The organism is Streptomyces sp. NPDC001222, from assembly GCF_042896945.1.
Taxonomy (GTDB): domain Bacteria; phylum Actinomycetota; class Actinomycetes; order Streptomycetales; family Streptomycetaceae; genus Streptomyces; species Streptomyces gibsoniae.
Genome location: NZ_JBIAXT010000006.1, coordinates 281,520 through 322,528, shown reverse-complemented (window position 1 = coordinate 322,528; position 41,009 = coordinate 281,520). Strand labels below are relative to the sequence as shown.

Annotated in this window: 36 protein-coding genes and 3 pseudogenes (1 of these 39 only partly in view); 22 read left to right on the top strand and 17 right to left on the bottom strand. The window is 71.9% G+C overall.

What is annotated here, in order from left to right; all coding sequences use genetic code 11:
- The 4 genes from ACFY2Z_RS12160 to ACFY2Z_RS12145 form a co-directional block, all read left to right on the top strand.
- Positions 1-417, top strand: a 417-nt coding sequence (locus ACFY2Z_RS12160; protein ID WP_390744071.1) for an alpha-glucosidase C-terminal domain-containing protein, incomplete at its 5' end; no start/stop codon positions are given.
- A 46-nt stretch (positions 418-463) separates the two neighbouring features.
- The gene (locus ACFY2Z_RS12155; RefSeq protein WP_390744070.1) at positions 464-1,861 is read left to right on the top strand and encodes a maltokinase; all 1,398 of its coding nucleotides are present in this window, start codon (positions 464-466) and stop codon (positions 1,859-1,861) included.
- A 41-nt stretch (positions 1,862-1,902) separates the two neighbouring features.
- The gene (glgB, locus tag ACFY2Z_RS12150) at positions 1,903-4,104 is read left to right on the top strand and encodes a 1,4-alpha-glucan branching enzyme (RefSeq protein ID WP_390744087.1); all 2,202 of its coding nucleotides are present in this window, start codon (positions 1,903-1,905) and stop codon (positions 4,102-4,104) included.
- A 321-nt stretch (positions 4,105-4,425) separates the two neighbouring features.
- Entirely contained in the window at positions 4,426-5,220 is a 795-nt protein-coding gene (locus tag ACFY2Z_RS12145) for a SigB/SigF/SigG family RNA polymerase sigma factor (protein WP_390744069.1), read from the top strand.
- 335 nt (positions 5,221-5,555) lie between these two features.
- Here ACFY2Z_RS12145 and ACFY2Z_RS12140 read toward each other — a convergent pair whose 3' ends face one another.
- A complete protein-coding gene (locus ACFY2Z_RS12140; protein WP_390744086.1) occupies positions 5,556-5,915 on the bottom strand; it encodes an ANTAR domain-containing protein in 360 nt (119 codons plus the stop codon).
- A gap of 144 nt (positions 5,916-6,059) precedes the next feature.
- On the opposite strand from ACFY2Z_RS12140, the gene ACFY2Z_RS12135 reads away from it, so the two are divergent.
- The 4 genes from ACFY2Z_RS12135 (at position 6,060) to ACFY2Z_RS12120 (ending at position 9,141) form a co-directional block, all read left to right on the top strand.
- A complete protein-coding gene (locus ACFY2Z_RS12135) occupies positions 6,060-6,761 on the top strand; it encodes a UdgX family uracil-DNA binding protein (protein ID WP_390744068.1) in 702 nt (233 codons plus the stop codon).
- Positions 6,762-6,842: 81 nt separating this feature from the next.
- The gene (locus tag ACFY2Z_RS12130; protein WP_390744067.1) at positions 6,843-7,523 is read left to right on the top strand and encodes an ABC transporter permease; all 681 of its coding nucleotides are present in this window, start codon (positions 6,843-6,845) and stop codon (positions 7,521-7,523) included.
- Complete coding sequence (locus ACFY2Z_RS12125) at positions 7,520-8,191, top strand: ABC transporter permease (RefSeq protein WP_390744066.1); 672 nt, start codon at positions 7,520-7,522, stop codon at positions 8,189-8,191. Before ACFY2Z_RS12130 ends, ACFY2Z_RS12125 begins: the two co-directional genes overlap by 4 nt.
- Entirely contained in the window at positions 8,188-9,141 is a 954-nt protein-coding gene (locus ACFY2Z_RS12120) for an ABC transporter substrate-binding protein (protein ID WP_390744065.1), read from the top strand. Before ACFY2Z_RS12125 ends, ACFY2Z_RS12120 begins: the two co-directional genes overlap by 4 nt.
- Before the next feature lie 34 nt (positions 9,142-9,175).
- Here the strand turns inward: ACFY2Z_RS12120 and ACFY2Z_RS12115 are convergent, their stop codons facing one another.
- The 7 genes from ACFY2Z_RS12115 to ACFY2Z_RS12085 form a co-directional block, all read right to left on the bottom strand.
- Positions 9,176-10,330, bottom strand: coding sequence for an ABC transporter ATP-binding protein (locus tag ACFY2Z_RS12115; RefSeq protein WP_390744064.1), 1,155 nt, complete (start codon positions 10,328-10,330; stop codon positions 9,176-9,178).
- A 22-nt stretch (positions 10,331-10,352) separates the two neighbouring features.
- Positions 10,353-10,997 (bottom strand): lactate utilization protein C, encoded by a 645-nt coding sequence (locus ACFY2Z_RS12110; protein ID WP_390744063.1) that lies wholly within the window; start codon positions 10,995-10,997, stop codon positions 10,353-10,355.
- Positions 10,994-12,472: a lactate utilization protein B gene (locus ACFY2Z_RS12105; RefSeq protein WP_390744062.1), complete on the bottom strand. Its 1,479-nt coding sequence runs from the start codon at positions 12,470-12,472 to the stop codon at positions 10,994-10,996. Before ACFY2Z_RS12105 ends, ACFY2Z_RS12110 begins: the two co-directional genes overlap by 4 nt.
- 31 nt (positions 12,473-12,503) lie before the next feature.
- The gene (locus ACFY2Z_RS12100) at positions 12,504-13,259 is read right to left on the bottom strand and encodes a (Fe-S)-binding protein (protein ID WP_390744061.1); all 756 of its coding nucleotides are present in this window, start codon (positions 13,257-13,259) and stop codon (positions 12,504-12,506) included.
- Positions 13,260-13,331: 72 nt separating this feature from the next.
- Positions 13,332-14,780 carry a rhamnulokinase family protein gene (locus ACFY2Z_RS12095; RefSeq protein ID WP_390744060.1) on the bottom strand — a complete coding sequence of 483 codons (1,449 nt, stop codon included), beginning with the start codon at positions 14,778-14,780 and terminating at the stop codon, positions 13,332-13,334.
- Positions 14,777-16,816 carry a bifunctional aldolase/short-chain dehydrogenase gene (locus tag ACFY2Z_RS12090; protein ID WP_390744059.1) on the bottom strand — a complete coding sequence of 680 codons (2,040 nt, stop codon included), beginning with the start codon at positions 16,814-16,816 and terminating at the stop codon, positions 14,777-14,779. Before ACFY2Z_RS12090 ends, ACFY2Z_RS12095 begins: the two co-directional genes overlap by 4 nt.
- Positions 16,817-16,963: 147 nt before the next feature.
- On the bottom strand, positions 16,964-17,671 hold the full coding sequence (locus ACFY2Z_RS12085; RefSeq protein WP_390744058.1) for an SDR family NAD(P)-dependent oxidoreductase: 708 nt from the start codon (positions 17,669-17,671) through the stop codon (positions 16,964-16,966).
- 103 nt (positions 17,672-17,774) lie between these two features.
- On the opposite strand from ACFY2Z_RS12085, the gene ACFY2Z_RS12080 reads away from it, so the two are divergent.
- Positions 17,775-18,614 carry a helix-turn-helix transcriptional regulator gene (locus ACFY2Z_RS12080; RefSeq protein ID WP_390744057.1) on the top strand — a complete coding sequence of 280 codons (840 nt, stop codon included), beginning with the start codon at positions 17,775-17,777 and terminating at the stop codon, positions 18,612-18,614.
- A gap of 109 nt (positions 18,615-18,723) precedes the next feature.
- Here ACFY2Z_RS12080 and rhaI read toward each other — a convergent pair whose 3' ends face one another.
- Entirely contained in the window at positions 18,724-19,884 is a 1,161-nt protein-coding gene (gene rhaI, locus ACFY2Z_RS12075) for an L-rhamnose isomerase (protein WP_390744056.1), read from the bottom strand.
- Positions 19,885-20,194: 310 nt separating this feature from the next.
- Here rhaI and ACFY2Z_RS12070 point away from each other — a divergent pair.
- The 6 genes and pseudogenes from ACFY2Z_RS12070 to sigJ form a co-directional block, all read left to right on the top strand.
- A pseudogene (locus tag ACFY2Z_RS12070) lies at positions 20,195-20,743 on the top strand (ATP-binding cassette domain-containing protein); the annotation flags it as partial.
- Positions 20,744-20,747: 4 nt separating this feature from the next.
- A pseudogene (rhaS, locus tag ACFY2Z_RS12065) lies at positions 20,748-21,716 on the top strand (rhamnose ABC transporter substrate-binding protein); the annotation flags it as partial.
- A gap of 39 nt (positions 21,717-21,755) precedes the next feature.
- The gene (locus ACFY2Z_RS12060; protein ID WP_390744055.1) at positions 21,756-22,076 is read left to right on the top strand and encodes an L-rhamnose mutarotase; all 321 of its coding nucleotides are present in this window, start codon (positions 21,756-21,758) and stop codon (positions 22,074-22,076) included.
- A gap of 172 nt (positions 22,077-22,248) precedes the next feature.
- Positions 22,249-23,274 (top strand): LacI family DNA-binding transcriptional regulator, encoded by a 1,026-nt coding sequence (locus tag ACFY2Z_RS12055; protein WP_390744054.1) that lies wholly within the window; start codon positions 22,249-22,251, stop codon positions 23,272-23,274.
- 149 nt (positions 23,275-23,423) lie between these two features.
- Positions 23,424-24,725, top strand: coding sequence for an alpha/beta fold hydrolase (locus ACFY2Z_RS12050; protein ID WP_390744053.1), 1,302 nt, complete (start codon positions 23,424-23,426; stop codon positions 24,723-24,725).
- A gap of 96 nt (positions 24,726-24,821) precedes the next feature.
- Positions 24,822-25,715: an RNA polymerase sigma factor SigJ gene (gene sigJ / locus ACFY2Z_RS12045; RefSeq protein ID WP_390744052.1), complete on the top strand. Its 894-nt coding sequence runs from the start codon at positions 24,822-24,824 to the stop codon at positions 25,713-25,715.
- Between the two features lie 4 nt (positions 25,716-25,719).
- Here the strand turns inward: sigJ and ACFY2Z_RS12040 are convergent, their stop codons facing one another.
- The gene (locus tag ACFY2Z_RS12040) at positions 25,720-25,914 is read right to left on the bottom strand and encodes a DUF5999 family protein (protein WP_390744051.1); all 195 of its coding nucleotides are present in this window, start codon (positions 25,912-25,914) and stop codon (positions 25,720-25,722) included.
- Positions 25,915-26,044: 130 nt separating this feature from the next.
- Here ACFY2Z_RS12040 and ACFY2Z_RS12035 point away from each other — a divergent pair, with 130 nt between their 5' ends.
- Complete coding sequence (locus ACFY2Z_RS12035) at positions 26,045-26,875, top strand: pentapeptide repeat-containing protein (protein WP_390744050.1); 831 nt, start codon at positions 26,045-26,047, stop codon at positions 26,873-26,875.
- Here the strand turns inward: ACFY2Z_RS12035 and ACFY2Z_RS12030 are convergent.
- Positions 26,837-28,381: a cytochrome P450 gene (locus tag ACFY2Z_RS12030; RefSeq protein WP_390744049.1), complete on the bottom strand. Its 1,545-nt coding sequence runs from the start codon at positions 28,379-28,381 to the stop codon at positions 26,837-26,839. The two genes, ACFY2Z_RS12035 and ACFY2Z_RS12030, sit on opposite strands and share 39 nt — an antisense overlap.
- A gap of 130 nt (positions 28,382-28,511) precedes the next feature.
- Here ACFY2Z_RS12030 and ACFY2Z_RS12025 point away from each other — a divergent pair, with 130 nt between their 5' ends.
- Positions 28,512-29,120, top strand: a complete 609-nt coding sequence (locus ACFY2Z_RS12025) for a TetR/AcrR family transcriptional regulator (RefSeq protein WP_390744048.1) — start codon at positions 28,512-28,514, stop codon at positions 29,118-29,120.
- 117 nt (positions 29,121-29,237) lie between these two features.
- Positions 29,238-29,963 carry a DUF2470 domain-containing protein gene (locus ACFY2Z_RS12020; protein ID WP_390744047.1) on the top strand — a complete coding sequence of 242 codons (726 nt, stop codon included), beginning with the start codon at positions 29,238-29,240 and terminating at the stop codon, positions 29,961-29,963.
- On the opposite strand, the gene ACFY2Z_RS12015 is transcribed toward ACFY2Z_RS12020, so the two are convergent.
- The 3 genes from ACFY2Z_RS12015 to ACFY2Z_RS12005 form a co-directional block, all read right to left on the bottom strand.
- Complete coding sequence (locus ACFY2Z_RS12015; protein ID WP_390744046.1) at positions 29,931-31,145, bottom strand: lactonase family protein; 1,215 nt, start codon at positions 31,143-31,145, stop codon at positions 29,931-29,933. The genes ACFY2Z_RS12020 and ACFY2Z_RS12015 overlap by 33 nt on opposite strands.
- 140 nt (positions 31,146-31,285) lie before the next feature.
- On the bottom strand, positions 31,286-32,563 hold the full coding sequence (locus tag ACFY2Z_RS12010) for an aromatic acid exporter family protein (protein WP_390744045.1): 1,278 nt from the start codon (positions 32,561-32,563) through the stop codon (positions 31,286-31,288).
- A 104-nt stretch (positions 32,564-32,667) separates the two neighbouring features.
- Positions 32,668-33,162: an FBP domain-containing protein gene (locus tag ACFY2Z_RS12005; RefSeq protein ID WP_390744044.1), complete on the bottom strand. Its 495-nt coding sequence runs from the start codon at positions 33,160-33,162 to the stop codon at positions 32,668-32,670.
- Between the two features lie 122 nt (positions 33,163-33,284).
- On the opposite strand from ACFY2Z_RS12005, the pseudogene ACFY2Z_RS12000 reads away from it, so the two are divergent.
- Positions 33,285-34,216: pseudogene (locus ACFY2Z_RS12000) on the top strand (DUF3626 domain-containing protein).
- Here the strand turns inward: ACFY2Z_RS12000 and ACFY2Z_RS11995 are convergent.
- Together ACFY2Z_RS11995 and ACFY2Z_RS11990 are read right to left on the bottom strand one after the other, a co-directional pair.
- Positions 34,162-34,797, bottom strand: coding sequence for a PAS domain-containing protein (locus tag ACFY2Z_RS11995; protein WP_390744043.1), 636 nt, complete (start codon positions 34,795-34,797; stop codon positions 34,162-34,164). The pseudogene ACFY2Z_RS12000 and the gene ACFY2Z_RS11995 sit on opposite strands and share 55 nt — an antisense overlap.
- A 77-nt stretch (positions 34,798-34,874) precedes the next feature.
- A complete protein-coding gene (locus tag ACFY2Z_RS11990; protein ID WP_390744042.1) occupies positions 34,875-35,153 on the bottom strand; it encodes a hypothetical protein in 279 nt (92 codons plus the stop codon).
- 272 nt (positions 35,154-35,425) lie between these two features.
- Here ACFY2Z_RS11990 and ACFY2Z_RS11985 point away from each other — a divergent pair, with 272 nt between their 5' ends.
- The 3 genes from ACFY2Z_RS11985 to ACFY2Z_RS11975 all read left to right on the top strand — a co-directional run bounded on the left by ACFY2Z_RS11985 (position 35,426) and on the right by ACFY2Z_RS11975 (position 40,427).
- On the top strand, positions 35,426-38,593 hold the full coding sequence (locus ACFY2Z_RS11985; protein ID WP_390744041.1) for a cytochrome P450: 3,168 nt from the start codon (positions 35,426-35,428) through the stop codon (positions 38,591-38,593).
- Positions 38,594-38,782: 189 nt separating this feature from the next.
- Positions 38,783-40,072 (top strand): ROK family protein, encoded by a 1,290-nt coding sequence (locus tag ACFY2Z_RS11980; RefSeq protein WP_390744040.1) that lies wholly within the window; start codon positions 38,783-38,785, stop codon positions 40,070-40,072.
- Positions 40,073-40,202: 130 nt separating this feature from the next.
- Entirely contained in the window at positions 40,203-40,427 is a 225-nt protein-coding gene (locus ACFY2Z_RS11975; RefSeq protein WP_390744039.1) for a hypothetical protein, read from the top strand.
- Between the two features lie 69 nt (positions 40,428-40,496).
- Here ACFY2Z_RS11975 and ACFY2Z_RS11970 read toward each other — a convergent pair whose 3' ends face one another.
- Positions 40,497-41,009: the 3' portion of an SDR family NAD(P)-dependent oxidoreductase gene (locus tag ACFY2Z_RS11970; protein WP_390744038.1), read on the bottom strand. Its footprint extends 456 nt past the window's final position; 513 of the gene's 969 nt are visible here — the last part of the coding sequence; its start codon lies off the right edge, out of view — the gene reads right to left on this strand; it ends in the stop codon at positions 40,497-40,499.

The window sequence follows — 41,009 nt, the reverse complement described above, 5'->3', positions numbered from 1 at the left end:
TACCAGGTCACCAACGTGGAGGCGTCGATGTCCTCGCCGTCCTCCCTGCTGCACTGGACCCGCCGGATGATCGAGATCCGCAAACAGAACCCCGCCTTCGGGCTCGGCTCCTACACCGAACTGCCCTCCTCCAACCCGGCCGTCCTCGCCTTCCTGCGCGAAGCCCCCTCGACGGAGGGACAGGGGGACGACCTGGTGATGTGCGTGCACAACTTCTCCCGCTTCGCCCAGCCCACCGAACTCGACCTGCGCCGTTTCGACGGCCGCCACCCGGTCGAACTCATCGGCGGGGTCCGCTTCCCCGCCATCGGCCAACTGCCCTACCTGCTCACCCTCGCAGGCCACGGCTTCTACTGGTTCCGGCTCCGCAAGGACCTTCCGCAGGCCACCAAGGTGAACCTGGTCGTGGCCCGTTGACCCATGGCCGCAGTTCGGCCGCCCCGGAGGGAAAGGACGCGACGCCATGACGAAGACCGAGAGCGCAACACTCCGCCCGGACAGCCTCGACCCCGCCTGGCTGCTGCCCTCGCTGTCCGGTCTGCTGCGCACCTGGCTGCCCAGGCAGCGGTGGTTCGCGGGAAAGGGGCGTCGCGTCACGGACCTGGTGCTGCTCTCGGTGACGGAACTGCGCCCCGACTGTCTGCACCTCCTGGTCCGCGCCGAGTATCCCGAGCTGTCGGCGAGCGGCACATCGCGCGCCACCCCGGTCCGCGACTGCTACCAACTGATCCTCGGATTCGGTGAGTTCCTCATGCCCCGGCACCACACGGCCGTCCTCGGACGTGTCCGCGAGGGCCCGCTGACGGGGCTGCTGGTGTACGACGCGCTGCACGACCCGCGTTCGGCGTCCCTACTGCTGGACCGGCTGCGCACCCCAGGCACCGCGGGCGCCCTGCGTTTCGAACGCGACGGAGGGGTGACGATCCCGGCCGGCCTCCCCCCGCGCCTTCTCGAAGCCGAGCAGTCCAACTCCTCCCTGGTGTACGGGGACGCGTACATCCTGAAGCTGTTCCGCCGTGTGCGGCCCGGCATCAACCCGGACCTGGAGGTGCCCTGGGCGCTGGCCCGGCAGGGCTGCACCCGCGTCCTCGCCCCGGTGGCCTGGTTCCGTACCTCCAGCCCGTGGGCGGCGACCCTCGGTGTGCTCCAGCCGTTTCTGTGCGGCGCCGACGACGGTTGGACGCAGGCGCTGGCCGCGCTCGCGGCCGGGCGGGAGTTCACCGAGGAGGCCCATGAGATGGGGCAGGCCACGGCCGAGGTGCACCTTGCCCTCGCCGCGGCGTTCCCCGTCGAGTCCCAGGGGCCGTCCCGCAGCGAGCGGCTCGCCGCCGGGATGCAGGAACGGCTGCGGGACGCCCTCCACGCCGTACCGGAACTGCTGCCGTACGCGGCCGGGCTGAGGTCCGCGTTCACCGAGGCGGCGGCCCTCGACTCGCCCCGGCCCGCGCAGCGGATCCACGGCGATCTGCACCTGGGCCAGGTGCTGCGCGCCGAACGGCAGTGGCACGTGATCGACTTCGAGGGCGAACCGGCCCGTCCGCTGCCCGAACGGCGCCGGGTCCAGTCCCCGGTGCGCGATGTGGCGGGCATGCTCCGCTCCTTCGACTACGCCGCCCACGCCCGCCGGCCCTGGCGCCCCGAGTGGGCGCTGCGGTGCCGGGAGGCCTACTGCGAGGGCTATGCCACCGTGGCCGGCTGGGACCCCCGCTCGGAACCGGAACTGCTGCGGGCCTACGAGACGGACCGCGCCGTGTACGAGGTGCTGTACGAGGCGCGGCACCGGCCGGACTGGCTGCCCGTGCCGATGGCGGCGATCGCGCGCCTCGCCGAACGTCCCGGCCTGAGGAGGCTGATACCGTGACCGCCCCCAGCGCATCCCCACCGCCCCTGTGCTCCCCGCAGTTGGGGAGACCGAGTGCCGCACCCGCGGAGCCCGGCGAGCGACAGCGGCTGCTGGCGGGCGAGCACCACGATCCGCACGCGGTGCTCGGCGCCCACCCGGCGTCCCGCGGGGTCGCCCTCCGCGTGCTGAGGCCCGGCGCGCTCTCGGTGACCGTGCTTCTCGACAGCCTCTGGGCGGAACTGCACGACGACGGCGACGGGTTCTTCTCGGTGCTGCTGCCCCTGCGGAACGCCCCGGAGTACCGGCTCCTCGTGGCCTACGAGGACTCCGTGCTGGAGACTGACGACCCCTACCGTTTCCTGCCCGCCCTCGGCGAGCTGGATCTGCATCTGATCGGCGAGGGGCGCCACGAGCAGCTCTGGCGGGCGCTCGGAGCCCATCCGATGACCCATGCGGGTGTCAGCGGCACCCGTTTCACGGTGTGGGCACCCAATGCGCGGGGGGTGAGGGTCTGCGGGGACTTCTGCCACTGGGACGGCACGGCCCATCCGATGCGCTCGCTCGGCTCGAGCGGGGTGTGGGAGCTGTTCGTGCCCGGCATCGGCGCCGGAACGCTGTACAAGTTCGACATCACACGCCCCGACGGCACCCACACCGTACGCGCGGACCCCATGGCCCGCCGCACGGAGGTGCCGCCCGCGACCGCGTCCGTCGTCACCGCGTCCGATTCCGCGTACGTGTGGCACGACGAGGAGTGGCTCGCGCATCGCGGGGACACCCCCGTGCACGAGGCGCCGTTCTCGGTGTACGAGGTCCATCTGCCGTCCTGGCGGCCCGGACTGACCTACCGCCGGCTGGCCGAGCAGCTGCCCGGGTATGTGAAGGAGCTGGGCTTCACCCATGTCGAGCTGATGCCGATCGCCGAGCATCCCTTCGGCGGCTCGTGGGGCTACCAGGTGACCGGCTTCTACGCGCCCACCGCCCGCCTGGGCACGCCCGACGACTTCAAGTACCTGGTCGACGCGCTGCACCAGGCGGGTATCGGCGTGCTGATGGACTGGGTTCCGGCGCACTTCCCGCGTGACGAGTGGGCGCTGGCCGAGTTCGACGGGCGGCCCCTGTACGAGCCCGCGGACCCGCTGCGGGCCGCCCATCCGGACTGGGGGACGCTGGAGTTCGACTACGGACGGCGCGAGGTGCGCAACTTCCTGGTCGCCAACGCCGTGTACTGGTGCGAGGAGTTCCACATCGACGGCCTGCGCGTGGACGCGGTCGCCTCCATGCTCTATCTGGACTACTCACGCGAGTACGGCCAGTGGCGGCCCAACCAGCACGGCGGGAACGAGAATCCGGACGCGGTCGCGTTCCTGCAGGAGATGAACGCCACGGTCTACCGACGCTGCCCCGGAGCGATCACCATCGCCGAGGAGTCCACGGCCTGGGACGGCGTCACCCGACCCACCGACCACGGCGGACTCGGCTTCGGCCTGAAGTGGAACATGGGCTGGATGCACGACTCGCTCGTCTACGCGTCCAAGGACCCCGTGCACCGCCGGTACCACCACAACGAGATGACGTTCTCGATGGTGTACGCGTACAGCGAGAACTACGTCCTGCCCATCTCGCACGACGAGGTGGTGCACGGCAAGCGGTCGCTGGTGTCGAAGATGCCCGGCGACTGGTGGCAGCAGCGCGCCAACCTCCGTGCCTATCTGGGCTTCATGTGGTCCCATCCGGGCAAGCAGCTCCTGTTCATGGGGCAGGAGTTCGCCCAGGGCGACGAATGGTCCCAGGACCATGGCCCGGACTGGTGGCTGCTCGACCCGGGCTACGGTGCCGCCGCCGATCACCGGGGTGTGCGCGACCTCGTGCGCGACCTGAACGCTGTCTATCTGCGCACCCCGGCCCTGTGGCAGTGCGACACCCGGCCCGCAGGCTTCCGCTGGGTGGTCTGCGACGGCGCCGACGACAACGTCTTCGCGTTCCTGCGCTTCGACGCGGACGGCACCCCCCTGCTCGCCGTGTCCAACTTCTCGCCGGTCGTACGTCACCACTACCGCCTGGACGTGCCCGACGACGTGCCGGCCTGGGACGAGGTCCTGAACACCGACCTCGCGCGCTACGGCGGAAGCGACGTCCGCAACACCGGTCCCGTGGCACCGGGCACCGGTCCCGGGCACGGCATCCGCCTCACGCTCCCACCGCTCGCCACGCTCTGGCTGCGTCCCGTCACGGAAAGCGCCTCGACCGGGAGCCGATGAATTCCCAGGAATTACCCGGCCCCTGAAATTTCCGTGCCCTTGTGCCACGCCCCATGCTCCGGCACTTTGCCCGTCGCATTGCCCGCTCACCTTTCGGAGCGATGAGATTCCCATGAGTAACCCCGGTGAGGCAAGAAATGTGCCTTATGGATTGTTTGGCGCCGGGAAAGCCGGGAATGGCTCATAAGAGTGCTTCGGACAGGAGGCACCTCCGTGGAAACTGGCCCAGCAGATCCCGGGTGTGTGACTCTCCGCGTGGTCCGTCGTTGCGCCTTCCCACGGTGACTGCCCAGTCAGCCCCTTGAGGGAGTTGAAAGCACGATGCGCATCACGGTCAAGGCGAAGCAGCATCCCCACGACGACGCACCCGACACCACCGGCGCTTTCGCTCAGCTGCGCGAACTGCCCGAGGGCCCCGAACGCCAGACACTGCGCGACGACATCGTGCGGTCCTGGCTGCCGATGGCCGACCGCATCGCCCGCCGGTATCGAGGGCGGGGCGAGTCGGTCGAGGACCTCTGCCAGGTCGCGGCGCTGGGACTCGTCAAGGCGGTCGACCGCTACGATCCGGGCCGGGGGTACGCCTTCGAGAGCTACGCCATCCCCACCATCACCGGTGAGATCAAGCGGCACTTCCGCGACCACATGTGGGTCCTGCATGTGCCTCGCCGGGTCCAGGACCTGCGCAATCGGGTGCGGACGGCGGTCAAGGAGATATCCCAGGAGACCCCCGGGCAAGGCCCGACCGTCGCCGAGATCGCCGAGCACGCCCACCTCAGCGAAGAGGACGTCCGGGTGGGTCTGGAGGCCATGGACAGCTTCACCGCGCTGTCCCTGGACGCCGAGGTCGCGGGCAGCGACGACGGATACGCACTGGGCGACGCCCTCGGTGAGGCCGACTCCGGGTACGACCTCATCGTCGACCGCGAGGCCGTCAAACCGTGCCTGCGGTCACTCCCGGAGCGCGAGCGCACCATCCTCTATCTGCGCTACTTCCGCGGAATGACCCAGAGTCGCATAGCGGACCAACTCGGTATTTCCCAGATGCATGTCTCACGACTGCTCAGCGGATGCTGCGCCCGGATACGCGAGGAGGCGCTCGCCGATATCGCCTGACAGCGGGCAGCCCGATATCACGCCTGATACCCGTAGAGCCTGATACCGGAGAGTCCGTCCGCCCCGAATCCTGAGGCTGCGCTCCCGCTCATGCAGCCGCATCGCATCCGGCCGTCCGGATCGGCCACTCGTCGACCGGACGGCCGTTTGCGGGCGAGCTCACTGCCGAACCCTCCCGGGAACGGCTTGGCAGTGCGCCGCTCCTTCCGGACTATCCGTGAGAGGGTATTTGAAACACGCCGCCCGCGGGGCAACGCAGGCAAATCAACGGGTCATTGACCGGAGCCCCTGGAAACGCCCGACAGACCCGGCGGCAGCGTGGCCCTGCCGGGGCCTCAGGGGCGTGGCGGGTCCTCCGGGAGCTGCGCCGGTCCGTAGCGGTCGAGCGTGGCCTCCAGCAGGTCCCGGACGTCGGCCGGGAGATCCCCGCCGCCTCCCCAGACGACGATCAGCTCCGCGACATGGCGCAGCTTGATGTTCGCGTGCTGGGAGACCTCCCGGAGCACCTCCCACCCCTGCGCCGGGGTCACATGGCCCACAGCCACCAGCATCCCGATCGCCTGGTCCACGACCGCGTGCGAGGTGACGGCCTCCTTGAGCTGGCTGACCTCCTCCTCCAGCTCGACGATCCGCTCCGTCTCGGGCGCCGCGGCGTCCGGCTCCTGCTTCCCCGGCCTGCCCGGATGGGCGTCCATGGTCATCGGCCCCTCCGAGGCGGCGTGGCGCGTGTGATGTCCGGCTCCCTCCATCGTCGCCACTCCGCCGGGGGTGTGCGAGCCGGGGGGAGGGGTACTCCGAGCTCTGGGCCCGGCACGGCAGGGCCCGGAAGCGAGGCCGGTATGAGCCGTTCCGACGACGCCTGGGCCGGCGCCTACGACGCGACCCCCTTCCTGCCGGACGACGGCGAGCTGGCCGCGTACCGGCGTGCCGCCGCGGACTGCCGTGGCTGCCCGCTGTACGCGAACGCCACCCAGACCGTGTTCGGCAGCGGCGACACCTCGGCACGGGTCCTGCTGGTCGGGGAGCAGCCCGGCGACCAGGAGGACCGGCAGGGCGAGCCCTTCGTCGGACCGGCCGGACATCTGCTGGACCGGGCGCTGACGGAGGCGGGGATCGACCGCGGCACGGCCTACGTCACCAACGCGGTCAAGCACTTCAAGTTCACCGTGGTTCCGGAACGCGGCAAGCGACGCATCCACAAGGCGCCGAGCCTGCGTGAGCTGAGCGCCTGCAAGCCCTGGCTGCGTGCGGAACTGGACCTGGTCCGCCCCGAGGTCGTGGTGGCCCTCGGCGCCACCGCCGGCAAGGCGCTGCTGGGCAGCTCGTTCCGGGTGACCAAGGACCGGGGGAGCCTGCTGCCGATGCCCGGCGCCGACGGGCAGTACGTCGTGGCGACCGTGCACCCTTCGGCGATCCTGCGCGCCGACGACCGGGAGGCCGCGTACGCCGGTCTGGTCTCGGACCTGAAGGTGGCGGCGCGGGCCCTGAACGGGCAGGGCCGGGAGAGACCTCGGGCCCTGAAGGGGCGGCAGGGGGGGTGAGACAACGAGCGGGCCGGCCGACAGCCCCGGACGGCCCCCCACGACCTGCGGCCGCGCTCGCCCGTCCGGTGCAATGGACCCGTGACCGCGCCCCCGGACGACTGCCTCGCCCGTAACGAGTGGATCTGCGGCGCGTATGTGCGCACCCGCCGCCATATCCTCCTGGACGCGGTGGCCGAACATCTGCAGCTGACCGCGGCCTCCGTGCTCATCGGTCTCGTCGTCGCCGTGCCCCTGGCCCTGCTGGCGCGCCGCTGGACCGGGATCGCCGGGCCCGTCCTCGCGGGCACCACGATCCTCTACACCATTCCGTCCCTGGCGATGTTCTCACTGCTGCTGCCCCTGTACGGACTGTCACCCACCCTGGTGGTCGCCGGTCTCGTCCTCTACTCGCTCACCCTGCTCGTCCGGAACCTCCTCGCCGGGCTGCGCGCCGTTCCCGAGGAGACCCGGCAGGCGGCCCACGGCATGGGATACGGCCCCGTCCGGCTGCTGCTCACCGTGGAACTCCCGCTCGCCCTGCCCGCCGCCATGGCCGGCCTCCGCATCGCCACGGTGTCCGCGGTCTCCCTGGTCACCGTCGGGGCGATCGTCGGTTTCGGCGGCCTCGGGAACCTGATCTACGTGGGCATGAACACGTACTTCAAGGCCCAGGTGCTGACCGCGTCCGTGCTCTGCGTGCTGATCGCCGTGGCCGCCGATCTGCTGCTGCTCGGCGTGCAGTGGCTGATCACCCCCTGGGCGAGAACGGCACGCGGATGAGGACCCTCGGCGACGCCTGGCACTGGCTCACCGACCCCGCGCACTGGTCGGGCGACGGCGGCATCGGGCACCGGCTGACGGAGCACGTCCTCCTCACCGTCGGCTGCCTCGTCGTCAGCTGTGCGATCGCCCTGCCGGTCGCCCTGGTCCTCGGCCATCTCGGCCGGGGCGGCGCGCTCGCCGTCAACATCTCCAACGTCGGCCGTGCCGTCCCCACCTTCGCCGTCCTGGTGCTTCTGCTGCTCACCCCGCTCGGCCGCTGGGGGCAGGGACCCACCGTCGTGGCCCTCGTGCTCTTCGCCGTACCGCCCCTGCTCACCAACGCCTACGTCGGCATGCGTGAGGTCGACCGCAGTGTGGTGCGGGCGGCGCGGGGGATGGGCATGGCGGGCCGGCAGACACTGCTGCGCGTGGAACTTCCCCTCGCGCTCCCGATGGTCCTGAACGGGGTGCGGATCGCCGCCGTGCAGCTCGTCGCGACCGCGACCATCGCCGCCCTCGCGGGCGGAGGGGGACTGGGCCGGATCATCACCGCGGGCTTCAACCTGGCGAGCACACCGCAGGTGGTGGCCGGGGCCGTGCTGGTGGCGGCGCTGGCACTGATCGTGGAGGGAGTGTTCGAGGCCGTCGAGCGGCTGGCCCCGCCCCGGGTCCGAGGCGCGCGATGAGACGGTGCGCGGCGGTCGTGACCCTGCTCCTCGGGTGCCTCATGGGCCTGCTCGCCGGCTGTGCCACGGGTCCTTCCCTGGAGACCCGCGGCCGGGTCACCGCAGCGCCCCGTGACAGCGGACATCTGACGGTCGGCTCGGCCGGCTTCACCGAGAGCGATCTGCTCGCGCAGATGTACTCCCTGCTCCTGAACCGTGCGGGCTACAAGACGTCGCTGATCACCGTCGCCAACCGTGAGCTGTACGAACCCGCCCTGGAGTCCGGGCAGATCGACGTCGTCCCCGAGTACGCGGCCACCTTCGCGGACTGGCTCGACGCCCGGACTCACGGGCCCGACGCCCCTCCCGTCGGCTCACCGGACCTCGACGCCACCATGAAGGCCCTGCGCGCCCTCGCCGCACCCCGTGGACTCACCGTGCTCGACGCCGGCCGGGCGGTGGACCAGAACGCCTTCGCCGTGTCGGGGGCCTATGCCCGTGAGCACCGCCTGCGGACGTTGAGCGATCTCGGCCGGTCCGAGCTGAAGGTACGGCTCGCGGCAGGCGACGAATGCGTACGGCGGCCGTACTGCGCACCGGGGCTGAGGAAGGTGTACGGCATCGACGTCATCGGCGTCGACCCCAAGGGCGTCGGTACCACCCAGGCCAAGCGGTCCGTGCAGAGCGGACGGAACCAGATGGTGCTGACCACCACCACCGACGCGACCCTCGACGCCTTCGGACTGGTTCTGCTCGCGGACGACAGACATCTGCAGAACGCGGACCACATCGTCCCGGTCGTGAGCCGCTCCCGCGCCGGCGGCACACGCGTCGCACAGGCGCTCGGCGCCCTGAACCCCGTTCTCACCACACGGGATCTGGCGTCGATGAACCAGCAGGTCGACAGCTGGCGCCGGCTGCCGCAGGACGTGGCCCGCGCCTATCTGAAGGACAAGGGCCTGCTGAAGTGACGCGGCCCCGAGGCCGTGCCCGCGGCCGGGGCCCTCACGCGTCCGCCACCGACTCGTAACGCACCTCCCGGCGCGAGACACCCCGGGCGTCCGCGTCCACCGAACGGCGGAGCGCCTCATGGAGCTTGGCCGGCGTCAGGACCCCCAGGAAGCGGGTGCCGTCCAGCACCGCCACCCAGCCGGCGTCGTGCTGGAGCATCACCCCGAACGCCTGCCGCAGCGGAGCGCCCACCGGTACCCAGGAGTCCATCCGGTGCGCATGGTCGCGGACCAGACCGCCCCGGGCCAGTTCGTCGACGCCGGCCCAGCCGTGCAGATCACCGGCGGAGTCGAGCACGACCGCCCAGCGTGCGCCCTGCGCGGTCAGCCGGGCCGCCGCTCGCCCGCCGGCCTCGTCGAGCCGTACGACCGGCGGCTGCTCCAGATCGCTCGGCTCGATCTCCGTCACCGACAGCCGCTTCAGCCCCCGGTCCGCCCCCACGAACGCGGCGACACGCGGTGTCGCGGGGGTCCCCAGCACCGTCCCCGGCGTGGCGAACTGCTCGATGCGCCCCTGCCCGTACACCGCGATCCGGTCGCCGAGCCGGACGGCCTCCTCGATGTCGTGCGTGACCAGCAGCACCGTCTTGCGCACGGCGTTCTGCATCCGCAGGAACTCCTCCTGCAACTGCTCCCGCACCACGGGGTCGACCGCCCCGAACGGCTCGTCCATCAGCAGCACCGGCGGGTCGGCGGCCAGCGCCCGCGCCACTCCCACCCGTTGCCGCTGGCCGCCGGACAACTGGTCCGGATAGCGCGGTCCGTACGTTTTCGGATCCAGGCCCACCAGATCGAGCAACTCGGCCGCGCGCGCCCGTGCCCTGGCCCTCTTCCAGCCGAGCAGGCAGGGCACGGTCGCCGTGTTGTCGAGCACGGTCCGGTGCGGGAACAGCCCGACCTGCTGGATCACATAGCCGATCCGCCGCCGCAGCCGCACCGGATCGACGGTCGCGACATCCTCGCCGCCCACGAAGATCCGCCCCGAGGTCGGCTCGATCAGCCGGTTGACCATCATCATGGTGGTCGTCTTGCCGCAGCCGGACGGTCCGACCAGGGTGACCAGCTCGCCCTCGCGGATCTCGAAGGACAGGTCGTCGACGGCCGTCGTACCGTCCGGATACCGCTTGGTGACCTCCTCGAACCGGATCATTCCCTCACGCTAGCCGCGCCGGTCACACCTCGCTCACCAGCACCACCTCCAGGGTGCGCGGGCCATGCACCCCCTCCACCCGGTCCAGCTCGATGTCACTGGTCGCGGACGGCCCGGAGATCCAGGTCAGCGGGCGGTCCGGGACGAGCCGCCGCAGCGCCTGGGGCACGGAGTCCACGACCTGGTCCGGGACGAGTACGACACAGATGTGGTGGTCGGGGACGAGGGTGATACGCCGGCGGCCCTGATCCGGTGAGCCGTCCAGCACCAGGGTGCCGGTCTCGGCGATCGCGACCGCACAGCCGGTGACCACACTGTCGACGCGGTCGAGTTCGTACGGGGTGCTCTCCGCCCGGTCGGGCACCTGCTCCACGCCCGTGAGCCAGTCGGTCGGCAGTCCCGGGGGCACCAGCACGGTCCGCGCGCCGCGCGCCGCGAGCAGACCGGCCAGGGTCGAGGGCAGCTGCCTGGTGTCCGTCCGATGCACGATCGCCCGGTAGTCCGCGAGGTTCTCCGCGAGCAACTCCACGGTCTCGGCGGGGGTGCGCTCGCCGTGCCGCTCCCGATAGTGCCGGGGAACGCCCTGCTCGTACGGCGTGTCGCCCTTGGGCACGTCCGCCAGCGCGCGGCGCACCCGGCCCAGGATCAGATCCCTGCTGTTGCTCACCTCTCCGCCTCCTTCCCTCCGTGTGTGCGCTGCCACCAGTCGCGGAACGGTTCCGGGGGCAGCGTCGGCAGGTCCCGGCTCGCGCTCCACGCCCGGCCCGGGCCCGGCAGGGTCCGCGGCAGGAAGCGGCGTGAACGCGATGCCAGACGCTGGCCCGTGCGCAGCGCGCCCGGGTGGCTGAACGCCCAGCGCGCCGCCCGCATCGCCGCCCGCTCGGCGGCGTGTCCCCGCGCCGGCCGCAGCACGACCTTGTTGCCCGCATGCGTCGCGGGCCCGCCCTCGGCCACCCGTTCCCGCAGATGCACCAGCACCTCCGGGATGTCGATGGCGACCGGGCACACGTCGTAGCAGGCACCGCAGAGCGACGAGGCATAGGGCAGTGAGGCGTCGATCGCGCTCTGGGTGCCCCGCAGCTGGGGGCTGAGGACGGCTCCGATCGGTCCCGGGTACACCGAGCCGTAGGCATGGCCGCCCGCCCGCTCGTACACCGGGCACACATTGAGACACGCCGAGCAGCGGATACAGCGCAGGGCCTGACGGCCGACCTGGTCGGCGAGGGCGTCGGTACGGCCGTTGTCGAGCAGCACCAGGTGGAAGGTGCTCGGTCCGTCCCCGTCCGTCGTGCCGGTCCACATCGACGTGTACGGGTTCATCCGCTCGGCGGTCGAGGACCGGGGAAGCGTCTGGAGGAACACCTCCAGGTCCTGCCAGGTCGGCACGATCTTCTCGATGCCGACGACGGAGATGAGCGTCTCGGGCAGCGTGAGGCACATCCGCCCGTTGCCCTCCGACTCGACCACCACCAGCGTGCCCGTCTCCGCGACCATGAAGTTCGCGCCCGTGACGGCGACCTTGGCGCGCAGGAACTTCTCCCGCAGATGCAGCCGGGCCGCCTCGGCGAGTTCGGCGGGTGTGTCGGTGAGCCCCTCGGGAGCGGGACGGCCCCACGCGCCCATCTCGGAGCGGAAGATGTCGCGGATCTCCCCCCGGTTGCGGTGGATCGCGGGGACCAGGATGTGCGAGGGCCGGTCCTTGCCCAACTGCACGATCAGCTCGGCGAGATCGGTCTCGTAGGCGCGGATGCCCTCCGCCTCCAGCGCCTCGTTGAGGCCGATCTCCTGCGTGGCCATGGACTTGACCTTCACGACCTCGGACTCGCCGGTGGCCTTCACCAGTTCGGTGACGATCCGGTTCGCCTCCTCCGCGTCCGCCGCCCAGTGGACGATGCCCCCGGCCGCCGTGACCGCCTGCTCCAACCGCACGAGATGGCCGCCGAGATGACGCAGCGTGTGGTCCTTGATCCGCTTGCCCGCCTCGCGCAGCTCCGCCCAGTCCGACAGCTCCGCGACGGCCGTCGCCCGTTTGGCGCGGATGGTGTGGGTGGCATGCCGCAGATTGCCGCGCAGCGTCCTGTCGCCCACCGCCTCGTGCGCGGCCTCCGGAAACGCCGGCATGCCGACGAACGTCCCGCTCATGCGAGGCCACCCTTCATCACGACGACGCCCCTCATACCAGCGGCTCCTTCTCCGTGCTCGCCAGGATCTCCGCGATGTGCACCGGCCGCATGCCGACGCGCAGCCGTGCCATCGTGCCGCCGATGTGCAGGAGACACGAGTTGTCCGCCGCGCACAGCACCTCCGCCCCCGTCGACTCGGCGTTGCGTACCTTGTCGGCGCCCATGGCCGCCGAGACGTCGGGGTTCTTCACGGCGAAGGTGCCGCCGAAGCCGCAGCACTCCTCGGCGCCGGGCAGCTCGATCAGTTCCAGTCCCTTGACGGCCCGGAGCAGCCGGGTCGGGCGGTCGCCGAGCCGCAGGCTCCGCAGCCCGTGACACGTCGGGTGATAGGTCACCGGATGCGGGTAGTACGCCCCCACGTCCGTCACCCCCAGCACGTCCACCAGGAACTCGGTCAGTTCGTACGTCTTCGGGACCACGGGTGCCACGGTGGCCGCGAGGGCGTCCCCGCGGCCCTCGGCCCGCGCCCGCTCACCCATGCGCGGATACAACTCCCGCACCATCGCCCCGCAGGACCCGGACGGGGTCACGATCGCCTCGTAATCCCGGAATACATCGGAGAACTTCACCGCGAGCGGCTCGGCCTGATGCCGATATCCGGTGTTGTAGTGCGCCTGCCCGCAACAGGTCTGCGCCAGCGGGAAGTCGACCTCGACGCCCAGCCTGGTCAGGAGTTTCACCACGGCGCGTCCGGTGTCCGGATAGAGCGTGTCATTGACGCAGGTCAGGAACAGAGCGACACGCATCGCGGCTCCTTGGGGTCGATCATCGGATGAGTGCAGGGTAATCGGCGGACGCGGCCTGCGGGAGACCTCGTCTCACGGCGTGGCGAGACGGGACTCCGCGGCACGCCACGACGCCGGGTCGCCCCGCGGCTCGTACCGTGTCGGCGGCTGCGTACCTGCGAGCAGGCGCCGCATGTCCGCGCGGTCGCCGAGGAGTCCGTCGGCGCGGGCCTGGACGAGGACGTTGCCGAGGGCGGCCGCCTCCGCGGGCCCGGCCAGCACCGGCAGTCCGCAGGCGTCGGCCGTCAGCTGGCACAACAGCGCGTTGCGGGTGCCGCCTCCGACGATGTGCACGACGTCGACGGGGTGGTCGGCGAGCCGCTGGGCATCGGCGACTGCCCGGCGGTGCGCGAGCGCCAGGGAGTCGAGGATGCAGCGCGTGATCTCGGCGGGGGAGTCCGGCACCGGCTGCCCGGAGGCCCGGCACGCCTCGGCGATACGCGCCGGCATCCGTCCGGGCGCCAGGAACGCCGTGTCACCCGCGTCCACGACGGACCGCAGCGCCGGCACGTCGGCCGCCGCCGCGAGCAGCGCGGGCAGGTCCGGGTCGTCCCACTCCCGCAGGCACTCCTGGAGCAGCCACAGCCCCATGATGTTGCGCAGATAGCGGATCGTGCCGTCCAGGCCCACCTCATTGGTGAAGTTGGCGGCACGGCTCGCCTCGGTCAGCACCGGAGCCTGAAGTTCCAGTCCGGCCAGGGACCAGGTGCCGGTGCAGATGTACGCGAAGCGATCGCCCACGGCCGGTACCGCGGCCACCGCGGAGGCCGTGTCATGGGAGGCGACCGCGGTCACCGGGACCGGACCGGTCAGACCGGTCTGCGCCAGTACGCCGGGGCGCAGCAGGCCCGCCGGGTCACCGGGCCGGCGCAGCGGGGCGAACAGGCTCAGGTCGATGCCCAGCCGCTGGGCGAGGCCGTACGACCAGTCGCCGGTGCGGGGGTCGAGGAGCTGGGTGGTGGACGCGTTGGTGAGCTCGGTGCCCTGCTCGCCCGTCAGCCAGTAGCCGAGCAGGTCGGGGATGAGCAGCAGCCGTCCGGCCCGCGCGAACTCGGCCGCGCAACGGGCCGCCGTGAGCTGGTACAGCGTGTTGAAGGGCGCGTACTGCACCCCCGTGGCGGCGTACAGCTCCTGCGCGGGCACGGTCGCCCACACCCTCTCCGCGATGCCCTCGGTGCGGGTGTCGCGGTAGTGCACCGGATTGCCGAGCAGGGCGCCGTCGGCGTCCAGGAGCCCGTAGTCCACCGCCCAGCTGTCGATGCCGACCGACCGGACGGGACCGGCCGCGCGCAGCCCGTCGAGGACGCCCGCGTAAAGGGACAGGATGTCCCAGCGCAGCCCCTCGGGGAGGTGTACGGGCCGGTTCGGGAACCGGTGGGCCTCGGTCAGCTCCAGGGTGCCGCGGCCCACACGGCCGACCATGACCCGCCCGCTGGACGCGCCCAGATCGACCGCGGCGTACGACGTCACGGCCCCGCTCATCGCAGAAAGGCGGCCGCCACACCCGCGTCGACCGGGACGTGCAGCCCCGTGGTGTGCGTCAGGTCGCCGCCCGTCAGCGCGAACACGGCGGCGGCGACATGCTCCGGCAGCACCTCCCGCTTCAGCAGGGTGCGTTGGGCGTAGAACTCACCGAGCTTCTCCTTCTCGACGCCGTAGACGGCCGACCGCTGGGCGCCCCAGCCGCCCGCGAAGATGCCGGAACCGCGCACCACGCCGTCCGGGTTGACTCCGTTGACGCGGATGCCGTGCTCGCCCAACTCGACCGCCAAGAGCCGCACTTGATGCGCCTGGTCGGCCTTCGTCGCCGCGTAGGCGATGTTGTCGGGGCCGGCGAACACGGCGTTCTTGGAGGCGATGTAGACGATGTCACCGCCCAGCCCCTGCGCGATCATCACCCGGGCCGCCTCGCGCGAGACGAGGAAGGAGCCGCGGGCCATGACGTTGTGCTGGAGGTCCCAGTCCCGCGCCGATGTCTCGAGAAGCGGCCTGGAGAGGGAGATTCCGGCGTTGTTCACCACCAGGTCGACGCCGCCGAAGGCCAGCAGCGCCGCCCGGAACGCCTCGGCGATCTGCTCCTCGGACGTGACGTCCACGGTGACGGCGACGGCCCGGTCCGCACCGCCGAGTTCCTCGGTGACCGCCGCGGCGCTCTCCGCGTTCAGGTCGGCGACGACGACGCACGCGCCCTCGGCGACCAGCCGGTGCGCGATCGCCCTGCCGATCCCGCTGCCGGCCCCCGTCACCAGCGCCACCCGGGTGGCCAGCGGCCTCGGCTTCGGCATCCGTCGGAGCTTGGCCTCCTCCAGCGCCCAGTACTCGATGCGGAACTTCTCCGACTCCTCGATGGGCGCGTACGCCGACACGGCCTCGGCGCCGCGCATCACCCGGATGGCGTTGACATAGAACTCACCCGCCACGCGCGCGGTCTGCTTGTCCTTGCCGAAGGAGAACATGCCGACGCCGGGGACGAGCACGATCGCCGGGTCCGCGCCGCGCATCGCGGGGGAGTCGGGCAGGGCGTGCCGCCGGTAGTAGGCGGCGTACTCCTCGCGGTACTCGGCGTGCAACTCGGTCAGCCGGGCGATCGCCTCGTCGAGCGGTTCGGTCGCCGGCAGGTCGAGAACCAGCGGACGGACCTTGGTGCGCAGGAAGTGGTCCGGGCACGAGGTGCCGAGCGCGGCGAGCCGCGGGTGCTCGGCGCGGGCGAGGAAGTCGAGGACGACACCGGAGTCGGTGAAGTGCCCGATCCGGGCTCGGTCCTGGGAGGCCAGCGCACGGATGTGCGGTGCCAGCGCCGCCGCCCGCTTCCGGCGCTCCGTCTCCGGCAGCGGCTCGTATCCCTCGAGCACCGGCCCGAACGGCTCCGCCTTGCCGTGCCGGGCGAGGAACTCCTCGGCGGTGCGGATGACGTGCAGGGAGTTGCGCTCGCACTCCTGGGCCGTGGCACCCCAGGCGGTGATGCCGTGACCGCCGAGAATGCAGCCGATCGCCTGCGGGTTGGCCTCCTTGACGGCCGCGATGTCCAGGCCGAGCTGGAAGCCGGGCCGCCGCCAGGGGACCCACACCACCGTGTCGCCGAAACACTCGGCGGTCAGCTTCTCGCCGTCGGCGGCACACGCGAGCGCGATCCCGGAGTCGGGGTGAAGGTGGTCGACGTGAGCGGCGTCCACCAGACCGTGCATGGCGGTGTCGATGGACGGCGCCGCACCGCCCCTGCCGTGCAGGCAGTGGTCGAACGCGGCGACCATCTCGTCCTCCCGCTCCACGCCCGGGTAGACCTCCCTGAGTGCCCGCAGCCGGTCCAGTCGCAGCACCGCGAGACCGGACTCGGTCAGTGTGCCGAGATCGCCACCCGACCCCTTGACCCACATCAGCTCCACGCCACCGCCGGTCACGGGGTCGGTCGCGGTGCCCTTGGCGGAGGTGTTGCCGCCGGCGTAGTTGGTGTTGCGGGGGTCGGCGCCGAGCCGATGGGAGCGGGCCAGGAGAGCGGCGGCTTCGGGGTGGGGTGCCATGACGTCTCGGTCCTCCCTTGTAGTTGAATCGTTTCAGGAAATTAATGGGCGGACGTGGCCTCGTCAAGATGTCGTCGGACGGTCACATGCGGCGGTGGTGGTGCGTGCCGGAGCACGCGCCACCATCGAATGGCCCCAGGGGCGCCCTCACCAGGGAAGAGAACCCTCCGCGTCGAAGTAGCCCCCGGTCGGCCCGTCCGGGCCCACCTGGGCCATGCGCACGATGATCTCTGCGCCCTGCTCGACGGTCTGGACGCCCGTGTGGTGGTTCAGGTCCGTGGCCGTGTAGCCGGGCTCCACCGCATTGATCCGCATGTCCGGGAACGCCTTCGCGAACTGCACCGTGACCATGTTGACCGCCACCTTCGAGGCCGGGTAGGCGACCCCGGGGTAGGCGTACGTGGGCGTCCCCTCGGCGGTGACCCTGGCCAGCGAGGCCAGACCGCTGCTCACGTTGACCACCACGGGGGCGGCCGATCGCCGCAGCAGCGGCAGGAAGGCGTGGGTGACGCGGACCAGACCGAAGACGTTCGTCTCGAACACCGCCCGCATCGCGTCGGCGGTCACCTCCGCGGCGCCGACCACGCCACCGTCCGGCGTCCGGTTCTCGACGCCCGCGTTGTTGACGAGGACGTCCAGTCCGCCGTCGGCCTCGATGGTCTTGGCCGCGGCCGTGACGGACGCGTCGTCGGTGACATCGAGCAGGACGGCTCGCGCACCCAGCTGTTCGGCGGCCCGGCGTCCGCGTTCGGCGTCCCGGCTGCCGATGTACACGGTGTGCCCCGCCTCGACGAGCCGACGGGCGGTCTCGAAGCCGAGACCCTTGTTCGCTCCGGTGATCAGTGTTGTCGTCATGCCTCCAGAGTGGTGCGCGGCCCGCCGCACAGCCAAGGGACCCCCTCTTCCTGGGACTGCCGGTACCAGGAAGACGCGCGTCCCGCGGGGGACACTGGGAGGCATGGCGACGGCGGAGTTCGGCAAGGCGGTGCGCCGTTGGCGTGACCGGGTCCCACCTGAGGCGGCGGGGCTGCCCTCCGGCGGCCAGCGGCGCGCGCCCGGTCTGCGCCGTGAGGAGCTGGCGCTGCTGGCCGGGATCTCCGCCGACTACATCACCCGCCTCGAACAGGGCCGAGCGTCCCACCCCTCGGCCCAGGTCGTCGAGGCCCTGGCCAGGGCCCTGCGGCTGTCGGCGGCCGAGCGTGAGCATCTGTTCCGGCTGGCCGGGCTGACACCGCCGGGCCCGGACACCGTTCCCACGCACCTCACCCCGAGCGTCCAGCGGCTCCTGGACCGGCTGACCGGAACCCCCGTCGCCGTCTACGACGCCTCCTGGACCCTGCTCCTGGCCAACCCGTCGTACGCCGCGCTGATGGGCGACCCGTCGGGATGGCGCGGCAACGACCGCAACGCCGTGTGGCGCAATCTGCTCGGCCCGGGCACCCGGATGCGGCACACCCCCGAGTCCCGGCGCGCGTTCGAGGCCGCGGTGGTCGCGGACCTGCGCGTGGCGGCCGACCGCTATCCGGCCGACCAGAGGCTGCGGCGGCTGGTCGGGGAACTGCGCACGCACAGCGAGCGGTTCGCCGAGCTGTGGGACTCCGGAGCCGTCGGCCACCATGAGTCCGCCCGCAAGACCGTCGACCATCCGCAGGTGGGTCCGGTGACCCTGGACTGCGATGTGCTCACCGTGGCGGGCGCGGACCTGCGCATCATGGTCTACACGGCCGAGCCCGGCACCGAGGACGCCGAACGCCTCGCCCTGGTGACCGTGCTCGGGACCCAGGCACTGCTGGGATAGCCACGTCCCGCCTGCCGTCGGACGGGCGCCGGCGTCCCGCCCGTGCGCCTCGGCCCGTCGGGTGGGCTGCCGCGTCGGCCGCCGGTGTGCGCGGCCGCCGGTCCCGCGGTCACGCGCCCCAGCCGGCCTGCTGTCCACTCACCCGCTCCGCGGCGATCGTCTCCGCCCAGCCGGACCGGTGGTAGGCGGCGACCGGGTCCGGATCCAGTCCGAGGTCCTCGCGGACCTCGGCGAGCAGCGGCCGTACGTCGGTGTTGTAGGCGTCCATGAGCACCGCGTTCGCGCCGAGCACATCACCGGACCGCTGGGCCGAGGCGAGCGCCTCGGCGTCCACGAGCAGCGCCTTCGCCGTCGCCTCCTGCACGTTCATCACGGAACGGATGATCGCCGGGATCTTCGGTTCGATGTTGTGGCACTGGTCGAGCATGAACGCCACGCCCGGGCCGAACCCGCCGCCGCGCACCACCTCGTACATGATGCGGAAGAGCTGGAAGGGGTCCGCGGCGCCGACCATGAGGTCGTCGTCGGCGTAGAAACGGGAGTTGAAGTCGAAGCCGCCGAGCCTTCCCTCGCGCAGCAGCGTGGCGACGATGAACTCGATGTTGGTGCCGGGCGCGTGGTGCCCGGTGTCGACGACGACCTGTGCCTTCCCGCCGAGCCGGAGACAGTGCGCGTAGGCCGTGCCCCAGTCCGGGACGTCGGTCGTGTAGAACGCGGGCTCGAAGAGCTTGTACTCCAGCAGCATGCGCTGCCCGTCGCCGAGCCGTGCGTACACCTCGGCCAGGCCCTCCGCGAGCCGGTCCTGCCGGGCGCGGATGTCGTCCTGGCCCGGGTAGTTCGTCCCGTCGGCGAACCACAGCTTGAGGTCCTTCGACCCTGTGGCGTCCATGATGTCCACGCACTCCAGGAGATGACCGACGGCCTTGCGGCGCACCGCCGCGTCCGGATGGCAGATGCTGCCCAGCCGGTAGTCGTCGTCCTGGAAGGTGTTGGAGTTGATCGCACCCAGGCGCAGTCCCCGTCTGCGCGCGTGCTCGGCCAGGGCCCCGTAGTCGTCGACCCGGTCCCAGGGAATGTGCAGCGCCACCGTCGGCGCGACCCCCGTGAACTCGTGCACCTTGGCCGCGTCGTCCAGTTTCTCCTGCGGTGTGCGCGGCACCCCCGGCTGCGCGAACACCTTGAACCGAGTGCCCGAGTTCCCGTACGCCCACGACGGCGTCTCGACGGCCTGGGTCTGCAGAGCGGCCTTCACCGCGGCGAGCTCGATCACTTCGGTGCTCCTGGGGTGTCGGTGGAATCCACATGTCACGAAGCGATGCCACGAGGGCGTTTCGCGAAGCGACGCATGAAACGGTCCATGAAACGATTCAGGACGGAAGCTAGGAGTCTCCGGGAGGAGTGTCAATCCCCCTCGCGGGCCCATTGGTTCGGGCTCCCTTAGGGTCCCTGGCTCTCGGAACTTTTTCCATGCGGCCCCATTGACGTGACAAGGCCCGCGCGCCTACCGTCCCCGGCAACCCAGTTGAAACCTTTCACTACGCCGGGAGGGCCGCCTCCGCCGGTGTCGTCGAGGAGTTCCCATGACCCACCCGTCCGCCACGGGTCCGGCGCCGGTGCTGGCGCTCAGGGACATCTCCAAGTCCTTCGGCGCGGTACGCGCGCTGCGGGAGGTGTCCCTGGAACTGTTCCCCGGCGAGGTGCACGCCCTCGCCGGGGAGAACGGCGCGGGCAAGTCGACCCTCATCAAGACCCTCGCCGGTGTCCACCGGCCGGACGCCGGGCAGGTGCTGCTCGACGGCGAGCCGACCGTCTTCCACGGCCCGGCCGACGCACGCGACGCCGGCATCGCCGTGATCTACCAGGAACCGACCCTCTTCCCCGATCTGTCGATCGCCGAGAACATCTTCACGGGCCGCCGACCGCGGCGTTCCCTCGGCCGCATCGACCACAAGGCCACCCGTGCGGCGACCGCGGCCCTGATGCGGCGCCTCGGCGTCGACCTCGCCCCGGAGCGCCCCGCACGCGGCCTGTCCATCGCCGACCAGCAGATCGTCGAGATCGCCAAGGCACTGTCCTTCGACGCCCGGGTCCTGATCATGGACGAACCCACCGCCGCCCTGACCGGCAGCGTGCGGCGGCTCGGCCGCCTCGGCGGGCAAGGCGGACCCGGGCGCCGCCCTCAAGAAGGGCCTCACTGTCGGCTTCCTGCCCAAGCAGGTGAACAACCCGTACTTCACCTCCGCGGACAAGGGCGGCGAGAAGGCCCTCACCGAGCTGGGCTCGACGTACAAGGAGGTCGGCCCGTCCGGCGCCACCGACACCGCCGGCCAGGTGAGCTACGTCAACACGCTCACCCAGCAGCAGGTGAGCGCGATGGCCGTGTCCGCCCAGGATCCGGGGGCCCTGTGCACCGCGCTCAAGCAGGCCATGAGCAACGGCATCAAGGTCGTCACCTACGACTCCGACACCCGGCCCGAGTGCCGTGACGCCTTCGTCTCCCAGGCCAGTGCCGAGGACCTGGGCCGCACCGAGGTGCGGCTGCTCGCCCGGCAGATCGGCTACCGGGGCGAGATCGCGATCCTGTCCGCCGCGCAGACCGCGACGAACCAGAACACCTGGATCGGCTATATGAAGGACGAGTTGAAGGACCCCAAGTTCAAGGACGTCAAGCTGGTCAGGATCGCCTACGGCAACGACGACGCCCAGCAGTCCTTCCAGCAGACCCAGGGCCTTCTGCAGGAGCACCCGGACCTGAAGGGGATCATCTCCCCGACCACCGTCGGCATCAAGGCCGCCGCCCGGTATCTGTCCGGGTCCAAGTACAAGGGCAAGGTCCGGCTCACCGGTCTCGGCACCCCGAACGACATGCGCAAGTACGTCAAGAACGGCACGGTGGAGGCGTTCGAGCTGTGGGACCCGGCCAAGCTCGGCGAGCTGGCCGCCCGTACCGCCGTCGCCCTGGCGTCGGGGCAGATCACCGGCAAGGAGGGCGAGACCTTCAAAGCCGGCGACACCCCGTACACCCTCGGCAAGGACGGCGTGATCAACCTGGGCAAGCCGACCGTGTTCGACACCAAGAACATCGACCGCTTCGACTTCTAGCGCCCCGGCAGACACCCCCTGGCACTCGGGAGACCGTCGATGCAGCGCGTGTGCTTCGTGCTCCGGGTCCGGGCCGAGCGTCTCGACGAGTACCGCGAGCGTCATTCCGCGGTACGGCCCGAGATGCTCAGGGCCCTCTCGACGGCCGGCCGGCACAACTACTCGCTCTTTCTGCGCGAGGACGGCCTGCTGGTCGGTCATCTGGAGACTGAGGACTTCGCCGCCGCGCAAGCCGGGATGGCGGCCACCGAGGTCGACGCTCGCCGGCAGGCGGAGATGGCGCCGTTCTTCGTCTTGCCGGACGGCGCCCGGCCCGACGAGGCCATGCGCCCCCTCACCGAGGTGTTCCATCTCGCCTGACCCGGAGGCCGGTCCCCGCACGAAGAACCGGGAGGACGCCGCTCGCCACCGCCATCGGCGGACGTGCGGCGTCCGTTTCGACCATGTGCCCGACCGGGGCGGAAGTGGGGCGGCATGCAGGTAATGTGAGGTTTTCCCCGCCGCTCCTCGTAGCTCTGGAGGTTCCCGCCCGATGGCCCAGTCGGTGGGTATCAAGGATGTCGCCCGCGCCGCAGGAGTCTCCGTGGGCACGGTCTCGAACGTCATCAACCGTCCCGAGACCGTCGCCGCACCCACCCGCGCCCGCGTGCTGTCCGCGATCGACCGCCTCGGCTATGTGCGCAGCGAGTCCGCACGGCAGTTGCGGGCCGGGCGCAGCCGGATCATGGGGCTGCTCGTCCTCGACATGGGCAACCCTTTCTTCGTGGACGTGGCCCGCGGCGCCGAGCGGGCCGCCCGCCAGGCCGGGCTCGGGGTGATGGTCTGCAACAGCGCGCAGAGCCCCGCGGAGGAGGCCGAGTACCTCTCGCTCTTCGCCGAGCAGCGGGTGCGCGGCGTGCTGCTCACCCCGGCCGACGCGACCGGCCGCAACATCGAGGCGTTCCGCCGTCACGGCATCCCGTTCGTGCTGGTCGACCGGGTCGCCGAGGGCACCACGGAGTGCTCGGTCTCGGTCGACGACGTGGCGGGCGGCGCCCTGGCCGTCCGGCATCTGGTCGACGCCGGGCACCGCTCCGTCGCGTACGTCAGCGGGCCGCCCGGACTCCACCAGGTCAGGGACCGCCGCATCGGAGCCCTGAACGCGCTGGCCGAGGCCGGGCTCGGACCCGAGGCGCTGCGGGAACTGCCCACCGAGCGTCTGGACGTCGCCGCGGGCCGGGACGCCGGTGCCCGGCTCCTCGGGCTCGCCGACCGACCGACGGCCGTCTTCTGCGCCAACGACCTGCTCGCGCTCGGCGTCCTGCAGGCCCTGTACGCGGCCGGGGTGAGCGTCCCCGAGGACCTCGCCCTCGTCGGCTACGACGACATCGAGTTCGCCGCGGCGGCCGTCGTGCCCCTCACCTCCGTGCGGCAGCCCGCCGTCACCATGGGCGCGCTCGCCGCGGAACTGCTGCTGGAGGAGACCGAGGCGGAGGAGGGGGCGCGCGGGCACGAGCACCAGCGGGTCGTGCTCCAGCCGGAGCTGGTGGTGCGCCGCTCGAGCCTGGCGGCGCGCTGACCGCCTCCGGCGCGGCGGCCCCTCGTACGGGCGATCGGCACCGGCTGAGCGGCTGGTCAGGGACGGCCTCTGGATCCCCGGGCGCGAAGACCGCCGGACCATGTGCTGAACTGGCACGCGTCCTGATTCCGTCCGTCCCGGGAGCCCCCTTGAGCCTCAGCTACCGTCAGCCCGGTGTCGTCCTCACCGACCGGCGCTTCACTGTGCCACTGGACCACGACGCGCCCGACGGCGAGACGATCGAGCTGTACGCACGGGAGGTCGTCGCGAGCGGCAAGGCGGACGCCGACCTGCCCTGGCTGGTCTATCTCCAGGGCGGTCCCGGCTTCGGGGCGCACCGATTCATCGGCAAGCAGGCCTGGCTGGGCCGTGCCCTGGAGGACTACCGCGTCCTCCTCCTCGACCAGCGCGGCACCGGCGCCTCCACGCCCGCCAACCGCCAGACGCTCCCGCTGCGCGGAGGCCCCCGCGAACAGGCCGACTACCTGACCCGCTTCCGCGCCGACTCCATCGTCCGCGACTGCGAGGCCATCCGCCCCCAGGTCACCGGCGGCGCCCCCTGGACCGTCCTCGGGCAGAGCTTCGGCGGCTTCTGCACCGTGAACTACCTCTCGACCGCGCCCGAGGGCCTGCGGGCCGCCCTGATCACCGGCGGACTGCCCGCCCTCGACGCGCACGCGGACGACGTGTACCGGGCCGCGTACCCCCGTATCGAGCGCAAGGTCGCCGCCCACTACGCCCGCTATCCGCAGGACGTCGAACGCGTCCGCCGTATCGCCGAGTACGTGCTCCAGCACGAGCCCGTCCTGCCCGGCGGCTACCGGCTCACCGTCGAGGCGTTCCAGTCCCTCGGCATCCTGCTCGGCGGCGGCGAGGGCAGCCACCGCCTCCACTTCCTCCTCGAGAACGCCTTCGTGCACACTCCGGGGGGCCTCGCGCTCTCCGACGCCTTCCAGGAGGAGGTGCAGACCCTTCTGTCGTACGCGGGCCACCCCCTGTACGCGCTGGTGCACGAGGCGATCTACGGTCAGGACGGCCGCCCCACCGCCTGGTCGGCGGAGCGGGTGCGGGCGCAGTTCCCGCAGTTCGACGCGGCGAAGGCACTGGCCGGAGACGGACCGGTGCTGTTCACGGGCGAGTCCGTGCACCCGTGGACGTTCGACACCGACCCGGCGCTGCGCCCGCTGCGTGACACCGCGCACCTGCTCGCCGAGCGCACCGACTGGACCCCGCTGTACGACCCCGCCCGCCTCGCCGTCAACGAGGTGCCGGTGGCCGCGGCGGTCTACCACGACGACATGTACGTCGACACCGAGCACGCCCTGCGCACGGCCCGCGCGATCCGAGGACTGCGGACCTGGGTCACCGACGAGTTCGAGCACGACGGCGTCCGCGCGGGCGGCCCGCGGGTCCTGGACCGGCTGCTGGCATTGGCGCGGGACGAGGTCTGACACCGGGGCGGGCACGGTTTTCGCTCAACACCCGTGCCCTGTCCGTGCTTTGATCGTCTGGAGAGCCCAGGACGGGGCCGGTCGAACGGGGGATCGATGAACGACGTGGAACTGCTGGCGGACCGCTTCCAGGAACACCGGGGGCAGTTGCGTGCCGTCGCCTACCGGATGCTGGGCTCGCTCAGTGAGGCCGACGACGCCGTTCAGGAGACCTGGCTGCGCCTGAGCCGCTCCGACGTCAGCGAGGTGCAGAACCTCGGCGGCTGGCTCACCACCGTCGTCGGCCGGATCTGTCTCGACCTGCTCCGCTCCCGTGGCGCTCGGCGAGAGGAGCCGATGGGGGACACCTTCGTCCCCGACCCGGTCGTCACCCCCCTGGACCGCGTCGATCCCGAACAGGAGGCGCTGCTGACGGACTCGGTCGGGATCGCGCTCCTGGTCGTCCTGGAGACACTGGAGCCCGACGAACGGCTGGCCTTCGTTCTGCACGACATGTTCGCCGTGCCCTTCGACGACATCGCGCCCGTCGTCGGCCGCAGCTCCACCGCCACCCGGCAGCTCGCGAGCCGCGCCCGGCGCAGGGTGCGGCAGACGGGGCCGACGCCCGATCCCGACCTCGGGCGTCAGCGCGAGGCGGTCCAGGCGTTCCTCGCGGCCTCACGCTCCGGCGACTTCGACGCCCTCGTCGCCGTACTCCACCCGGATGTGGTGCTGCGGGCCGACTCCGGCCCCCTGGTGCGTGGTGCGGCCGCGTCCAAGGTGGTGCAGGGTGCGACGGCCGTGGCCCAAGGGGCGCTCCTGTTCCGGCAGTTCTCCCCGTACACGCGGATCGTGCTGGTCAACGGCATGGTCGGCACGGTCACGGCGCCCGAGGGGCGGCCCCAGTCGGTCATGTCCGTCGCCGTCGTGGACGGCAGGATCGCCCGGATCGACATCCTGTCGGACCCCGAGCGCCTGGCGCGGCTCGACCTCACGGCGGTGCTGGCCTGACCGCTCAGCGGGCCTTCCGCTCCGTCCCACGCAGCGGAGCCACGGCCCGGCCGTCCGGCAGCAGTTCGCCGGTGTCGTCGAAGACGATCGTGCCGTTGCACAGCAGGCTCCAGCCCTGCTCGGGGTGGGCGGAGACGACCATCGCCGCATCGTGGTCGGAACGGTCGGCCGGTGGGCACGGAGGCCAGTGCGTGCACATGACGTCTCTCCTGGGGTCGTACGACGGGTACCTCCGTGGTAGCGGTCCTTGTTTTCCTAGGGATGAGAGGACTCCCACGGCGCAGGAAACTCGGCGGTGAGCTTTGCGTGCGGCATTTAGGATCGATGCCATGCACACCATTCCGGCCGACCGCTCCGACCTGCGCGCGGACTGCAGCAGCTGCTTCGCGCTGTGCTGTGTCGCCCTGCCCTTCGGGCGCTCGGCGGACTTCGCGGTCGACAAGGACGCCGGCACGCCCTGCCGCAACCTCCAGGACGACTTCCGCTGCGGCATCCACACCCGGCTGCGGTCGAGCGGCTTTTCCGGCTGCACCGTCTACGACTGCTTCGGCGCCGGGCAGAAGGTCTCCCAGGTCACCTTCGGCGGACAGGACTGGCGGTCGGGCGGCCCCGAGCACGCCCGCCGGATGTTCGACGTGTTCTCCGTGATGCGTCAACTCCACGAACTGCTCTGGTATCTGACGGAGGCGCTCACCCTGCCCGCGGCCCGTCCGCTCCATGCGGACCTGCGCCGCATGCTGGCGGCGACCGAGCGCCTGACGTCGCGAACGCCGCAGGAACTGGGGGAGCTGGAGGTGGGCGCGCACCGGCAGGAGGTCAATGTGCTGTTGCTGCGCACCAGCGAGCTGGTCCGCTCGGGGACCGGACGCCGTGGCAGGAGCCGTCGCGGCGCCGATCTCCTCGGCGCCCGGCTCAAGGGGGCCGATCTGCGGGGGGCCGATCTGCGCGGCGCCCTGCTCATCGCCGCCGACCTGACGGGCGCCGATCTGCGCGGCGCGGATCTGATAGGCGCCGATCTGCGCGACGCGGACCTCACGGACGCCGATCTGACGGGCGCCTTCTTCCTGACCCAGCCGCAGATCAACGCGGCCCGGGGCAGCGCGGGCACCCGCCTGCCGGCGTCAGTCACCCCTCCCGGTCACTGGACAGCGGGCCCCTGACGGGGGCGGCGGCGTCTCGTCGACGGCCGCCGAGGTGCGCGCGAGGGCGGCACGCCGGTCGAGGTGCAGCCGCAGCCCCTCCGGGATCACCGTCAGCCGCTCCGCCACCCGCAGCCGGTAGCCGGGGTCCGGCCGCAGTTCGTAGCGGCGCAGCAGCAGCGCCAGCACCAGCGTCGCCTCGTGCAGCGCGAACTGCCGCCCGATGCAGGCCCGCGCCCCCGTCCCGAACGGCTTGAAGGTGTGCCCGGGGCGCGCCCGTACCGCGCGCGCCTCGAACCGGTCCGGGTCGAACCGCTCCGCGTCCGCGCCCCACACCTCCGGATCCCGGTGCAGCAGGGGCGTGAGGACCAGGGCCCAGGCGCCCCGGCGCATCGGATGGACGCCGTCGAGCAGGGTGTCGTGCCGGGCCTCCCGCGCATAGGCGGGGGCGGTCGGCCACAGACGCAGGGACTCGTCCAGGACCCGGCGCACATACCGCAGCCTGGCGACCTGCTCGTAGCCGGGCCGCGCGGTGTCACCCCAGACCTGGTCCACCTCCTCCCGGGCGCGTGCGGCGATGTCCCGGTGCCGGGAGAGATAGTGCAGGGCGAAGGAGAGCGCCCCCGAGGTCGTCTCGTGACCGGCCACGAGGAAGGTGATCACCTGGCGCCGGATGTTCTCGGGTGCGAGCCGTTCCCCGGTCTCCGGGTGCGCGGTCTCCAGCATCCGGTCGAGCAGGTCGCCACTGCCACTGCCACTGCCACTGCCACTGCCGTCGCCGCTGCGCCGGGCGTGTACCAGCTCGTCCACCGTGCGGTTCAGATACGCCATGTCCGCCTCGTTGCGCCGGGCGGCGTCGCGCAGGAGCAGCGAACTCAGGGGCCCGGGAACGACGTTGCGGCGCTGCGCGTACGTCAGCGTGCCGACCATGGCGGTCACGAAGGGATGCGGCCGGGAGCGCTCGAAGGAGCCGAAGTCATGGCCGAAGCCGGTGCGAGCGATCGTCTCCAGGGTCAGCTTGGTCATGTCCCCGGGCACGTCCACGGCGCGTCCCGCCGCATGTTCGGCATCCCAGCGGGCCAGCAGTTGCTCGGCCACGTCCAGCATCATCGGGTGATAGCCCGCCATCGCCTCGCGGCTGAAGCCGGGGGCCAGGACGTCGTGCGCCAGCTGCCAGTTGGGCTCGTCGTTGTACGCGGTGAACAGGCCGTCCCCGGCGACCGGCCGGAGATTGGCGACCCCGAGGCCCACATGCTTGGCGAAGCGCGACTCGTCGGCGAGGTCGGCCGCGAGGCGCCCGCCCCACACGAAGACGATCTCCCGGCTGAAGAACTTCCGCCGGAAGACGGGTCCGAGCATCTTGCCGTAGCGCATCGAGTCCTGCAGCGGCCTGCGGCGGTCGGCGCCGAACACGTCCCCGACGACCGGGAGCCGGTGCGGCGGGTGCGGGATGCGGTCCAGCTGCGGCCAGCCCAGTTCCGCACCCCGGAACCCCCTCGGCAGCGCGGTCGCCGTCGTCTCCGCCATGACGCCATCTCCCTTGATGCAACGCAGGCCGGGCCCAGGTCGAGCAGGGCGAGCAAGCGTGTTGTACGTCGGTTCAATAGCGCTTTCAGTCTCCTGCCCCTATTGAACCGGCGTCAAGTAGAGTGCCGTCATGGCCGCGAACCAGGGGGAGCGCACGCGCCGCCGGCTCAGTACCGGGGAACGCAGGGAGCAGCTCCTCGCGGTCGGGGCCCGGCTGTTCTCGGAGAACCCCTACGACGAGGTGTGGATCGAGCAGGTCGCCGAGATCGCCGGGGTGTCCCGCGGGCTGCTGTACCACTACTTCCCGACCAAGCGGGACTTCTTCGCGGCGGTCGTGGAGCGCGAGAGCGAGCGGATGCTCCGGATGACGGAGGCCGTCCCGGGGGTCGCGGTGCGCGATCAACTCGCCGCCTCGCTGGACACGTTCCTCGCGTACGTCCAGGAGCACGCGCACGGCTTCCGCGCCTTCCATCGCGCCGACGCGGCGGGGGACCAGACGGTGCGGAGGGTCTACCGGCAGTCACTGGCCGCGCAGGAACGGCAGATCCTGACGGCGCTCGCGGCGGATCCCGAGTTCGGCCCGGCCGTCGCGGATCGGCCCGACCTGAGGATCGCCGTCCGCGGCTGGCTGGCCTTCACCACCGCGGTGTGCCTGGAGTGGCTGAGGGGGGCCGCCCTGTCCCGGGACCAGGTGCGCGACCTGTGTGCTCGCGCGCTGTGGGGTGTCATCGCCTCCTGAGGGTGGCCAAGAGGCCCGTTGGCTCTTCGGCGGCGGCGCGTCGCGCGCCGGGGCCTGGTTGGCGCGCACCTCGATCTCCGATAAGTTAGGCAAGGCTTACCTAAGGAGGTCTAGGGAATGGGTGACCGTCATGCCTGGACGGCCGCGCCCGCCGCGGCGGAGCGTGCCCGATCCGTGCTGGCTGCCGCATGGTCCTGCGCGGTGACCGCGGAGGGCGGCCGGGAGGAACTCGTCGGAGCGCACACCGCCCTGGCGGACGGCCGGGTGCTGCTGCATCTGCCCGAGGACAGCACACTGCAGGCCCTCGCGCTCTGCGCACCGCGCGGAGAGCCGTCCGTGGTGCTGGAATTCGCCGATGTCGCGCCGGTCCCGGTACGTTCCCGGATCCGCGCCCGGCTGTGGCTCGCCGGCACGCTGGTGCCCGACGAGGGGAACCTTCTGCTCCAGCCGTCGCGCATCGCGCTCCGCCGGGCCGGCGGCGTGGCCGCCGTCGACCCCGTCGAGTACGCCACCGCCGAGCCCGACCCGCTCGCCACGGCCGAGGCCCGGCTGCTCACCCACCTCGCCGACGCCCACCCCGACGCCGTCGAGCGGCTCACCCGTCTCGTCGAACCCGACAGTCTGCACGGCGCGGTACGCGTCCAGCCGCTCGCCGTCGACCGCCATGGGCTGACCCTGCGCATCGAGCGGACCCGCGGTCATGGCGACGTACGCCTGACGTTCCACCGGCCCGCCGATGACGTCGCCGAGCTCACCGAGCGGATGCAGGTGCTGCTCGGGCAGGCCGCCCGGGCCGCCTGCCCCCGGACGCTACAGCGGCAGCGCACAGACGGCGACCGGTGAGGCGAACGGCTCGCCCGCGAGCCGCAGCTCACCGCTCGCGCGGTCCACATGGAAGACGCTGACCGTGCCGGACCGCTGGTTGGCCGTGAACAGCAGCCCGCCGTCCGGCGAGAGTGCGAGGTGACGCGGGAAGTCGCCGCTCACCGGCACCGTGTCCAGCAGCCGCAGCCGGGCGCCGCCCGCCTCGACGGCGTAGCGCGTCAGACTGTTGTGTCCGCGGTTGGCGAGATAGGCGTACGCGCCGTCCGCCGTCACCGCGAACTGCGCCGGATAGTTCGTCCCGGCGCCCGTACCCGTGGACTGCGGCTCGCCCGGGGTGAGGCGGCCCGTCGCGGGGTCGTAGGCGCAGACGACGGCGGTGTCGTCGACCTCGTTGGCGAGATACGCGAAGCGGCCGCCGGGGTGGAACGTGAGATGCCGCGGTCCCGCTCCCGCCCGCGTCCGCGCCCGGGAGACCTCGGTGAGCGTGCCACGGGACGGATCGAGACGGTAGGTGTACACGGTGTCGGTTCCCAGGTCCACGGCCAGCGCATGGTCACCGTCCGGGCCGGTGAGGAACTGGTGCGCGTGCGGTCCCTGCTGCCCCGGTCCCGGCGGGGGGCTGGTGTGAGTGACGAGGTCGGTGCGGTCGCCCAGGGCACCCGTGGGGTCGATGGGATGCACCGCCACGCTGCCCGAGAGGTAGTTGGCGCTCAGCAGCCACCGCCCGCTCGGGTGCACCGACAGATGGCAGGGGCCCGCCCCGCCCGTGCTCCGGGAACCGAGGATCCGGTGCTCGTCCAGGCGTACGGCCGTCACCGAGCCGTCCTGCCGCTCGTCCACGGCGTACAGCGTGTGCCCGTCGGGGTGCACCGCGAGATACGAGGGGTCGGGCACCCCGGCCAGGGTGCCGGTACCGGTGACCGCGCCGCTCCCCGGGTCGTACGTCGCGAGGCCGATGCCCCGGCCGCCGCCCTCGACGGAGGTGTACGTGCCGACGTAGAGCGGACGGGGGCCGACGGGGCGGCGCGGCGGCGAGGACGCGTCGGCCGGGGCGGGTCGGGACGCGTCCGAGGTCCGCTCGGGCAGGGCGGGTGCCGGGATCGTGGTCACCGCGGTGGCGGCCGTCGCGGCGCCGAGGAACCGGCGTCGGCTCCAGCCTCCGCCGGACGAAGCCCGCGTCGGTTCCGCACCCCTGTTCATGCCCGTACCTCGAAGCTCGACGGCCGCATCTGCCACAGCCACCATGACCGGACCGACCGCCAAGTGCAAGATGGGCAACGACCGTTGCGATTCATGCAACGTTCGCGTCCCCGTCTGCGCCGGGGCGCGGCCGAGCCGCTTCACCTGGAGCGACCGGGCGGCCCAGGACGGTCCCGGCCCCGGATGAGCTCACGCAGCCGGGACAGCCCGGGGCGGAGCACGTTCTCCCGGAACCTGGTGAGAAGCGGGTTCCGCTCGCGTTGCTCCTCGGCGCAGCGGTCCAGTTCCTCCAGCAGACGGCGGGTGCGGTGCTCGGTGTCGAGCTCGTCCAGGATGCGGTTGACCTCGGTCAGCACCGCGCCCTGGTACTGCCACTGCCGGGTGTCCCGCTGGACGCCCTCCAGCAACAGCTGGGCCAGTTTGTCGCGGGTCGCCCCCGCCGTGACCAGTTCCTCGGCGAGCCGAGCCTCGGCGGACTCGGCGTTGCTGCTGACGTCGGTGGTGACGAGGACCGCGAAGCTGACCACGGCATCGGCGATCTCGGACAGCAGCCGCTCCAGCGTCGCCCCGGCCTCCGGCTCGAACAGGGGGTCGGGGTCGCGTTCCTTCGCGAGGTCGGCGAGGGTCCGGGTGATCACCCGCAGCACCACCGTGCAGATCTCCAGCGTGTCCAGACCGGTGCGCAGCACGATCCGGTGCAGCAGGCCCTCGCGGACCCGGGGGTTGAGCTTGAGACTGTCCTCGGCCTGCCGCAGCGCCGCGTCCACCTCGACGATGTCGTGATCCAGCTGACGCGCCTCGTACAGCCGTACGGTCGCCAGGGCCACCGGGACCCGGCCCGCCGCCTGTTCGCCGACGCGCAGCATCAGCTGGCGCATCCGGCGTGCCAGGTCCTCGATGGACTGTCCGGCGGGGCCCACCCACACCGGGGGAGCGAAGAACAGGTTGGTCAGCAGGCCGACCACCGCGCCGATCACGGTCTCCAGGACCCGAGCCCATGCCGTGCTGCCGACCTGGGTCACCCCGAGGACCAGCATGGCGCTGATCGCCACTTCGGGGACGTACTCGCTGACCCGTACGAGATGGCCGACGGCCAGTGAGGCGATGATGATCAGGGCCAGGCTCCACCAGGTCAGGCCGACCAGGATGCTGAAGCCGATGGCGATGACGACGCCCGTCACCACGGAGTTCACCCGGCGCACGCTGTTGGTGATCGTCGCGTAGAGCGTCACCTGGACCACCAGGAGCGCCGTCAGGGGTGCGGTGAGCGGAGCAGGCTCCGGACTCAGGCGCACAGCGACCACATAGGCGATGGTCGCGGCCGCGGTCGAACGAACCGCCTGGACGACCTCGGGCACCTGGCGCAGCTTCACGATCCGGGCGGTGACCCTCGCCCACGTCTCACGCACATCTTGCATCCCTATGGCTCTTCCCGCTCCACCTGGGCATCGAACGTGAGGGTGGGGAGCGTCACCATGTGCGGGGTGCCGTGCCGGCCGGCGGGTGGCTGTCGCCGCCCCGGTCAGGCGTGCAGCTTGTCCAGGAAGGCCGACAGGTTGTCCGTCATCCGGGCGAGCTGCTGTTCCGTGGTGAGCGTCTCCTCGAAGCGACCGCCGGCCTCGGGCACCTTCTTCCCGCGTATGTACAGGGGGCAGGCGAGGTCGGTGCACATGTAGATCCCGACCGAGTTCCCCTCGCGCCCCGCCGCGCCCGCCTTACGGGCGGTCATCAGGGAGACGCCGTTGCCGGGGTGCGTGGTCAGGCAGAGCGAGCACATGCTCCGGTGCAGGAAGCCGCGCTGCGAGGACGGGAAGCGCAGCGCGATGCCGACGAGCCGGCCGGCCCGCTCGGTGACGAGGTAGCTGCGGTCCGGTGCCCCGGGGTCCCGCCAGCCCAGGAAGTCCAGGTCGTCCCAGGGGCGTTCGTCCAGGTCACGGGGGATCGCCAGCCGCTTCGCCTCTCCCTTCGAGCAGTTGACGAACGAGCTGCGGATGTCCTGGTCGGTGAGCGATCTCATGGGGGAGTCCTTCTGCGGAACGGTGCTGAATCCGGAAAACATGAGCCCTGCTCCAGGCCGGACCTGGAACCTAGGATCCGTAGTTTCTTGCCTAAACTAACAAGGTGCATCGGGGGGAACCAATGAATTTCCGAAGCGACCCGAACGCGACCACTGCGGCCGAGCGCGCCCCGCGTCATGTGGCCGCCCGCTCCGCTGGGGCCCGTGGTGGGCCGCGGGCTGCGGCTGGCAGTCAACTTCCATCCCGACCGGCTCGCCGGCGACGGCCGGTCCTCGAGGCCCCGGCCGCGGACGGCGCCTACCGCTCGCAGTTCGTCACCGGCACAAGCAACGGCGGGCTCACCGCACAGCCCGGCGGCGATCGCCGGCGCTGGAAGAGCCGGATCTTCGGCGGGGCGTACGACACCGCGCCCGCGACTGGTGTACGGGGCGCTGAACCTCCGGCATCAGGTGGTGGGCGCGGCGCCACGCTTCGGCTCCTCCCACTTCCGGCTGACCCGCCGACACGCTGGAGTGGGCCACGTTCTGCTACCCGGACAGTGCGGCCGAGCGGTCCACTTCCGGGGTGGCCAGGGGATGGATCTGATCGAGCGCGCCGAGGCGGACGACCGGGACGCCCTCGACGACTACATCGAAGCGCATGTGCACGGTCCTGTCGTGCCGGTACCGCACGCGCAGGCCCTGAAGTCCTGGACGCGAGCTACCGCGCCACCCCCGTCGAGGCCGCCGGCTCCCCTGCCCGCTGGAACGGCACCCCGGGTACCGGCTCTCCGTCGCCGAGTTGCGCCGCCATCCGGACTTCCGCGGTCCGCAGTACGTCGAGTCGGGTGCGCACATCGCCGTGGGGGGACACCTCGACCCGAGGATCACCGGTGACGCCGTGCGCACGGGCCGGTACGACCCGCAGGACCTGAAGAAGGTGTGGCACTGCCTGGCGCGCTTCGGTGCGCCGGTCGCGCGGGCGCTGCCCGGAGTGATCCGTACGGAGGCGCCCGTGCCTCAGCGGCCCGCCGCCGGTGGCCACGCGCCCGGAACGAGAACACCCAGTGCGTAGGCGCGCGCCACCAGCTCCGTACGGTTCGCCGCGCCCCAGCGCTCGGACAGGCGGCGCAGGTGGTAGGCGACGCCGTCGGTGGTGAGACCGGTCTCCCGCGCCGCCTGGGCCGTGGTCGCGCCCCCGGCGAGCAGGGCGAGGATCCGGGCCTCGGCGGGGCTCGCCTGCGGAGCCGGGGAGCACTCCCGCGTCGCGGGCCGCTCGCCCAGTACGCGCACCACGACCAGCAGCGCGGTCGTCGCCTCGGCCGAGTCGCTCACCGGGTCCGCGGTCAGCTCGCCGTGGCGCGGCACGCCGTCGGCCGCGTCCCAGCACACGGACACCGGATAGCGCGAACGGTGCCGGAGCCGCAGCGCATGGGCGATGCGCTCGATCTGGGTCGGTTCCTGTGGCCGGAACAGGTCCAGTACGTTCCGGCCCCGCAGGCTCCCCGGCGTGCCGCCCCACTCGGCCGCCATCGCCGGATTGGCCAGTACGACGGCCCCGTACACATCGCACACCGCGACCGGTATCGGGATCCGGTCGAAGAGCGTCAGAGCCCGATTCCGCCACACGACGTCGGGCGCCTGCCCCGACTCCATCCGCACCCCTTCCAGCCGCCTGGGCAACGATAGACGCCCAGGTCAGGGGTTGAGGACGGGCCCGCACGGCGAAGCCGTCAGGCGTTCTCCTCCGGAACGCCCGCCTGCGTTCGTGCCTCGGCCTCGACGTCGCTGCGCGTCCTGCCGTGCTCCTTCGCGTACTCGGCGATCTCGACCTGAAGATCGCGGTCGAGGTCCCGCCACGCCCGCAACGCGGTCTCGTACAAGTCGGACTGCCGCTTGGTCCACGTCGTCGCGGTGGGCGGCCCGTACAGCTCCCGCAGCCCGGCCGCCTTCGTCTCCGCCTCGCTCGCCGCCCGCTGCATCTCCACGATCTCTTCAAAAGTCTTCGCCACGGCCGGATATTAGGCGGGCTCCTGGAGGCCGCCTTCCAAGACCCGCTCGACAGGCACGGAGATCGACCGGTCGGCCCTGGGGCACGCCGTCGTCACGCGCTCGGCCCGCCCCTTGCGCACCCGGGCCGACTTCGCAAGGGGCGGCACCCGGATCGCCACTGCAGATTCCTGTAGTGCGGAGCCACGGGCCGCACTGGGCCGGCCCGCAGGCTGGGGGCAGTACTCCCTCACTGGGAGCTGTACTCCCTTATGGCGAGAGGAAGTTGTCGCCCATGCCCCCCACCGTGTCCCCGCAGCCCCTTCACACTTCGCACGGCGTCCCCGTGGTCGATGTGTCCGGCGAGGCCCCGCGTCGCGATCCCGTCCAGCAGATCATGGAGCTGATGCGCCGACACGGACCGGTGCTCGTCCGCCGGCTGCACGGACGGGACGCACTGTTCGTGAGCGATCCCGACCTGGTCACCGAGCTCGCCGACGAGACGCGGTTCGCGAAGGCCGTCGGGCCGGCGCTGGAGAACGTCCGTGAGTTCGCCGCCGACGGCCTGTTCACGGCGTACAACGACGAACCCAACTGGGCCAAGGCCCACGACATCCTGATGCCCGCCTTCGCGCTGGGCTCGATGCGCACCTACCACCCCGTGATGGTGCGCGTCGCGCGCCGACTGATCGACTCCTGGGACCGGGCGAGCCGGGAGCACCGTCCGGTGGACGTCGCCGACGACATGACGCGCATGACCCTCGACACGATCGGGCTCGCCGGGTTCGACTACGACTTCGGCTCCTTCGAACGGGACGAGCCGCACCCCTTCGTCGCGTCGATGGTCCGCTGCCTGGAGTGGAGCATGACCCGGCTGAGCCGGAAGCCGGGCGAGGACACCACGGCGGCGGACGAGGCCTTCCGTGCGGACGCCGCCTACCTGGCCGAGGTCGTCGACGACGTCATCTCCGCGCGCACGGCGGACCCGGGGCAGACCGACGCGGAGGATCTGCTGGGCCTGATGCTCACCGCCCGGCACCCCGCCGACGGTACGACCCTCGACACCGCCAACATCCGCAACCAGGTCATCACCTTCCTGATCGCCGGGCACGAGACCACGTCCGGCGCGATGTCCTTCGCCCTGCACCACCTCGTCAAGGACCCCGCCGTGCTCCAACTGGTGCAGCGGGAGACCGATGCCCTGTGGGGCGGCACCGCCGACCCCGAGCCCACGTTCGACGAGGTGGGCAGGCTCACCTACACCCGGCAGGTGCTCAACGAGGCACTGCGTCTGTGGCCGACCGCCGCGGCGTTCAGCCGGGAGGCCCGCGAGGACACCCTGCTCGGCGGACGCATCCCGGTGCGCGCCGGACAGGCCGTCACCGTCGTCGCGCCGATGCTGCACCGGCAGCCGCTGTGGGGCGACAACCCCGAGCTGTTCGACCCCTCCCGCTTCACGCCCGAGGCGGAGGCGGCCCGCTCACCGCACGCCTTCAAGCCCTTCGGCACCGGTGAACGCGCATGCATCGGACGGCAGTTCGCCCTGCATGAGGCGACCATGCTGCTCGCCCTGCTGGTGCACCGCTACCGCCTGAACGACCACGCCGACTACCGGCTCACGATCAAGGAGACGCTCACCCTCAAGCCCGAGGGCTTCACCCTCACCCTGACCCCGCGCACGGCAGCCGACCGGGAGCACGCGCCCCTGCCGGGCGCCGTCCCCGCCGCCCTGGAGTCCCCGGCCGACGCCGCCGCCCTGCCCGCCCGGGTGCGCCCCGGAACCCACGCCCTCTTCCTGCACGGCAGCAACTACGGAACCTGCCGTGCCTTCGCCGCGCAACTCGCCGACGAGGCGGCCGCGCTGGGCTGTGAGACCGAGGTCGCGCCCCTCGACGCCTATGCGGCCGGACTGCCCACCGACCGCCCCGTCGTGATCACCGCCGCCTCCTACAACGGCCGGCCCACGGACGACGCCACCGCCTTCGCCGCCTGGCTGTCCGCGGACTCCTCGAGCGCGGCGGACGTCACCTACGCGGTTCTCGGCGTGGGCGACCGCACCTGGGCCGCCACCTACCAGCAGGTCCCGGTCCGGATCGACGAACGACTGGTGGAGCTCGGCGGCACCCGCCTGCTGGAGCGCGAGGCGGCCGACGCCTCCGGAGACCTCGGCGGCGCCGTGCGCGCCTTCACCGCGCGGCTGCGCACCGCCCTCCTGGAGCGGTTCGGCGACCCGGACGCCACCACCGCGGCCGAGGAGCCCGCCCGGGCCTACGAGGTCCGGACCCTCACCGGCGGGCCCCTGGACGCGCTCGCCGAGCGGCACGAACTCGTCCCGATGGCCGTCACCGCCGCGCACGACCTGACCGCTCCCGGCCACCCCCGGCTGAAGCGGTTCGTGCGCCTTGCGCTGCCCGAGGGCACGACCTACCGGACCGGCGACCATGTGGCGGTCCTCCCCGTCAACGACAAGGCCCTCGTCGAGCGGGCGGCCGACGCGCTCGGCGTGGACCTGGACACCGTGCTGGACATCCGCGCGGCCCGCCCACGCCGGGACGGCCTTGCCGTCGACCGGCCCCTGACGATACGTCAATTTCTTTCGCACCACGTCGAGTTGCAGGAGCGGCCCACACCGGCCCAACTGACCGCGCTGGCCGAGGCCAACCCGTGCCCGCCCGAACGCGCGCGTCTGGCCGCCCTCGCCGACGACCCGCGTACCCTCCTGGAGGTGATCGAGGCCCACCCCGCGCTGCGCGGCGCCCTGGACTGGCCGACGCTGCTCGACGTCCTCACGCCGCTGCGTCCCCGGCACTACTCGGTGTCCTCGTCGTCCGCCGCCGACCCCGGTCATATCGACCTCATGGTCTCGCTGTTCCAGGCCCCGGCCCGGTCCGGCAACGGTACGTACCGGGGCGTGGGCTCGGGCCATCTCGCCACCGTCCAGCGCGGTGACACCGTCCTGGCGCGGATCCAGCCCTGCCGCGAGGCCTTCCGCGTGGACCACTCGGCCCCGACGATCATGATCGCCGCGGGCACCGGCCTCGCCCCGTTCCGCGGCGCCGTCGCGGACCGCGTCCGGGCGCTGGCCGAGGGCGCCCATCTCGCGCCCGGCGTCTGCTACTTCGGCTGCGACGCGCCGGACGCGGACTTCCTGCACGCCGACGAACTGCGCGCGGCCGAGGCCGCCGGCGCGGTCTCGCTGCGTCCCGCCTTCAGCGCGGCGCCCGTCGACGGCATCTCCTTCGTCCAGCACCGCATCGCGGCCGAGGCCGACGAGGTGTGGCGGCTGCTCGACGCCGGAGCCCGGGTCTATGTGTGCGGCGACGGGTCCCGTATGGCGCCCGGCGTCCGCGCGGCGTTCCGGGCGCTGCACGCCGAGCGCGCGCCGGGCGAGGACTCGGAGCGATGGCTCAACGAGCTGATCGCATCCGGCCGTTACGTGGAGGACGTGTACACGGCCGGCTGATCAGCGAACCGAACGTGTCGCCGGGGCCCGCATCGCGTGACGAGCCCCGGTGACACGGCATTTCGGACGGCGAAATCGGCCCATGATTGTCACATCTTAAATTAGGTCATGATTTAAGATCGTGTTAAGGGGCGCCCGGAGGGCGGCGCGACGGTATCGTGCAGGCCGGGCAGGGCCGGAAGGAGTCACATGGCGGGGCGGAACGGGCGCACGGTACGTGACCTGCGCCGGGGCAATCGCGCCGAGGTGCTGCGGCGGTTGTACTTCGACGGCCCGATGAGCCGGTTCGAACTGGGCCCGGTGACCGGCCTCAGTTCCGGCTCCATCAGCAACGTGGTCGCCGAACTGGTCGCGGACGGACTGGTGGAGGAGGCCGGCAGCGTCGACTCCGACGGCGGCCGCCCGCGCACGCTGCTGCGTGTCGCGCCCGCCAGCGGGCACATGATCGGCGTCGATGTCGGCGAAACCAGGGTCCGCGTCGAGCTGTTCGACCTGGCCCTCACCGAACTCGCCCGGACTGACAGGCCGTTGGAGCATCAGCGGTACGACGTCGAGGTCGTCGTCGGGCACATCCGCGACGGCATCGCGGAGGTCCTGGCCGCCGCAGACATCGCCCCCGAACGGCTCCTCGGCGTCGGCATCGGCGTACCCGGCATCGTGGCCCGTACCCCCGAGCAGGGCGCAGTCGTGCACGGCCAGACCATCGGCTGGGACGCCGTACCGGTGGAGTCCCTGCTCCGTTCCACCTGCCGACTCCCGGAATCCGTGCCGTACTTCATCGACAACGGGGCCAGGACCCTCGGCCAGGCCGAGATGTGGTTCGGCGCCGGGCGCGGCGCCCACAGCGCGGTCGTGGTCCTCTTCGGCTCCGGCGTGGGGGCCTGCCTGGTCACCGAGGAGGGCGGCAGCGGGCAGGCCGTGGAATGGGGTCATCTGACGGTACGGGTGAGGGGGCGGCGGTGCCGCTGCGGGGCTCTCGGCTGCCTGGAGGCGTACGCGGGTGCGGAGGCTCTCATCGACCGCTGGCGCGAGCAGGGCGGCAGGCCGCCCGAGCACACCGACGAGGAGACGGCGCTGACCTCCCTGCTGGCCGCCGCCTACCCGCCCGAGGGCACCGAGGCGGACCCGGTGGCGCTCGCCGTCCTGGAGGAGACCGCCGAGTACCTGGGCGCGGGCCTGTCCGACCTGATCAACCTCTTCCAGCCCGAGCGGATCCTCATCGGCGGCTGGGCGGGGTTGCAGCTCGGTTCCCGCTTTCTGTCCTCGGTGCGCCGGCACGCCATGGCCTACGCCCTGCGGTATCCGGCCGAGCGGGTCTCCCTCGACATGGGCAGGCTCGGTCCCGACGCGGTGACGGTCGGGGCGGCGATCCTGCCGCTCGCGGACTTCTTCGCCCGCGGCGGACGGCGTGCGGAGCCGGCGGACGAGGGACGATGGCCGACCTGGCGGACGGCGCTGGAGGAACGAACGCCCCGCTGACCGCCGTCTCCCGGGGCGTCGGCCGCCGTTTTGCCGATGCCTGCCGGGGTACCCGGGCCTGGCCCGGAAGGGGCCCGCTTCCCGCTCGCGGGCCCCGTCAGCCAGGCGAGCGAGGAACGGAGTGAGCGCCGTGACCGAACAACGGCCTCAGGGTCCCGGCGAGCGCGCCCGTCGGATCCCGCGGGACATGCCGGACCAGCAGGCCAGCACGGTGGAGGACCCGTGGGACATCCGCGCCGGCAGGCACGGCCGCGCCCACCCGCCGGACACCGCCGAGTCCGCGAAGGACGCACCCGACACCGACGAGGACAGGGCCCCCACCGACCACCCCGTCCCGGAAGAGCCTTCCGACTGACCCGCCCCACGCGGGCAGCACCGGAAACGGACGGGACCGGCCGCAGTGCGGCCGGCCCCGTCCGTCGTCTCACGCGCGGGACGCGAACGCGTCGACGCCGGTCAGTTCCGCCGACAAGGCCCACAGGCGCGCGGCCTGCTCCGGGTCCGTCGCCCAGGCCTTGACTCCACCGCGACCGCCGTCCGCCGGCGCGGGCTCCGCGATGTCACAGTCCTCGCAGTACACCCCGCCCATCCCGGCGAGCCGGGGTGAGGTCGCGGCCCACACCTGGGTGGCCGCTCCCTGCTCGGGGGTCTTGAAGGCGTCGGGGTCCACCAGGGCGCCGGTCTCGTCGATCCAGCCGCGCTCGACCATCTCCTCGCGGCTGAGGTGACGCTGCAGCGGGGTGAGGATGCCGCCGGGGTGCAGGGAGAAGGCGCGCACGCCACGGTCCCTGCCGAGCCGGTCCAGGTGCACCGCGAACAGGACGTTCGCGGTCTTGGCCTGGCCGTACGCCTCCCACTTGTCGTAGCCCTGCTCCCAGTGCGGGTCGTCCCAGCGGATCGGGGAGCGGTGGTGACCGGCGGACGACACGGACACGAC

Coding starts and splice junctions, on each gene's coding strand:
- ACFY2Z_RS12090 (WP_390744059.1), bottom strand. CDS start 16,816: ATGGCACCCCACCCCGAAGCCGCCGCTCTCCTGGCCCGCTCCCATCGG.
- ACFY2Z_RS12020 (WP_390744047.1), top strand. CDS start 29,238: ATGGGTGACCGTCATGCCTGGACGGCCGCGCCCGCCGCGGCGGAGCGT.
- ACFY2Z_RS12035 (WP_390744050.1), top strand. CDS start 26,045: ATGCACACCATTCCGGCCGACCGCTCCGACCTGCGCGCGGACTGCAGC.
- ACFY2Z_RS11985 (WP_390744041.1), top strand. CDS start 35,426: ATGCCCCCCACCGTGTCCCCGCAGCCCCTTCACACTTCGCACGGCGTC.
- ACFY2Z_RS12005 (WP_390744044.1), bottom strand. CDS start 33,162: ATGAGATCGCTCACCGACCAGGACATCCGCAGCTCGTTCGTCAACTGC.
- ACFY2Z_RS12040 (WP_390744051.1), bottom strand. CDS start 25,914: ATGTGCACGCACTGGCCTCCGTGCCCACCGGCCGACCGTTCCGACCAC.
- ACFY2Z_RS12030 (WP_390744049.1), bottom strand. CDS start 28,381: ATGGCGGAGACGACGGCGACCGCGCTGCCGAGGGGGTTCCGGGGTGCG.
- ACFY2Z_RS12120 (WP_390744065.1), top strand. CDS start 8,188: ATGAGACGGTGCGCGGCGGTCGTGACCCTGCTCCTCGGGTGCCTCATG.
- ACFY2Z_RS11995 (WP_390744043.1), bottom strand. CDS start 34,797: ATGGAGTCGGGGCAGGCGCCCGACGTCGTGTGGCGGAATCGGGCTCTG.
- ACFY2Z_RS12010 (WP_390744045.1), bottom strand. CDS start 32,563: ATGCAAGATGTGCGTGAGACGTGGGCGAGGGTCACCGCCCGGATCGTG.
- ACFY2Z_RS12025 (WP_390744048.1), top strand. CDS start 28,512: ATGGCCGCGAACCAGGGGGAGCGCACGCGCCGCCGGCTCAGTACCGGG.
- ACFY2Z_RS12145 (WP_390744069.1), top strand. CDS start 4,426: ATGCGCATCACGGTCAAGGCGAAGCAGCATCCCCACGACGACGCACCC.
- ACFY2Z_RS12125 (WP_390744066.1), top strand. CDS start 7,520: ATGAGGACCCTCGGCGACGCCTGGCACTGGCTCACCGACCCCGCGCAC.
- ACFY2Z_RS12015 (WP_390744046.1), bottom strand. CDS start 31,145: ATGAACAGGGGTGCGGAACCGACGCGGGCTTCGTCCGGCGGAGGCTGG.
- ACFY2Z_RS12105 (WP_390744062.1), bottom strand. CDS start 12,472: ATGAGCGGGACGTTCGTCGGCATGCCGGCGTTTCCGGAGGCCGCGCAC.
- ACFY2Z_RS12080 (WP_390744057.1), top strand. CDS start 17,775: ATGGCGACGGCGGAGTTCGGCAAGGCGGTGCGCCGTTGGCGTGACCGG.
- ACFY2Z_RS12140 (WP_390744086.1), bottom strand. CDS start 5,915: ATGGACGCCCATCCGGGCAGGCCGGGGAAGCAGGAGCCGGACGCCGCG.
- ACFY2Z_RS12115 (WP_390744064.1), bottom strand. CDS start 10,330: ATGATCCGGTTCGAGGAGGTCACCAAGCGGTATCCGGACGGTACGACG.
- ACFY2Z_RS12155 (WP_390744070.1), top strand. CDS start 464: ATGACGAAGACCGAGAGCGCAACACTCCGCCCGGACAGCCTCGACCCC.
- sigJ (WP_390744052.1), top strand. CDS start 24,822: ATGAACGACGTGGAACTGCTGGCGGACCGCTTCCAGGAACACCGGGGG.
- ACFY2Z_RS12055 (WP_390744054.1), top strand. CDS start 22,249: ATGGCCCAGTCGGTGGGTATCAAGGATGTCGCCCGCGCCGCAGGAGTC.
- ACFY2Z_RS12135 (WP_390744068.1), top strand. CDS start 6,060: ATGAGCCGTTCCGACGACGCCTGGGCCGGCGCCTACGACGCGACCCCC.
- ACFY2Z_RS12060 (WP_390744055.1), top strand. CDS start 21,756: ATGCAGCGCGTGTGCTTCGTGCTCCGGGTCCGGGCCGAGCGTCTCGAC.
- ACFY2Z_RS11980 (WP_390744040.1), top strand. CDS start 38,783: ATGGCGGGGCGGAACGGGCGCACGGTACGTGACCTGCGCCGGGGCAAT.
- ACFY2Z_RS12085 (WP_390744058.1), bottom strand. CDS start 17,671: ATGACGACAACACTGATCACCGGAGCGAACAAGGGTCTCGGCTTCGAG.
- ACFY2Z_RS12095 (WP_390744060.1), bottom strand. CDS start 14,780: ATGAGCGGGGCCGTGACGTCGTACGCCGCGGTCGATCTGGGCGCGTCC.
- ACFY2Z_RS12100 (WP_390744061.1), bottom strand. CDS start 13,259: ATGCGTGTCGCTCTGTTCCTGACCTGCGTCAATGACACGCTCTATCCG.